The 56,589-nt window shown below is 56.5% G+C and carries 56 protein-coding genes, 1 tRNA gene and 1 riboswitch (2 of these 58 running past the window's edge); of the genes, 32 read left to right on the forward strand and 25 right to left on the reverse strand.

Annotated features, from left to right (window positions below):
- The 3 genes in view from cobN to cobU are tightly spaced (at most 34 nt apart) and all read right to left on the reverse strand, a layout consistent with a single transcriptional unit that may run on beyond the window.
- Positions 1–370, reverse strand: partial view of a cobaltochelatase subunit CobN gene (gene cobN, locus FIU93_RS21200; protein WP_152506673.1) — the beginning only. The gene continues 3,389 nt to the left of window position 1, outside the view; the window shows 370 of its 3,759 coding nt (coding positions 1–370); it begins with the start codon at positions 368–370; its stop codon lies off the left edge, out of view.
- A gap of 34 nt (positions 371–404) precedes the next feature.
- Positions 405–1,538, reverse strand: a complete 1,134-nt coding sequence (gene cobW / locus FIU93_RS21205; protein ID WP_152506674.1) for a cobalamin biosynthesis protein CobW — start codon at positions 1,536–1,538, stop codon at positions 405–407.
- Positions 1,535–2,086 carry a bifunctional adenosylcobinamide kinase/adenosylcobinamide-phosphate guanylyltransferase gene (gene cobU / locus FIU93_RS21210; protein WP_152506675.1) on the reverse strand — a complete coding sequence of 184 codons (552 nt, stop codon included), beginning with the start codon at positions 2,084–2,086 and terminating at the stop codon, positions 1,535–1,537. The genes cobW and cobU overlap by 4 nt, the downstream gene beginning before the upstream one ends.
- 32 nt (positions 2,087–2,118) lie before the next feature.
- Positions 2,119–2,337, reverse strand: a riboswitch (cobalamin riboswitch).
- Positions 2,338–2,671: 334 nt separating this feature from the next.
- On the opposite strand from cobU, the gene FIU93_RS21215 reads away from it, so the two are divergent.
- Both FIU93_RS21215 and FIU93_RS21220 read left to right on the forward strand, forming a co-directional pair.
- Positions 2,672–2,747: transfer RNA gene (locus FIU93_RS21215), tRNA-Asn, on the forward strand.
- A 365-nt stretch (positions 2,748–3,112) separates the two neighbouring features.
- Complete coding sequence (locus FIU93_RS21220; protein WP_075283013.1) at positions 3,113–4,021, forward strand: cupin-like domain-containing protein; 909 nt, start codon at positions 3,113–3,115, stop codon at positions 4,019–4,021.
- A 69-nt stretch (positions 4,022–4,090) separates the two neighbouring features.
- Here the strand turns inward: FIU93_RS21220 and nagA are convergent, their stop codons facing one another.
- Genes nagA through FIU93_RS21235 form a run of 3 tightly spaced genes read right to left on the reverse strand, consistent with a single transcriptional unit; the run spans position 4,091 to position 7,049 of the window.
- Positions 4,091–5,245, reverse strand: coding sequence for an N-acetylglucosamine-6-phosphate deacetylase (gene nagA / locus FIU93_RS21225; RefSeq protein WP_152506676.1), 1,155 nt, complete (start codon positions 5,243–5,245; stop codon positions 4,091–4,093).
- Positions 5,242–6,282 carry an SIS domain-containing protein gene (locus FIU93_RS21230; RefSeq protein ID WP_022998779.1) on the reverse strand — a complete coding sequence of 347 codons (1,041 nt, stop codon included), beginning with the start codon at positions 6,280–6,282 and terminating at the stop codon, positions 5,242–5,244. Before FIU93_RS21230 ends, nagA begins: the two co-directional genes overlap by 4 nt.
- A 5-nt stretch (positions 6,283–6,287) precedes the next feature.
- On the reverse strand, positions 6,288–7,049 hold the full coding sequence (locus FIU93_RS21235; RefSeq protein ID WP_022998780.1) for a GntR family transcriptional regulator: 762 nt from the start codon (positions 7,047–7,049) through the stop codon (positions 6,288–6,290).
- A 205-nt stretch (positions 7,050–7,254) separates the two neighbouring features.
- Between FIU93_RS21235 and FIU93_RS21240 the strand changes: the two genes are divergently transcribed.
- The 8 genes from FIU93_RS21240 (at position 7,255) to ugpC (ending at position 15,395) form a co-directional block, all read left to right on the forward strand.
- A complete protein-coding gene (locus tag FIU93_RS21240; protein WP_152506677.1) occupies positions 7,255–8,136 on the forward strand; it encodes an N-acetylmuramic acid 6-phosphate etherase in 882 nt (293 codons plus the stop codon).
- A gap of 254 nt (positions 8,137–8,390) precedes the next feature.
- On the forward strand, positions 8,391–9,302 hold the full coding sequence (locus FIU93_RS21245; RefSeq protein ID WP_152506678.1) for an ROK family protein: 912 nt from the start codon (positions 8,391–8,393) through the stop codon (positions 9,300–9,302).
- A complete protein-coding gene (locus FIU93_RS21250; RefSeq protein WP_152506679.1) occupies positions 9,299–10,045 on the forward strand; it encodes a copper homeostasis protein CutC in 747 nt (248 codons plus the stop codon). Before FIU93_RS21245 ends, FIU93_RS21250 begins: the two co-directional genes overlap by 4 nt.
- A complete protein-coding gene (locus FIU93_RS21255; RefSeq protein ID WP_152506680.1) occupies positions 10,042–11,211 on the forward strand; it encodes a Gfo/Idh/MocA family oxidoreductase in 1,170 nt (389 codons plus the stop codon). The genes FIU93_RS21250 and FIU93_RS21255 overlap by 4 nt, the downstream gene beginning before the upstream one ends.
- Positions 11,212–11,219: 8 nt before the next feature.
- Positions 11,220–12,116, forward strand: a complete 897-nt coding sequence (locus FIU93_RS21260; protein ID WP_022998785.1) for a sugar ABC transporter permease — start codon at positions 11,220–11,222, stop codon at positions 12,114–12,116.
- Complete coding sequence (locus tag FIU93_RS21265; protein WP_022998786.1) at positions 12,106–12,948, forward strand: carbohydrate ABC transporter permease; 843 nt, start codon at positions 12,106–12,108, stop codon at positions 12,946–12,948. Before FIU93_RS21260 ends, FIU93_RS21265 begins: the two co-directional genes overlap by 11 nt.
- 35 nt (positions 12,949–12,983) lie before the next feature.
- Positions 12,984–14,195 (forward strand): sugar ABC transporter substrate-binding protein, encoded by a 1,212-nt coding sequence (locus FIU93_RS21270; protein WP_152506681.1) that lies wholly within the window; start codon positions 12,984–12,986, stop codon positions 14,193–14,195.
- Positions 14,196–14,267: 72 nt separating this feature from the next.
- A complete protein-coding gene (gene ugpC / locus FIU93_RS21275; RefSeq protein ID WP_152506682.1) occupies positions 14,268–15,395 on the forward strand; it encodes a sn-glycerol-3-phosphate ABC transporter ATP-binding protein UgpC in 1,128 nt (375 codons plus the stop codon).
- 90 nt (positions 15,396–15,485) lie between these two features.
- Here ugpC and FIU93_RS21280 read toward each other — a convergent pair whose 3' ends face one another.
- Genes FIU93_RS21280 through FIU93_RS21290 form a run of 3 tightly spaced genes read right to left on the reverse strand, consistent with a single transcriptional unit; the run spans position 15,486 to position 18,580 of the window.
- Positions 15,486–16,553, reverse strand: coding sequence for a D-TA family PLP-dependent enzyme (locus tag FIU93_RS21280; RefSeq protein WP_152506683.1), 1,068 nt, complete (start codon positions 16,551–16,553; stop codon positions 15,486–15,488).
- Between the two features lie 3 nt (positions 16,554–16,556).
- Positions 16,557–18,074: a M81 family metallopeptidase gene (locus tag FIU93_RS21285; protein WP_152506684.1), complete on the reverse strand. Its 1,518-nt coding sequence runs from the start codon at positions 18,072–18,074 to the stop codon at positions 16,557–16,559.
- Between the two features lie 2 nt (positions 18,075–18,076).
- The gene (locus tag FIU93_RS21290; protein WP_286202372.1) at positions 18,077–18,580 is read right to left on the reverse strand and encodes a hypothetical protein; all 504 of its coding nucleotides are present in this window, start codon (positions 18,578–18,580) and stop codon (positions 18,077–18,079) included.
- A gap of 105 nt (positions 18,581–18,685) precedes the next feature.
- On the opposite strand from FIU93_RS21290, the gene FIU93_RS21295 reads away from it, so the two are divergent.
- The 9 genes from FIU93_RS21295 (at position 18,686) to FIU93_RS21335 (ending at position 29,307) form a co-directional block, all read left to right on the forward strand.
- Complete coding sequence (locus FIU93_RS21295) at positions 18,686–19,072, forward strand: RidA family protein (RefSeq protein WP_022998792.1); 387 nt, start codon at positions 18,686–18,688, stop codon at positions 19,070–19,072.
- A 4-nt stretch (positions 19,073–19,076) separates the two neighbouring features.
- Positions 19,077–19,943: a MurR/RpiR family transcriptional regulator gene (locus FIU93_RS21300; protein WP_055654096.1), complete on the forward strand. Its 867-nt coding sequence runs from the start codon at positions 19,077–19,079 to the stop codon at positions 19,941–19,943.
- Positions 19,944–19,995: 52 nt separating this feature from the next.
- Complete coding sequence (locus tag FIU93_RS21305) at positions 19,996–20,736, forward strand: SDR family oxidoreductase (RefSeq protein WP_286202447.1); 741 nt, start codon at positions 19,996–19,998, stop codon at positions 20,734–20,736.
- 3 nt (positions 20,737–20,739) lie between these two features.
- A complete protein-coding gene (locus tag FIU93_RS21310) occupies positions 20,740–22,650 on the forward strand; it encodes a family 20 glycosylhydrolase (protein ID WP_152506686.1) in 1,911 nt (636 codons plus the stop codon).
- Positions 22,651–22,670: 20 nt separating this feature from the next.
- Positions 22,671–24,107 (forward strand): M81 family metallopeptidase, encoded by a 1,437-nt coding sequence (locus FIU93_RS21315; protein WP_152506687.1) that lies wholly within the window; start codon positions 22,671–22,673, stop codon positions 24,105–24,107.
- A gap of 910 nt (positions 24,108–25,017) precedes the next feature.
- On the forward strand, positions 25,018–25,617 hold the full coding sequence (locus FIU93_RS21320; protein WP_022998797.1) for a hypothetical protein: 600 nt from the start codon (positions 25,018–25,020) through the stop codon (positions 25,615–25,617).
- A 294-nt stretch (positions 25,618–25,911) separates the two neighbouring features.
- Positions 25,912–27,210 carry an FAD-dependent oxidoreductase gene (locus FIU93_RS21325; RefSeq protein ID WP_075283021.1) on the forward strand — a complete coding sequence of 433 codons (1,299 nt, stop codon included), beginning with the start codon at positions 25,912–25,914 and terminating at the stop codon, positions 27,208–27,210.
- Between the two features lie 77 nt (positions 27,211–27,287).
- Complete coding sequence (locus FIU93_RS21330) at positions 27,288–28,058, forward strand: DUF1365 domain-containing protein (protein WP_286202448.1); 771 nt, start codon at positions 27,288–27,290, stop codon at positions 28,056–28,058.
- A gap of 19 nt (positions 28,059–28,077) precedes the next feature.
- Entirely contained in the window at positions 28,078–29,307 is a 1,230-nt protein-coding gene (locus tag FIU93_RS21335; protein ID WP_022998800.1) for a cyclopropane-fatty-acyl-phospholipid synthase family protein, read from the forward strand.
- Between the two features lie 38 nt (positions 29,308–29,345).
- Here FIU93_RS21335 and FIU93_RS21340 read toward each other — a convergent pair whose 3' ends face one another.
- Together FIU93_RS21340 and FIU93_RS21345 are read right to left on the reverse strand one after the other, a co-directional pair.
- Entirely contained in the window at positions 29,346–30,152 is an 807-nt protein-coding gene (locus FIU93_RS21340) for an SDR family NAD(P)-dependent oxidoreductase (protein ID WP_152506689.1), read from the reverse strand.
- 58 nt (positions 30,153–30,210) lie between these two features.
- Positions 30,211–30,867: a ChrR family anti-sigma-E factor gene (locus FIU93_RS21345; RefSeq protein WP_062488847.1), complete on the reverse strand. Its 657-nt coding sequence runs from the start codon at positions 30,865–30,867 to the stop codon at positions 30,211–30,213.
- Between the two features lie 314 nt (positions 30,868–31,181).
- On the opposite strand from FIU93_RS21345, the gene FIU93_RS21350 reads away from it, so the two are divergent.
- From FIU93_RS21350 to FIU93_RS21360, 3 genes are all read left to right on the forward strand, one after another.
- The gene (locus FIU93_RS21350) at positions 31,182–32,216 is read left to right on the forward strand and encodes a cysteine synthase A (RefSeq protein WP_152506690.1); all 1,035 of its coding nucleotides are present in this window, start codon (positions 31,182–31,184) and stop codon (positions 32,214–32,216) included.
- Between the two features lie 23 nt (positions 32,217–32,239).
- The gene (gene cls / locus FIU93_RS21355) at positions 32,240–33,754 is read left to right on the forward strand and encodes a cardiolipin synthase (protein ID WP_152506691.1); all 1,515 of its coding nucleotides are present in this window, start codon (positions 32,240–32,242) and stop codon (positions 33,752–33,754) included.
- Positions 33,755–33,938: 184 nt separating this feature from the next.
- A complete protein-coding gene (locus FIU93_RS21360) occupies positions 33,939–34,583 on the forward strand; it encodes a LysE family translocator (RefSeq protein WP_022998805.1) in 645 nt (214 codons plus the stop codon).
- Positions 34,584–34,636: 53 nt separating this feature from the next.
- Here the strand turns inward: FIU93_RS21360 and FIU93_RS21365 are convergent, their stop codons facing one another.
- On the reverse strand, positions 34,637–35,698 hold the full coding sequence (locus FIU93_RS21365) for an AraC family transcriptional regulator (RefSeq protein WP_152506692.1): 1,062 nt from the start codon (positions 35,696–35,698) through the stop codon (positions 34,637–34,639).
- Between the two features lie 92 nt (positions 35,699–35,790).
- Here FIU93_RS21365 and FIU93_RS21370 point away from each other — a divergent pair, with 92 nt between their 5' ends.
- The 4 genes from FIU93_RS21370 (at position 35,791) to sseA (ending at position 38,428) form a co-directional block, all read left to right on the forward strand.
- Entirely contained in the window at positions 35,791–36,216 is a 426-nt protein-coding gene (locus FIU93_RS21370) for a hypothetical protein (RefSeq protein WP_152506693.1), read from the forward strand.
- 145 nt (positions 36,217–36,361) lie between these two features.
- Complete coding sequence (locus tag FIU93_RS21375; protein WP_055656492.1) at positions 36,362–37,078, forward strand: alanyl-tRNA editing protein; 717 nt, start codon at positions 36,362–36,364, stop codon at positions 37,076–37,078.
- Positions 37,079–37,099: 21 nt separating this feature from the next.
- Positions 37,100–37,573: a GFA family protein gene (locus tag FIU93_RS21380; RefSeq protein ID WP_077292957.1), complete on the forward strand. Its 474-nt coding sequence runs from the start codon at positions 37,100–37,102 to the stop codon at positions 37,571–37,573.
- 9 nt (positions 37,574–37,582) lie between these two features.
- Positions 37,583–38,428 (forward strand): 3-mercaptopyruvate sulfurtransferase, encoded by an 846-nt coding sequence (sseA, locus tag FIU93_RS21385; protein ID WP_152506694.1) that lies wholly within the window; start codon positions 37,583–37,585, stop codon positions 38,426–38,428.
- A 20-nt stretch (positions 38,429–38,448) separates the two neighbouring features.
- Here the strand turns inward: sseA and FIU93_RS21390 are convergent, their stop codons facing one another.
- A complete protein-coding gene (locus tag FIU93_RS21390) occupies positions 38,449–39,789 on the reverse strand; it encodes a globin-coupled sensor protein (protein WP_152506695.1) in 1,341 nt (446 codons plus the stop codon).
- A gap of 267 nt (positions 39,790–40,056) precedes the next feature.
- Complete coding sequence (locus FIU93_RS21395; RefSeq protein WP_152506696.1) at positions 40,057–40,866, reverse strand: HD domain-containing protein; 810 nt, start codon at positions 40,864–40,866, stop codon at positions 40,057–40,059.
- 73 nt (positions 40,867–40,939) lie between these two features.
- Between FIU93_RS21395 and FIU93_RS21400 the strand changes: the two genes are divergently transcribed.
- On the forward strand, positions 40,940–41,572 hold the full coding sequence (locus FIU93_RS21400; RefSeq protein ID WP_152506697.1) for a TetR/AcrR family transcriptional regulator: 633 nt from the start codon (positions 40,940–40,942) through the stop codon (positions 41,570–41,572).
- On the opposite strand, the gene FIU93_RS21405 is transcribed toward FIU93_RS21400, so the two are convergent.
- The 5 genes from FIU93_RS21405 to FIU93_RS21425 all read right to left on the reverse strand — a co-directional run bounded on the left by FIU93_RS21405 (position 41,555) and on the right by FIU93_RS21425 (position 46,774).
- The gene (locus FIU93_RS21405; RefSeq protein ID WP_353621959.1) at positions 41,555–42,256 is read right to left on the reverse strand and encodes a TIGR02117 family protein; all 702 of its coding nucleotides are present in this window, start codon (positions 42,254–42,256) and stop codon (positions 41,555–41,557) included. The genes FIU93_RS21400 and FIU93_RS21405 overlap by 18 nt on opposite strands.
- A 20-nt stretch (positions 42,257–42,276) precedes the next feature.
- A complete protein-coding gene (locus FIU93_RS21410; protein ID WP_022998815.1) occupies positions 42,277–43,080 on the reverse strand; it encodes an amino acid ABC transporter ATP-binding protein in 804 nt (267 codons plus the stop codon).
- A gap of 69 nt (positions 43,081–43,149) precedes the next feature.
- Complete coding sequence (locus tag FIU93_RS21415) at positions 43,150–44,301, reverse strand: amino acid ABC transporter permease (protein WP_031268584.1); 1,152 nt, start codon at positions 44,299–44,301, stop codon at positions 43,150–43,152.
- 10 nt (positions 44,302–44,311) lie between these two features.
- Positions 44,312–45,526 carry an amino acid ABC transporter permease gene (locus tag FIU93_RS21420; RefSeq protein WP_081713351.1) on the reverse strand — a complete coding sequence of 405 codons (1,215 nt, stop codon included), beginning with the start codon at positions 45,524–45,526 and terminating at the stop codon, positions 44,312–44,314.
- Between the two features lie 228 nt (positions 45,527–45,754).
- Positions 45,755–46,774, reverse strand: coding sequence for an amino acid ABC transporter substrate-binding protein (locus tag FIU93_RS21425; RefSeq protein ID WP_031268586.1), 1,020 nt, complete (start codon positions 46,772–46,774; stop codon positions 45,755–45,757).
- Positions 46,775–47,243: 469 nt separating this feature from the next.
- Here FIU93_RS21425 and metC point away from each other — a divergent pair, with 469 nt between their 5' ends.
- Positions 47,244–48,422 carry a cystathionine beta-lyase gene (metC, locus tag FIU93_RS21430; protein WP_152506699.1) on the forward strand — a complete coding sequence of 393 codons (1,179 nt, stop codon included), beginning with the start codon at positions 47,244–47,246 and terminating at the stop codon, positions 48,420–48,422.
- 28 nt (positions 48,423–48,450) lie between these two features.
- On the opposite strand, the gene FIU93_RS21435 is transcribed toward metC, so the two are convergent.
- From FIU93_RS21435 to FIU93_RS21450, 4 genes are all read right to left on the reverse strand, one after another.
- Positions 48,451–48,765, reverse strand: a complete 315-nt coding sequence (locus FIU93_RS21435) for a lipid-A-disaccharide synthase N-terminal domain-containing protein (protein ID WP_022998819.1) — start codon at positions 48,763–48,765, stop codon at positions 48,451–48,453.
- 64 nt (positions 48,766–48,829) lie between these two features.
- A complete protein-coding gene (locus FIU93_RS21440) occupies positions 48,830–49,591 on the reverse strand; it encodes a glycosyltransferase family 2 protein (RefSeq protein ID WP_022998820.1) in 762 nt (253 codons plus the stop codon).
- Positions 49,588–50,499 (reverse strand): phosphatase PAP2 family protein, encoded by a 912-nt coding sequence (locus FIU93_RS21445; protein WP_022998821.1) that lies wholly within the window; start codon positions 50,497–50,499, stop codon positions 49,588–49,590. The genes FIU93_RS21440 and FIU93_RS21445 overlap by 4 nt, the downstream gene beginning before the upstream one ends.
- A complete protein-coding gene (locus FIU93_RS21450; RefSeq protein ID WP_152506700.1) occupies positions 50,483–52,300 on the reverse strand; it encodes a glycosyltransferase family 39 protein in 1,818 nt (605 codons plus the stop codon). Before FIU93_RS21450 ends, FIU93_RS21445 begins: the two co-directional genes overlap by 17 nt.
- Before the next feature lie 193 nt (positions 52,301–52,493).
- Here FIU93_RS21450 and FIU93_RS21455 point away from each other — a divergent pair, with 193 nt between their 5' ends.
- On the forward strand, positions 52,494–53,330 hold the full coding sequence (locus tag FIU93_RS21455) for a phosphodiesterase (protein ID WP_209010193.1): 837 nt from the start codon (positions 52,494–52,496) through the stop codon (positions 53,328–53,330).
- Entirely contained in the window at positions 53,330–53,878 is a 549-nt protein-coding gene (locus FIU93_RS21460) for a CAP domain-containing protein (protein WP_152506701.1), read from the forward strand. Before FIU93_RS21455 ends, FIU93_RS21460 begins: the two co-directional genes overlap by 1 nt.
- Positions 53,879–54,029: 151 nt before the next feature.
- On the opposite strand, the gene FIU93_RS21465 is transcribed toward FIU93_RS21460, so the two are convergent.
- Positions 54,030–55,403 carry a YcaO-like family protein gene (locus tag FIU93_RS21465; protein WP_152506702.1) on the reverse strand — a complete coding sequence of 458 codons (1,374 nt, stop codon included), beginning with the start codon at positions 55,401–55,403 and terminating at the stop codon, positions 54,030–54,032.
- Between the two features lie 284 nt (positions 55,404–55,687).
- On the opposite strand from FIU93_RS21465, the gene FIU93_RS21470 reads away from it, so the two are divergent.
- The gene (locus tag FIU93_RS21470) at positions 55,688–55,978 is read left to right on the forward strand and encodes a hypothetical protein (RefSeq protein WP_152506703.1); all 291 of its coding nucleotides are present in this window, start codon (positions 55,688–55,690) and stop codon (positions 55,976–55,978) included.
- Positions 55,979–56,058: 80 nt separating this feature from the next.
- Entirely contained in the window at positions 56,059–56,346 is a 288-nt protein-coding gene (locus FIU93_RS21475; RefSeq protein WP_055654042.1) for a hypothetical protein, read from the forward strand.
- On the opposite strand, the gene FIU93_RS21480 is transcribed toward FIU93_RS21475, so the two are convergent.
- Positions 56,338–56,589: the end of a BTAD domain-containing putative transcriptional regulator gene (locus FIU93_RS21480; RefSeq protein ID WP_152506704.1), read on the reverse strand. 1,743 nt of this gene lie beyond the right edge of the window; 252 of the gene's 1,995 nt are visible here — the last part of the coding sequence; its start codon lies beyond the right edge, outside the window — the gene reads right to left on this strand; it ends in the stop codon at positions 56,338–56,340. The genes FIU93_RS21475 and FIU93_RS21480 overlap by 9 nt on opposite strands.

The raw sequence follows: 56,589 nt of genomic DNA on the forward strand, positions 1-56,589 counted from the left end.
GTTCTTCGTCCCACTTGTCGTCGCCCGGAATGACAATCAGATCGATGCCATTCGCGCGGACTTCTTCTTCAAACCTTTCCAGGCCGTAGCGCCAGTACTCCACTCCACCCAGAATTCGCAGAACGATCAGCCGAGACCCACGGACGGTCTGTTCGGCATAAAGATCCACCGAATAGGGATGCGACAAGGCCATGAGATTGGCGAGCCGCAGGCCTGCCCGGCCTGTTCCAAGCCGTGATTGCGCAGCGGCAAAGCTTCCCAGTTCGGTGTCTGCAGCGGACAGGAACAGAATGTCGGCTGGAGACTGGCCGAGGTCGACCGCGTCCCCACCGTCATCGATCCGGCGCGTCTGGCTGGCGAGAATGTGCATGCTTGGTCTTTATTTCCAGCTTCTATCCAGCGTGTCAGGCAGCAGCCGTCAATTCACCCAGCAGGCCGCGAACCGCAGTCAGGTCGAGGCCCTTCAAACCGATCACGACCAGTCTGCCACTGCTCTCGGCGCCGGCGGCGAACCAGGTTTCGACACGCGGTCCGACAGCTTGAACCATTGCAGGTGCTGCCTTGCCCTCGATTTTTACGGCCCCCTTGATGCGCAGGACGCCTTTTTGCGCCATGGCTTCCAGAACCTTTGCCTCTGCATCTTTCAGGCTGGCGAAAGACGAGACTGCCAGCACGTGACTTTCAAAATCATCGTGATGGTGATGATCGTGATGATGGTCGTCATGGTGATGATCATGATCATCATCATCGTGGTCATGGTCATGGTCGTGGTCGTGGTCGTGGTCATCATGATGGTGATGATGCTCGTGCCGATCAGCCATATCGTCCTCGGCAGCAGAGCCTCTGCCGAGCAGAACTTCAATCGGAAGCGTGCCTTTTTCGGATGTCACCACGTGAACCGCCGGACGAACATCGGCGGCGATCTTCTCATGCACATGCTTCAAAGCGTCTTCGGAGACGAGATCAGCCTTGTTCAGAACGACGAGGTCTGCGCAACGCAATTGGTCGTGGAAGAGTTCTTCAACAGGACTGTCATGATCAAGCGCCTCGTCGGCGGCACGCTGCGCGGCAAGTGCATCTTCATCAAGTGCGATCCGGCCTTCGGCGAGTGCAGCAGCATCCAGCACCGTGACAACACCATCTACCGTTACCTTCGGCTTGACGCTCGGCCAGGAGAAGGCCCGAACGAGCGGCTGCGGCAAAGCCAGGCCAGAGGTTTCGATAACAATATGCTCCGGCGGATTGTCCCGCGCGAGCAGCATTTCCATGGTTGGCAGGAAATCGTCGGCAACGGTGCAACATATGCAGCCATTGGTAAGCTCAACCACCTCTTCCGCGGCGCAATCGGGATCAGCGCATCCATTCACCAGGGAACCGTCGAAGCCCATGTCCCCAAACTCATTGACAATAAGGGCAATGCGTTTGCCATTGGCGTTGGTAAGCAAATTGCGGATCAGCGTGGTCTTGCCTGCTCCGAGAAACCCAGTGACGATCGTTGCCGGAATTTTTGCGCCCGGCTGCAGGGATGAAGTGGTCATAATTTGATATCCGGTTGTGATGTGGGTTTCAAAAGTATCGGCAGGCCCGCAGCAACGAAGACGACCTGTTGGCACCTATGCGCCATATCCTGGTTCAGTCGTCCCTGCACATCGCGGAACGACCTCGACAGACGGTTCTCCGGCACGATCCCCATACCAACTTCGTTGGAAACGAAAACGCACGGCCCCTGAAGTTCCTTCAGAACCGCGCAAAGTCGTGCCGTTTCGGCGGGGATGTCCTTGTCTGCAAACAGCAGGTTCGACAGCCACAGGGTCAGGCAGTCAACAAGAACCACCCGGTCTTGCCTGCATTCGTTTTCAAGCACCGCTGCAAGTTCGAGCTGTTCTTCCACGGTGAGCCAGGACGGGCCGCGTTGATCTTTATGAGCGGCGATCCGGCTGGCCATTTCATCGTCGTGGGCAGCACCAGTCGCGATATAGATTTTTTGCAGACCGGTTTCATGGACAAGCTTTTCCGCGAACCGGCTTTTTCCGGAGCGGGCGCCGCCGAGGACCAGCGTCGTCCTCTCGCCGTTTGAATGCGTCATTCCTTCTCCCAGCCGTCCGCCCGACAGCGCCATAGGGTTGACAATGTGACGGCCGGTCTCCTGGCTTGCGGCTCAGCGCGGTCTGTACCCCTTCCCGGCCCCATCAGGACGCCAGTGGTTTTCGTACAGCCACTCACCGCTCACAGTTGCGGGGGCAGCTCCGGATCTGGACTTGAAAAAGACCGCACCGGATTCCCGTTTCATCCGGATCAGGCAAGGCCTTTTCCGGAACCGTCGGTTTCTTCCTAAACGTATCTTGAGGCCGACACAAGCAGCAGAAAGTCGCTGACGACTAACCTTGAAAATCGGCCAGGCAGTCAACAAGGACGCCTTCTTGCGACAAAGTCAGAAAAAGGCACAGCGGATTTAGCCTGCCCGGGGTGTTCCAATCGTCGCGAAACGTAGGGTTTTCCAAGCTCGACAGAACGCCTAGCCATCTGAAATATATCGAGTTTTCCACACCGAGATCAAAAAAATGACGGCTTGATGAAAAAAACGCCCTCGGGGGCTTGGCAAACGGATCAAGCCTTTGATATACGCATCTCCATCGACGGGGCGGCAACGCGCTGGCCCCGAGCGTGGTGATCCCCAGTAGCTCAGTTGGTAGAGCAAGCGACTGTTAATCGCTGGGTCGCTGGTTCGAGTCCGGCCTGGGGAGCCATCACCACCTCTTCCTAATCCTCCCGAATGCTGCGTTTCTGAAGACTGGAACACTGTTCAGTGTCCGGATTGATCTTATTCACGTTTGATCTTGCAACAATCTGCACCGCCTCAAAAATCGACAGCCATTTGATGCGAACGCGTCTTTCGCAGCAGTAACGTTCCGTATCATCTTCCTAAACAACATTTCCTGGCTACGTTTTTAACGAAGATCGCGCCTCCAGTGGCTCTGCGTCTTTGAATAGCGCTTCTTGATAAAGCTCCAGGTTGCTCCTATCGTGATTTCTCCAAAGGGAGCATCATGGAAAATCGCAGCTAAATCCAGCACCCCTGAACCCGCAAATCTTCAAATGCGTGGTACCTTTTATGAGCGGCGACAACACACACACCATTGCCACCGTAACCGCAGCACCAGGTTATGCCGAATTTCTTGAAGCCTACTGCGACAAGGAACAGCCCCTGCTGATAAAGGGACTAGCGAAAAACTGGCCCGCGCGGGAAAGGTGGCAATCCGGCCGATTACGAGCAGAACTCCATACACTGCCAAAGGTCCGCGACAGAGGTGTCTTTTTCGTCAGCCGCTCCCCCGTACTCGAACAAGATATCGAGATGCCGGATTTCCTGAAGGAGATCCTCGCGTCCGATCGGATAATGCAAGATTCCGTTGCCTGGAGGTTCTGGATCAACAGCAGGAACAACCGGACAGAGTTCCACTACGATACCAACGCCGAGAATGTCATCACAGTTCAGGTGAAGGGCCGTAAGGAATGGGTACTGGTTTCGCCCGAAACACCGCTACCGTGCTACCCGTTCACCAACTTCTCTCTACTGAAAGACGAAGAGCGATTGCTGAGGAACAAGCGGTTCTACAAATTCGATCTGGAGGAAGGCGATCTTCTCTATCTGCCGCCACATTGGTACCACCGGGTGGTTGCCAAGGAAGACGAGAACATCAACATCAATTGGACTTTCACGAAACGCGAAACTTCGGTCATCTCAAAGGAATTCAAGCGTGACATGGAGCGGTGCGGCCTGCTGCATTCATTCAAGAACAGTGATTCCGCGCTGGTTCGGCGCTGTTACGAAACCGCTATCCGCGCCCTTCCAAATGTTGGCGGTATTGGCTGGGGTCTGAAATCGTTCATTTCATCGCCCTATACGCCAAGCCGCGGAGCATTGGTCAGCCGCTTCTTCAAGGAATTGCTGCAAATACCGAATACGCTGCTGACACTTCCAAACGTTCGCTCAACGCTGAAAAAGGTCGACAAGACCTAACCGGCGAACGCGCAGCCACCAATCCCACAAGTTCGGCGCGGTATGTAGACTACCAGCGTATATGCCGGGCTACGTATTTGAGAATTGCTCTCCCGCAATCCATACGCCCTCGACCTCATAGGCATTGCCAAGCTGTACGAAGTCAGCCGGATAGCCTTCTTCGAAACGACCGAGCGGGCGCCCGAGAATGTCCGCAGGATCACTGGTCGCCATTGCAAGAGCAGCTTCAACCGGAAGCTCGAGTGTGCCGGTGAGAAACTTCAAGGACGCCGGCAAATCTATATCGGCGCCGGCAAGCGTGCCGTCTTCGAGGGTCAATGTGCCATCGCGGCGAAAGATTTCCCGACCTCCGAGAAAGAAGGACGTAACATGGGTGCCGGTCTGGGACATGGCGTCGGTAACGATAAAGATCCTGCCCGGGCCAGTCTTTGACTTGAGCGCAACCCGCATCGCGACCGGGTCGACATGGACACCATCAGCAATGATGCCCACGTTGAGCGCGCCCAGATCGAGCGCGGCGCCCACAAGGCCGGGCTCGCGGTGTTGCAACGGGCTCATGGCGTTAAAAAGATGGGTGACCATCGAAGCACCCGCTTCAGCCGCTGTCTTGCACTGCCGGTATGTTGCTCCGCTGTGGCCAAGACTGATGTGAATTCCCGCGTCAGCCAATTCCCGCATCTGTTCTGGCGGCACCGTTTCCGGTGCAACAGTCATGATGAGGCTTGGCAATTCCCGCGCCGCGCGCTGGTAAAGCGCCATATCTTCGCGGTTCAAAGGCCGGATCAGATTCGGGTCATGCGCCCCCTTGCGCCCCGCGAACAGATGCGGCCCTTCGAGATGCAGACCGTGAAACCCCTTCACACCCCGCGACCAGGCGGCAATTCCCAGATCAACGACTTTTCGCGTCACCTCGGGCGTGTCCGTGATCAAAGTCGGTGTCAGGGCTGTTGTACCGAGGCTGACATGGGCGGCGCAAATACGTTCGATATCGTCGACTGTTTCCGCATCCCCCAGCATCAAGCCGCCGCCGCCATTGACCTGCAGATCGATCAATCCCGGCGCGAGAATGCCGTCACCAAGATCGACAGTCTCTACGCCAACGGGCACCTGATCGGCCGAAAGAAGGCCAGCCACCTTGCCATCTTCGACAAGCAGGGCAGCATTCGCATGGATTTTCTCACCATCGAAAACCCGGCTGCAGAGATAGGCGGTTGTGGAGGTCATACGGTCTGGGTGACTTTCTTCAGGTGCTTGGGAACGTCCGGATTGAACCCGCGCTGCCGTGCAAACCATTCGATGAAGGCGTAGAAAGAAACAATCTGCACCAAGGCGTCGGTCAATGGATGCCCGGTTGCCTGGAACGCCAGCTTTTCTGCCCGCTCCACCTTGTCGGTCGTTGCAAAAACACTTCCACCCTGGTCCACCATGCGATCCGCAGCCTGGGCTAGCCCCTCTTCGGCTGCATCGCGCACGCCAAGTGCCAGGATCGGGTATCCGTTTTCGACGATCGAGACAGGACCGTGCATTACCTCGGCGGACGAATAAGCCTCCGCATGGATCTGGCAGGTTTCCTTGAATTTCAGCGCAGCTTCATTTGCGATTGCCAGACCAGGTCCGCGTCCAATGACATAAAGCGAACCCCGCTGCTCGATCGGCTTGGCAAGCGCGCGCCAGTCCTTGTCGATTGCTTTTTCAAAATGCTCCGGCAAGGCAGCCAACGCATCGAGCAGTTCCTTGTCAGCTCCGATTTCCGCCAAAAGCAGCAAGCCCGCCAAGACGGAATTGACGAAGGTCTTGGTCGCGGCGACGCTGCGCTCAGGACCTGCGCAAATATCGATCGCGGCGCTGGAAAGCTTTGCCAGTTCACTTCCCGACGTGTTGGTAAACCCTACCGTGAAAGCCCCCTGCTCGGTTGCACTTTCCACAACCGAGAGACTGTCCGGGCTGGCGCCGGACTGGGAAATTGCAATCACAAGAGCCTGACCCAGCTTGACCTTGCCACCGTAAACCGAGGAAACGGATGGGCCGAGAGAGGCCATGGCAAGACCAAGGTAGATCTCCGAGGCATATTTGAGAAACGTCGCAGCGTGGTCAGAAGAACCGCGAGCGACGCTTGCCAGGAACACCGGCGCGCCTGCCTTCTTTGCAATGTCGCGGATCAACGGGTGTCCATCGGCCAACAGACGGCGCGCAGCGTCCGGGATTTCTTCGATTTCCCGGCGCATGTGCGTCGGCGTGGCCATGGTACTTGCTTCAATCATCAGGATTAGTCTTCCGAAATCTGAAGTTCGGCGATGAAGTCATATGCATCGCCGCGGTAAACGGAACGGGTGAATTCGACGACATTTCCGGACGCAAGATAGGACACACGTTCTATTTTCAACCCGGCAGACCCGGCCGGCACACCCAGAATATCGGCATCGATAGGCTCAAGATTGCGGGCTGAAATGCGCTGGATAGCGCGAACAGGCTGCAAGCCGGCCGTGCGCAGGATGGCATAAAGAGACGTGGTGACCCGCTCCGGATGAGGCAGGACGCTCTCGGAAAGGGAGGCCCGCTCGATTGCCATCGGGGTGCCGTCTGCCTTGCGAAGCCTGTCGACGCGGGCAACGCGCTGTCCTGACGTGAGACCGAGCGTGAACATTTCTTCAGGCGAAGCTGGAAACAGTCCGCGGCGCAGCCACTCGCTGCTGGCGGAAAGACCACGGCGTGCCATATCCTCGGAAAAGGACGTCAGGCTGGAAAGGCGCTGTTCAACCTTGTGCACCTTGGGCGCAACGAAGGATCCGCTGCCGCGCTTCTGGACAACGACCTGATCCTCAACAAGCCCGGCAACTGCCTTGCGCACCGTCACACGGGACAGATCCGTAATGGAGGCAATCTCGCGTTCAGACGGAAGCGGCTCATTCTCCTTCAGCACGCCGTCGTCAATAGCCTGCTGAATGCGCCGCCGCAGCTGCAGGTATCGGGGACCGCTGGAATTCGCCAACCAGTCACCATTTTCCAGCAAGGAAATGAAGTCAGTCATGAAAAGGGGCGCCTTAGGAGATGAAAATAATACCTTTCAGATACCAATTTAAACTCTATCGAAACCGAAAATCAAGTGTTAAAACAATTTCCGAACCTGCATCACCACCGATGGAGCACCCAACGGAAACGTTCCCGAAGCGTGATTGCCTTGAGAGACTTAATTCCGCGATACGAAACTTGGTGTGCCTCCGAGTTCCTGAACCATGAATTTGCCGACGACCGAAGACCGCGATCCGATTTCCATTGGCCTGTCCAAAAAGTCTGATGAAGACGTCCTGTCGCTGCTGCTGCAACGGCAGAAAGATGCGCTGAATGCCACCGAAACGGCCATTCCGGAGATCGCAAAAGCCGCCGAAGCACTTCAGACAGTCACTGTTTCAGGCGGAAAAATCGGTTATGCCGGTGCCGGCAGTGCCGGACTGACAGCCCTGGCGGATTGCCTGGAATTGCCGGGAACGTTCGGCTTTCCCGTTGAGCGCATGCGCATGCTCTATGCCGGGGGGGCTGCAAACCTGCTTCACCTTGCCGGCACATATGAGGACGACGAGGAAGCCGGCTTCGCTGACTTTCAAAAATCAGGCCTTGGAGAAGGAGATATCCTGATTGCAGTTTCTGCAAGTGGATCAACTCCTTATACTCTTGGCACGTTCAGAGGTGCACAGTCGGCACGCACAAAAACCGTTGCATTGGCAAACAATCCAGACACTCCCCTCCTCCGTCAGGCAGATTTTCCGATCTTCCTGAAAACACCTCCTGAAATCATCGCAGGCTCTACACGTCTCGGGGCGGCAAGCGCCCAAAAAGCTGCACTCAACATGATCTCTACATTGGTGGCACTGAGGCTTGGACACGCAGTTCGTGGTCACATGGTCAATCTGGTTGCGGATAATGAAAAACTGCGCCAGCGCGCTTATCGCATCCTTCAGGATCTGACGGGCTGTACAGCAGAAACTGCAGCGGAAAAGCTCCAGCAGGCCCAAGGCAGAGTGAAGGTTGCGGTTCTCATGATTCGAGAAGGCCTCGACGCGGAAAGCGCCGAAATGTCGCTCAACGAACACAGCGGAAACTTGCGTCCTTTCCTTTGACACGTGCCCGCGCTTCCAACAGACACTGGGCACACTTTCGAACATAATCTCGCCCACAAACAGCAGGTTGAGCCTTCTCACGGCACTATTGAGCTTGCGCGATGTAGCCGTTGTTTTTGACAGGTGTCAGCCGCCCAATTCCTTTAAAAAATGATGCCAATTTCTTTTTTTGGTTTACTACCAATGCGATTGGTTGCATATTGGTATTATAACTGGACGTTAACAAATATAACCCAGAGGCGTTTGAACAGGCGATGACCACCTGTTTTGATATTGGCGGCTCCTTCATCCGACATGGAGAGCTCCAAGCGGATGGAACCGTTGCGGAAAAAGGCCGGGTAGCGACACCCGGATCTGACTGGCAGGCGTTTGTAGATGCGATTGCCGACTGCTCCGGGCCGGATGGATCTCCTATCTCGATTTCACTTGCAGGCGCCTTTGATACCCGCAGCGGCATCGCGGATGTGGCCAACATCCCCTGCCTGCATAAACGACCCGTGCAATCGGATCTGGAAACCGCCCTCAAACGTCCCGTCGCCATTACAAATGACGCCAATGCTTTTGCACTTGCCGAAGCCGTCGATGGCACCGGACGGGGTAAGCCGGTCGTTTTCGGTATTATTCTCGGGTCTGGTGTCGGTGGCGGGCTTGTCGTCAATGGCACGCTTGTTACCGGTTATGGCGGCATCGCGGGTGAATGGGGTCACGGCCCCATCATGGACCCGACAGCTGGCGGCCAGTTGAAAGGTATTGAGCACTATCCCTGCGGCTGCGGCCAGACAGGATGCATCGACGCGGTCTGCTCGGCCCGTGGCATGGAGAAGATCCACCGGTCACTGCATGGGCTGGATCTGGCAAGCAAGGATATTACTGCCGCCTGGCATGCCGGTGATGCAGCAGCCACACAAACGCTCGACGCCTTCACCACTCTGCTTTCGCGTGCGCTTTCCGCTTTCGTCAACACACTTGGTCCGGATGTCATACCGGTGAGTGGTGGCCTTTCGAACGATCTTGTTCTTCTCGACGTGATCGATCGAAAGACACGTGACCTTGTTCTTGCCGACTATCGCGAGCCACTCGTCATCAAGGGCGAATTTGCCGCCAATGGCGGCCTGCATGGTGCCGGCATCGTGGCCCGTACGCTCATCAAGGAGGCGGCCCGGTGACCAGGATCCCCCTCGAGGTATGTGTAGACACCCTCGAAGGCGCCTGGACGGCAGCCGAAAACGGCGCTGACCGAATTGAATTATGCGCAGCTCTGTCCGAAGGCGGCCTGACCCCTTCCCAGGGGTTCATGGTGGCCGCGGCCAGACTACCGGTTCCCGTCTACGCGATGATCCGCCCCCGATGCGGTAGTTTTGAGTACTCGGACCTGGAAAAGGCCTTGATGCTGCGCGACATCCACGCGGCTGAAAAAGCAGGTCTTGCGGGAATCGTGATCGGGGCAGTCGACAGCCAGCACAATCTCGATCGAGACTTTCTGGCCGCATCCATCAACGGCACCAGACTGCCGGCAACTTTGCACCGGGCCATCGACACCGCACGCGACTACGAAAAAGCGATTGAAGACGCGATCACGCTCGGTTTCGAACGCGTGCTGACCTCTGGACAGGCCAGCAAAGCAGAACACGGCCTTTCACTGCTTCAGCAGGCGGTCAATGTCGCTGCAGGGCGGATTTCCATTATGGCAGGATCAGGTGTCACCGCCGCCAATGCTTCCCAAATTCTCAAACGATCCGGCGTGCAGGAACTGCATGCGTCCTGTTCTTCCGTGAAGCCCTTGCCGGAGCCGCAGGACCTGGAAACGCGCCTCGGCTTCGTTTCCGAGGCAGGCATCAAGGACACCGATGGAAACGTCGTCCAGGCACTTCGCCGTGCCATGGACCAATTTACGGAGGCCGCAGCATGAAGACCGGCTATGTCGGACTGGGCGCGAGAATTGCCAATGTCAGCAACTGCCTGCAGGAGGTTTCAGGAGATCTTGATCCCTGCGCTTACGTCGACCCGACACCCGCCGGCCTCAAGCATGTCGAGGCCAAATGCGGCCACAGCCTGACCGCCTACACTGATCTCGACAGGATGATCCGAAAGGAAAAGCTAGACCTCCTGATGATCGGGTCCCCCAATTTCATGCACCTCGATCATCTGCGAACCGCGCTCAAATCCGATGTACGCTACATCTTCTGTGAAAAGCCGGTTGTCGTCAGCGAAGAGGAAACCTTCGAACTCCTGTCCCTGATGAAGGAACACGGTGGATCGAAACGTGTCCTTGTCGGACTGGTGCTGCGATATTCGCCGCTCTATACCGAACTTCAGAAAAGCCTCAAGTCCGGCCAGATCGGCAAAGTGGTCTCGATCGAGGCGTCCGAGCATATCGGCCCCTACCACGGGTCCTTCTTCATGCGCGACTGGCGCCGCTATGACCGGAATTCCGGCGGCTTCATGCTGGAGAAGTGCTGCCACGATCTGGATCTCTACCAAGGTGTGACAGGTTGTCGGCCGAGTTTCGTTTCCAGCTTCGGCGGACGCAAGAGTTTTGTTCCGGAGAACCGGCCGGATCAGGACCATACCTTTCCGACACCGAAAATCGAAGGCAGGGTCGATCCGTTCACACCACGCTGGGGTGGTGGCAACGCCGACTTCGACAGTGATGGCGACATCATCGACTACCAGACAGCGCTGATCGAATACGAGGACGGCGCGAACCTCTGCTTTCACACCAACATGTATGTACCGGACGAATTCCGGCGCTTTGCCGTCATGGGGACCAAGGGCATGGCGGAAGGAGACTTCATTCGGAATTACTACCGGGTGCATGACGCCCTGACATCCGCCTGCCTGATCGACAAGCCGCAGGTCGTCGATGCCAGCCGGCACGGCCACTATGGCGCCGATGAAGCCATGGCGCGTGACCTCGACCATTACTTCCGTAACGGCGGACATCTGCCGGTCAGTGTTCTGGATGCGCTTGAGGCCGGTCTGACGGCGATCAAGCTGGATGAAGCGCGCCGGACGCGCAGCGTCATCGACCTTGCCGAAACCTGGCAGCAATTCGACAGCTACGGCGTGGCATAGGGGGCACCATGGCGCACTCGCGAAAGAAGACCGACTATTTTCCTTATCTGCTTCTGGTGCCGGCGTCCCTCGTCATGCTGGCTATCGTCGCCTATCCGCTTTTTGAAACATTCCGGCTTTCCTTCACCAACACGAGCATGAGCCCGAACTACGAATACGTAGGGCTGGAAAACTACGAGAAGCTCATGTCGCGCCGCTTTCCGGAAGTGATTGCGCGGACCTTCTACTGGATGGCTCTCTCTGTAGCGCTGAAAATGCTGATCGGAACCCTGGGAGCCGTGCTTCTCAACGCGATGGTGCCGGGTCGCACCCTGTTTCGCGTGCTGGTCATGCCGCCGTGGGTGATCCCGATTGCCATTGGCGTCTTCATCTGGGGATGGATGTACAACGGTCAGTTCGGAATGATTTCCGGAATGGCCCAACGACTTGGCATTCTGAGCGGGCCGTTCGAATTCCTCGCCTACAAGAACTCCGCCTTCATGTCGACCATCGTGACGGACGTGTGGATCGGTGTTCCAATGGTGACGCTTTATCTGCTGGCCGCCATGCAGTCCATTTCGAAGGACCTTTATGAAGCGGCCTGGGTGGACGGGGCCTCTCGGCTCTACAGGTTCCGCCGCATTACCTTGCCACTGATCATTCCCTCGATCGCGACGATGGCGCTTCTGTCGGCCATCGCGACCTTCAACTCCTTCGACATCATCTGGATCCTGACCGAAGGCGGTCCGCGCGGCGCAACCACCACGATGATCATCGACACCTACAAGACCGCGATCAGCCGCTTCAAATACGGCGAAGGCGCCGCCAGAACGGTGATGATCGTGGTGTTCCTGGGCTCGTTCATGCTGGTCTATTTCATGCTGCTGTCGCGCCTTGCCAAAAGGAGCCCGCACAATGCTGCATAAGTATCGCTGGTACGAATATGTGCTGATCTATCTCGGTCTCGCGGTGTTCCTGACCTTCGTCCTGGCTCCCTTCGTCGAAGCCTTCGTGGTGTCGCTGAGGCCGCTTAGCAGCCTGTTCTCGATCCCCTACAAGTTCATCACCGACAAGATGAGCTTCGATGCCTACATCACCATGTGGCAGAACGTGCCGCTGTTGTGGGTCTACATGCTCAACTCGTTCTTCATCGCCACGGTGGTGACGGTCCTCGGCCTGTTCTGCATCATCCCGGCTGCCTATGCCTTCGCCCGGTTCGAGTTTCCAGCGCGAAACTCGCTGCTCGGCATCTTCATAGCGGTGAACATGTTCTCCGGTGCGGTGCTGATCATTCCGCTGTTCAAGCTGATGCAGCAATACGGGCTGCTGAACACCTATTTCGCGATGATCGCACCTGGAACGGCCTTCGTCATTCCGACCGGTATCTGGCTTCTACGCTCCTATCTGATCCGGATCCCCAAGGAGCTTGAGGAAGCAGCCTGGGTGGATGGCGCCGGCAAGATCTACACGCTCTGGCGCGTGATCATTCCCGTGGCGTTGCCGGGCATCGTGGTGGTCACGATCACCGCTTTCATCACCGCTTATGCGCAGCAATTCATCTATGCGCTGACCTTCAACTCCGTGAACGAACTGAACCCGCTTCCTGTGGGGCTGTTCCAGTTCTTCGGACGCCAGACCGTGGTCTGGAACGAACTCATGGCCGCCAGCCTTGTGGGCATCCTCCCTGTGCTGTTCGTCTATGTGTTCCTGCAACGTTTCATCGTCGCCGGTCTCACGGCAGGCGCTGTCAAAGAATAACAAAAAGAAGAAACCAACCAGAAAAGGGAAAACAGATGACACTTAAATCAGTGCTTTTGGGAGGGGTCTTCGCGCTCTCTCTCGTCGGAGCCTCCCAGGCAGAAGACAAGGTCATTCACATGATCAACTGCGGCGACAACACCGGCGCCGGAATTCCGCTGCAGGATGAGTTGATCAAGGGTTGGGAAGGCGAAAATCCCGGCTACAAGGTCCAGCTCGAGTTCGTTCCCTGGGGCCAGTGCCAGGAAAAATCCACGACGCTCGCGTCCGCCGGTAACCCGCCGGCCGTTGCCTACATGGGCTCGCGCACGCTGAAGCAGCTCGCAGCCAATGACCTGATCATTCCGGTCAACATGACAGAAGAAGAAAAGGCCACCTACGCGGCCCCGATCCTGGCAACGATCACTGCCAACGGTCAGCAGTGGGGCCTGCCGCGCGCCTTCTCCACCAAGGCACTCTACTGGAACAAGGATCTCTACGAGGCCGCAGGCCTGGACCCAGATACGCCGCCGAAGACCTGGGACGAAATGTACGATTTCGCCAAGGCTATCAAGGACAAGACCGACTCTGACGGTTTCGGTCTCGCGGCCGCATCCTTCGACAACACCATGCACCAGTTCATGAACTACGTTTATACGAACGGTGGTCAGGTCATCAACGAAGACGGCGAAATCGTCTTCAATTCCCCGAATAACGTTGAAGCCCTCGCCTTCTACGGCAAGATGGCCGAAGTCTCGCAGCCGGGCCCGATCGCATATGACCGCGCGAAGCTGCGTCCGCTGTTCTCCGAAGGCAAAATCGGCATGTTCATTTCCGGTCCCTGGGAGCGCACCCGCGTGACCGACGTGAACTGGGGCGTCGCACCGATCCCGGTCGGTCCGTCCGGCACTCCGGGCACTTTGCTGATCACCGACTCCCTGGCCGTTTTCAAGGGGTCCGGCGTTGAAGAACAGGCGCTTTCGCTCGCAAAGCTTCTGACCAACCCGGAAAACCAGATGGCCTTCGAATTGGCTGAAGGGTTCACGCCGCTGCGCGATCTGCCGGAAGTGAGTGCGCTGGTTGAGAAGGACCCGACCTGGTCTGCTTTCCTCGATGCGATCCCGACCGGTGGTCCGGAGCCGTTCGTCACCGATTACGTCGGCCTTCAGGATTCGATCAACGAAGCCGTTCAGGGTGTTGTCCTTGGTGAAGTCGATCCGGCTGAAGCCGTCGAAATCGCCGCGGAACAGCTTGAGGAATTCAAGTAACACCTTGAGCACTGTCCGGGCCCCCTCTCCCACTTTCGGGGGCCCGGTCACCTCTTCAAAAAAGGAATGACCATGGGCGAGTTGCAGCTGCGCGACGTACGCAAAAGCTATGGCCATATGGAAGTCATCAAGGGTGTCAATCTTGATGTGGACCATGGCGAATTCATTGTTTTTGTCGGTCCGTCCGGATGCGGAAAATCGACCTTGCTGCGCATGATTGCAGGGTTGGAGGAAATCACGGGCGGCGATATCACGATCGAGAACAAGGTCGTCAACGATCTGCCACCGGTCAAACGCGGCATCGCCATGGTATTTCAGTCGTATGCGCTCTATCCGCATATGTCTGTCTACGAGAACATCGCCTTCCCCTTGCGCGTCGAACGCCTTTCCAAGGACAAGGTGGAGGAGAAGGTTCAAGCCGCTGCCGGCATTCTTCAACTGAAGGAAAGACTGCAGCACAAACCGGGCGAGCTCTCCGGCGGGCAACGCCAGCGCGTCGCCATCGGCAGGGCCATCGTGCGCGAGCCTTCCGTTTTCCTGTTCGACGAACCCCTGTCCAATCTGGATGCGGCACTACGAGCGGAAATGCGTGTTGAACTTGCCAAGCTGCACACGGAACTTGACGCGACCATGATCTACGTCACCCACGACCAGGTTGAAGCCATGACCATGGCGGACCGGATCGTGGTGCTGGATCACGGTATAATCTCCCAGGTCGGTTCGCCGCTGGAGCTTTATCACAAACCGCAGAACACCTTCGTTGCCGGCTTTATCGGCAACCCCAAAATGAACTTCATCGAGGTGTCCGGAAAAAGTTCCGGTCCTGAAGGCGTTGTCGTCACCTTGCCATCAGGCAAGGATCTGACAGTCAAGGTAGATGCCGCGGAAGTAGTTGCAGGAAAGAGCCTTACCCTTGGCATTCGCCCGGAACATCTGACACTAGGCGCTGCCGATGCCTCCATAGAGATTGTTCCGACCGTCGTTGAACATCTCGGCATTCACACCGTCACCTACAGCACGGTTGCCGGTGCCAAGTCCACTTTTTGCAGCGTCTTGCCCGGATCCGCCCCGGCGAAGGTTGGTGTGCCTGTTTCCATGGGACTGAAGGGTGTGGATTGCCACCTGTTCGACTGTAACGGAAACGCTTTTGACCGCCAGCTTTCGCTTGAAGAACTGGATGCTGCGGACATGCATATCTGACACTTGGCATCAGATGCCCCAAATAAAAACGGCCGCCCGAAAGGCGGCCGTTTGAAATTTCGAGAAACGGCGGGCAAGCCGTCTGGAGGACTAGACGACTTGCCCACGGGCGGCGACCGTCTCGATGCGGGTCACCACGCCGTCTCTGTGAAACACCAGGCGGTCGAACAGGTTTGAAACGACGCACGTATGGTTGGGAATGATCCGGACCCGTTCGCCGATCTGCGGTTTTTTGCCGGACTTTGTCAGGTCGACAACGGCATGCTCCTCGCTGAGCGCGGCAATGGACGCCTCCGGATAATCGATCAACAGACCGTGGTCGGCAAAACCCAACAAATCGGACGTCAACGCTTTCGATCCCGCATCCAGAACCGCCCGGTTTTCGGTCGGCCGGGAGACGACTGTGGCCAGCACATGCATGGCGCAATCGTCAAAATCGCACATACCAGCACGCACCATCGAGCGGTCGTTGAAGATATAGGTTCCAGCCCGGTGCTCCGTCGCGCTAGGCACAAGATCACTGTCGAACAGGCTCGGTGAACCTCCATGCGAGACGACGGGGCACTCAAGACCTGCCTGTTTCAGAAGTGACAGTGTTTCAGAAAAAAAGGTTTCAACTGCCGTTTCGGACGATGCCTTCGGATAGGTCAGCAGACCATGGAATACCAGTCCGGGCGATGCATCGATGCGCTTGGCCAGCGCGACCGCAGCATCCGGATTTTGCACGCCGTTGCGTCCGGCCCCTGTATCGCATTCGACCAGAACCTTCAGCGGCTGATCCCCGGAAAACGCACTCGCCAGACCGTCGACGACAACTTCATTGTCGGCAACAACCTGCAGATCCACCTTGGTATTCAACAACTTCAACCTGTCGAGCCGTGATTTGCCGAGCATATTGAAGGTGATCAGGATATCGGTGAAGCCTGCGTCGGCGAACACTTCCGCTTCGCTTATTTTCTGGCAGTTGATACCGCGTGCGCCATAGGCCAGCTGCAATGCTGCCAGCGCCGGGATTTTGTGTGTCTTGATATGAGGCCGGAAGTTCCGGCCAATACGGTCGAAATACTCCTGTGCAACCTTGATGTTCGTCTCCATGACCGTTTCATCGATCACGGCGACAGGGGTCAGAAGATCCTGCACTGACAGCCCGACACTCATCGCTTAGCCTCCCTTGCTGCCGGCAGTGCCGGCACTGGTATCGGTTTCATGCCCGCACGCAGTAACTGCCTCGTTGATCGGCCAGATATCCCTCGGCGCTTTCTTATAGGGGGTTACCCTCGGGTCGTTGGGATAGGGACGTCCGGCGGCGCAATAGAGGATCAACGGACTGATGCGGGCAAACGATTGATGAAAATGGTTCGTCGACTTGACCACCAGGATCTTCCTTTTGGTCGGATCGATACCGAAGTTGGAAAACAGGCTCGTGTCGAAGCATTGGGCGCGGGTCGAATTCAGGATCACTTCGATCCCGCCAATCCGGATCAGACTCGCGTCACCGATGGGAACGATGCTCTGGCCAAAAAACTGCTCTGCATTCCGGATGTTGCGGAGAATCTCAACTTCGGCGTCGATCGGCTCACCGGTTTCCGGTGCTGATTTCGCTCCGAACCGCAGCATCATCCGAGCCCCCTCGCCCGCTGCGTGACAGAGCTGAACAGCTACCGGGTCCCAGATTGAGCCGAAGGCAATATTCTCGAGGTTACCGGCCATGGCTTCTGCCAGCAGGACGGTCGCATCCCCGGCCGTTCCCCCACCGGGATTGTCCCACATGTCCGCGATCGTGACCGGACCACGTTCACAGGACATTGCCTTGGCGTAGGCTTCGGCCGGAGTAAGTTCAGCACTTCGCACCTTGCCGCGCAGCTTGAACAGGGCCTCTCCAAGCTCACGGGCAACTTCGGACCCAAGCACCGGATCGTTGTTTGTCACTGCCAGCAACTTGGTCCCCATTTCGGGGACGTCGCCCGCCATGAAGCCATGGATAACAGAGAGAGACAAAAGGCCCGGCGTTTCCTGCTCCCGGCGGATCATGTCATCGACAAACCGGCGCATAGGCTCGGATGTTGTCGGGAAGACGTCAATCATCTTGGGATCGTAAACGCTCATTACAGGTTTGACTTCGCCTGCAACCGCTTGCCCGGCAATACGCCATGCATCCTCCGCCCGATCGACAAAATCGATGTGGGGAAATTCCTTGAAGGCGATGAGCGCATCAGCCGCGGCAACACGCTTTGCAGTCAGATGACTGTGCGGGTCGAACGTTGCAATAACAGGGACATCCGGGCCGACCACGGATCGAATTCGGCTCAGTAGATCCCCTTCCGGATCATCATACCCGTCAGCCACCATCGCACCGTGCAGGCCAATGACGACAACGTCGAAAGGTCCACCTGCCACGATCTGATCCAGGATTTCGTCACGCAAGCCCTCAAAGGTCTGCCGCGAAACCAGTCCGGCCGGATCTGCCCACGCCGCGGTACCTTCAACCAGTTCCCAGTCGTTTTCACAGGCAAACCGGCGCCCCACGGTGACGACGGCAGAACACAGGGTCGGAGTTTCCGGATGCTCCCCCGGCCTTGCCAGCAGCGACGCCCTGAATGCGTTGATATCAATCCGGATCGGTGAAAACGTGTTGGTTTCTGTTGCCAGAGCTGCCGTAAAAGCGCGGGGCTTCGTCATGATCAGGACGCGGCTCCGAGAGGATTGGGCAAATATCCGGCAAAGCCGCAGATCTTCCAGCGCCCCTCCCTTCGGACACAGAAATAGAGCGTCTGCCACAACAAGCGGTCCTCGCCACCATCTGCTTTCCGAATGCGGCCGTCGAATTTCTTGTGCGCGATCGCCCGGTTTCCGTTGATGTCGATCTCGCTCAGGCGGGTAGCGTCGAAAATGGCGGCACGCGCGTCTTCGGTAAATTCCGTTGCTCTGAAAATTTCCGCCTGGCTCAACCAGCGCTCCTTGTAGGAGCCGAGATCCGGAAACCCGAGTTTCCAGTCGTCGGGATTGGGTACCTTTCCGCCGTCTACGCCAAAAAAGGCTGGTTCGTCGAAATCATCGGCCACCTGCTCCCAGTCCGCTGCGACGAAGGCATTGATGTCCCGCATGACAAGCATGTCCCAGATCTCGGAGCGATCTTCGTCTTTTCCTTCAAATGGATTTGTCTGGCTGTCTGGAAGGGCCTGCATATCGGAAACCATTTTCATTTTGACGGTTGATTTTTGAAAAATATAAGGGTGAAATAAAACCAATGTCAAACCACTATGTAAATCATTTTCATTTTGGAGCCAAATATGTCTATCAAGCGCTATGGTGCTGAAAAATCAGGTGCCGGCGGCCAGAATCTGCCCTTCGCTCGAGCCGTTGAAGCTGACGGCTGGCTTTATGTCTCCGGCCAGGTTCCGATGAAGGATGGTGAGATTGTCGGCACGGGGATTGTCGAACAGACTCACCTGACCATCAAGAATGTTATCGCGATCCTGGAAGAGGCCGGGTACGGCCTTGAACATGTTGTCCGCGTCGGTGTCTGGCTCGATGATCCGCGCGATTTCTGGTCGTTTAACGGCGTCTATAAAAGCTATTTCGGTGAACACCCACCGGCACGCGCCTGTGTCCAGTCAACCATGATGGTGGACTGCAAGGTCGAGATTGATTGCGTCGCTTACAAGAAGCCGGCCTGACCCCATGCGGGATATCCTGTCCGTTCTGCAACAGATCGAGCCGGAGCTGTCCAAGTCGGAACGGATCCTGGCTGCATTGTTGCGCAACGATGCCGAGTTCATCGTCAATGCCGGCATTACGGATGTTGCCGAACGTGCAGGTGTTTCGCCGCCGACCGTTACCCGTTTTTGCCGTCGGCTTGGCTGCGAGAGTTACACCGCCTTCAAGGTGCAGGTTGCCCAGGTCACCTTCGCCGGAACCAGATATCTGACCGCTAATGCGGCTTCTGACGCGCCGCGCGATATTGCTGACAGTCTTCTGGCCCAGTTTCAGGATGCAGCGACCAGTACGCGCAAAGCGTTGGACATGGAGTCGGTGCTTGCAGCTGCAGATGCGATCTCGACCGCCAATCTGCTGGCAGCGTTCGGTGCGGGCGGGACCTCCTCGATGATTTCGGACGAAATGCAGAACCGGTTTTTCCGCCTGGGTCTGCGTACGGTGAGCGTGACGGATCATGCCATGCAGCTGATGCAGGCAGCCACCATGAGGACCGGAGATGTCATCATTGCGTCGTCTGTCTCTGGCCGGAACCTGCAGATGGCACGTGCGCTGGAGGCAGCGAAGACCTACGGGGCAATCGTAATCGCCCTCACCCGCCCGGGTCGGCCCGTCGCCGATCTGGCGGATATCACGATTGCGATCGACCTGCCCGAAGGTGACAACATCCTGCGGCCAAGTACCAGCCGCTACGCCTTTCTGTTTGTGACAGATCTCTTGGCAACGCTTGTCGCCATGCGGCGGGGCGACGAGGCTCGAGAAAACCTCAGACGCGTCAAATACCAGCTCAGCAACACGCGCGATCCGGACGACAAGGAAGCCCTCGGTGACTGATCAAACTCCGAAACCCGTTGCCGTGGTAACGGGCGCAGCTGGCGACATCGGCATGGCCATTGCTGCCCAGCTGTCAGCAACCCACATCATCGCCGCTGTCGACATCGACATGATTGCCCTCGAAGGCGCGGCGGAAAGTCTTGAAAACCACGGTGCCGATATTGCTGCGATCCAATGTGATCTGACCAAGGCTGACGACCTAGCCCGGCTTGCCAAGGAAGCTGCCAGACTGGGGCAGGTCAATACAATCATCAACAACGCGGGCGCCGCTGCGGCACTTACGTTGCATCAGATGACTGCCGAAACGCTGTCCAGGGATCTCGCCCTCAATCTGGAAGCCGCGCTCAACTGCTTCAAGGCCTTTGAACGGCCCTTGATTTCAAGCGGTGCCGGCAACGTGGTCAATATTGCCTCTGTCAACGGACTGTCTGTCTTCGGTCACCCAGCCTACAGCGCTGCAAAGGCCGGCCTGATCCATGCAACAAGGTCCATCGCAGTCGAATATGGGAAGTATGGCATTAGATCGAATGCCATCGCGCCTGGGACTGTTAAGACCCAGGCCTGGAAAATACGGCAGGCTGCCAATCCGGATGTCTTTGACGAGGCCTTGTCATGGTATCCGTTCAAATCTCTGCCTGAACCAAATGACATTGCCTCGGCCGTTTCATTCCTGATCAGTCCGGCGGCGCGTTGCATCACGGGTGTTTGCCTGCCTGTCGACAGTGGGCTCACTGCCGGGTCACCCGCCCTAGCCCGAACCTTCACTCAATCTCCCGATTTCGACGGATTTTAAGTCATGACCAAGTTTGTGCTCGACTGTTTCTACCGCCCTGCGGAGGATCTTGCTGCGTCTCGTCAGGAGTTTGCACTGACCAATACAAGCTCCAGGCCCCTGAAGGATTTCACGCTGGCCTACACGGCGGTCAACCGGGCCACGGCAAATGCCAAGCTTGAAAACGCAGCGAGTTTCAGCCGGATTGCGAATTTTCACGAAATCACGCCAAACACTGGCGAAACGATCGAACCAGGCGAAACCTGGACCTTTGCCATCACCGGCCTGGCGAACGTGGCAAGACACCGGCTTGATGGTCCTAAGTCCGCCTATGTCAGCACCGGTGGCAGCGTCATCGAGGTACTGTGCAATGATCTTGAAGCGCCGGAAGAGCTTGACAGCGGAGAACGCCGCAGCATACCGGCTGGACACCTTTCTGAACCGCTGCATATCGTTCCCTGGCCCCAGAAAGTGGAAGTAACGGCCTTTGCGGACGACAAGACAAGCTTCCTAGTTGCCCAGGGCTCTGCAGAGGAAAAGGCGGCGGCGGCCAAGATCAACGCGCTCGCAGCAAGGCTTTTTCCAGGAGCGCCACATCCTTTCCGGTTTACTCAATCGCATCATCAAATCGCGATTGAGTTCCGACAGGACGATAGCCTTGCAGCTGACGGTTACCGGCTCGAATTTGCCCAAGCGAAAGCAGCCTTGCGCTACAGCGGCCCCGTCGGCCGTGACTATGGCCTGACGGTACTCGCCCAGATGGCCTACGGCACCTATGAGGCACCTGGTACATTCAAGTATCCTGCACAGGGCGTGATTGAAGACGCCCCAAGGTTTTCCTGGCGTGGAACGCATCTGGATGTGTCACGACATTTCCGTGGCCCCAAAGACATCATGCGCCTGCTCGATATTCTCGCCTGGGGTCGGATGAACGTCTTCCAATGGCATCTGACAGACGATGAAGGCTGGCGACTTGAAATCAAGGCCTATCCCGAACTGACCGTGGGCGGTGCACGGCGTGGCCCTGGTTGCCAGCAGGTGCCCCAGCTCGGCTTTGCCGCTGAAGTCTACGAAGGGGCCTATTCGCAGGAAGAAGTTCGCGAGATTGTTGCTCATGCCACCAGCCTGAACATAGACATCCTGCCGGAAATCGATGTTCCGGGGCATTCAACTGCCGTTTTGAAAACCTACCCGCGCTTCGCCGATCAGGCGGAGACCCCGGAGAGCTATCATTCCATTCAGGGCTATCCGAACAACGCACTGAACCCGGCGATGGATGAAACCTTCGAGTTTCTGGAAAAGGTCTTTGCGGAAGTTGCCAGCCTGTTTCCGTTCGACTTCATCCACATCGGCGGCGACGAAGTCGACGTCAATTCATGGCTTGCCTCTCCGAAGACCCAACGCCTCATGGAGGAAAAGGGTCTTGCGGATACAATGGAAGTGCAAGCCTATTTCATGGGCCGCGTGCGTGACATCCTGAGAAAACTCAACCGGAAACTTGCCGGCTGGGACGAAGTCTCACACGGTGGTGGCATCGACCCGGATGGCGTGCTTCTGATGGCCTGGCAAAGACAGGAAGTCACCAAGGACCTGATCGATCAGGGCTACGACGTCATCTGCACACCGGGACAGCACTATTACATGGATATGGTCCAGGCGTCCGGTTGGCATGAGCCGGGTGCGGGTTGGGCCGGCGTTTCGACACCGGAAGACTGTTACGGCTATGAAGCAGCTGCCGGTCTCAGCACCGGCAGTGAAGAGCGCCTCAAGGGGGTGCAGGCCTGCATCTGGTGCGAGCACATGACCGACAACGCCATCTTCAATCATATGGTCTTTCCGCGGCTTTATGCAGTCGCTGAAGCCGGCTGGACCGATCCCGCCAGCAAGGCCTGGCTTCGATTTGCAGCACAGGCCCCCTTCTTCCCTCAGCTTTGAATGCGTGACGAGGCAGGAAGATGAAAATTGCAGTTGGCGGCATTCATACCGAATGCAGTACCTATTCACCGGTCCAGCAAACCGCATCAGACTTCACGGTCACCCGTGGCAAGGACTTGCTGGCACAGGCAGGCGTCGACGGCCGCAGATTTCCTGACGTCACCTTTTGTCCATTGTTTCACGCCAGATCCATTCCAGGCGGACCAGTGTCTGCGGATTGCTATGCGAGCTTCAAGTCTGCCTTTCTTGACGAACTCGAAGCCGAGAAGCCATGCGACGGTGTTCTCTTGATTATGCATGGCGCCATGCATGTGATCGGTCTGAGCGATGCGGAAGGAGACTGGATCTCTGCCGTTCGCCAACTTGTCGGGCCGCAAGTGCCAATCGCTGTCAGTTACGATCTGCACGGCAATGTCACGCAAACCATTGTCGATCAGATCGACATCTTCTGTGCTTATCGCACTGCCCCTCATATCGACGTGACCGATACCCACCGACGTGCCGCGGCAAATCTTGTCGACCAATTGGGTGGCGGTCCCAAGAGGTACGTGGCCTGGGCTCCCGTGCCGGTTCTCCTGCCCGGGGAACGAACCAGCACGGAAGATGAACCGGCAAAATCGCTTTATGCAACGTTGCCGGAGTTCGATCAGAGATCCGGGGTGACCGATGCCAATCTTATGGTGGGGTATGTCTGGGCTGATACGGCAAGAGCCACCGCGGCTGCCGTGGTGACGGGAACAGACCTGGATGCCATTCAACAGGCGGCTTCCGAAATTGCTGCGCAGTACTGGTCCGCAAGGCAAGACTTCGAGTTTGGTGTCCCCACGAAGCCGCTCGAACTGTGCCTGGGCGATGCAGCAACAGAAAGCTCGTCTCCCCTCATCCTTGCCGACAGTGGCGACAATCCGACAGGTGGTGGTGTTGGTGACAGATCCGATGTCCTGGCGGCCTGGTTGGAACGAGGCTTGACTGGAGGTGTATTTGCAGGGATCGCTGATCCGGTTTCGGTCGATAAACTCTGGCCATTGCCAGAGGGCTCTTCGTCCCGCCTCACAATTGGCGGTGCCCTGGGCAGCGATTGCAAGGTCGTTAGCACGGAAGCTGTCTTGCTGTCTAAACTAGGCAGAGAACAGGATCATAATCGGGAAGTGTTGACCAGAATCGCAGGTAATTTGGTGATCCTGACGGAACACAGACGCCCCTTCCATCAACTGGAGGATTTTCGGCGTTTTGCCATTGAACCATACACTGCAAGGTTCTTGATCGTGAAATCCGGATACCTGTCGCCAGAGTTGGCCCCAATCGCCAATCCCGCCCGTATGGCCCTCACAGATGGTGCGGTTAACCAGGACATTGAGGCGCTCACAAACCAACACCGCCCTGTGCCGAGCTACCCTTTTCAGCGGGTCTTCGATTGGAAACCGGTTACAAGTCTATCTCGCAGGGCGTCCTCTTGAGTATTGCGCGCTCTTTCGAGCGGCATGAGTAACTGACGAATCCAGCCGACTAAAAGGGGTGCATTGCTTACCAAGCGCGTCCTGAATGCACGGATAATTGGCATTTTGCTTGCAAATACAAGCACTCGCAAAGTTTTATTTCTATTATTTTCAGTACCGAATTTAAAATCGGTCATCCGCCTGCATTTACATTTCTCAAATCAATCATACTCTTACATGGGATCTTGAGCTCAGCAGCGCGCCCTCAAACACACTAATTGTAATTTTTACCAAGGTTGAATGTGAATGGTCGGTCAGTATCAATTTATGGGATGATCGAAACTCAGCCTTCAGGACCTGCCCCGATCTGCAGATCCAACGGCAAACTAAAACGGCCTGATTGCTGCAAGGATTTGATCTGTAGGGAGATTTGCACGTACCCCATCAACTGTGCCGATCCCATAAAGCTCCGCCGGACCTCTGCCGGTGGAGCTTTTTAATTTGAACTTCTGTCAGGTAGTTACTTCTAGCCGCATTGAGCAACCCGGCTTTCTGACCTCGAGTTCGAGCAAGTGCACAGGCGATAGCGGAAACCGATCAAAATCATCGAAAAACATCGACAAAATTACCACAGTCAACAAACTTACTCTACGTTCATTGTTAGTTATGACGATGGCTTTGCGTTCACGAACTGGTGATTGGCCTTGAACTTCGTAGTTCAACCCACATTTATTACCGAAATATAACTGAAAAAGCCCGGATTTGTGATCTTTGTTACACGCATTCGGGAGATTGTGGTGCGATAATGGCAAAATCGTGACCGCACGAACGGGGCGCAAAAGCGCGGAAGACCTGAAAAGTCCTACAATGGACCTCCGTTTACAGACCCCACGCGCGGTAAATTAAGTTGTATTAGCCTTGGGAGGCGTACATGCAACGGAATACCAGAGCAGGAACTCTTGCGCTTGGCCTCATCCTTGCCTTGGCGGGAAGCGCTGCTGCGGCCCCACTGCCTCAGGAAACGATAACGTTGCCTGAGGATCGTTTGGCGGTCACAGTCGCGTCAGCGTCACAGGATCAGGCCGATCCGCTGGAAAGTGAGCTCACGATATGGGTGGGCGAAATCGAGCTTGAAGGCCGGAAAACGATCTGGGTAGAACTGATCGATTCCTTCGGCGAAGTTATCTATGACAGTGAAGTGAACACCAACGAAACCCATCTGCTTCCAGATGGCCGGGCCGTTGTTGTTCGCGCCATGGATCAGGATACGGTTGTCGCCGGCAAGGATGAATCAAGACTGGTCAATGAAGGCACCCTTACGGTCACACGTCGTGTGGTCAACGAAGGTGTTGATGCGACCACAATTGAACTTATCGAAACCGGCCAGCAACCCTCGCAGAAACGCGGCACCATGCTGCAGGTCGCAGATTTTGGCGAATTGGTATGGCAGAAGGTCGTTGCCTTCTTCGATGCCGCACGCACGCGCGTCGAAATCGCATGGAACTGGATTGTCGACACGATCCAGGCCTGAGGCTTGTTTTGGCGCAATTGCCTTGCAGACTTGCGACACGCCATTCGCTTGCCCGGCCTTTTTGCCGGGCAGCGGCGATGCGCGTGTGAGCTTTTCCGCTCTTCCGAGGTCGCAAAACCTCGGATGACGCTGGCTGAAGTCGCGCCAATGGTTTTGCGTCAAAAATAATCCATAAAATTCATCGTCCTATGTGATCCGCCCTTCAAGGCGAGGCGTAACCGCTGCACATCAACTGGAAAACTTGGCTTCCAACCAGGTTTCCCGCGGTAACACCGACGCCCCGAAGGATATGATATGCGGATTGCCGTAATCGGCTCCGGAATTTCCGGAAACAGTGCAGCCTGGGCCCTTAATGATCTTCATGACGTTGTTCTCTACGAGCGGCGCGAACGGCCAGGTGGTCACAGCGCCACGGCGGATATCGACTATGATGGCGCCCGGATTTCGGTGGACACCGGTTTCATCGTCTACAACGAGCTCAACTACCCGAATTTTACTGCGCTGCTTGACCATCTGGGGGTCGCCAACGAGATAAGCGACATGAGTTTTGCCTTGTCGGCGGACAACGGCAAGCTTGAATGGTCAGGCCATTCTCTGAACGCGGTCTTCGCACAACGGCGTAATCTGGTCTCACCGCGGTTCCTGCGCATGTTGCGGGATATCTTCCGCTTCAATGGCAAAGCAGTTGAAGATCTGAAGGCCGGACGCCTCAGCGGGCAAACGCTCGGTGGCTACCTGGAGCGTGAACACTACTCTTCCGGTTTCATAAACGACTATCTGCTGGCGATGGGCGCTGCCATCTGGTCGACGCCGATCAACGAAATGCGGGACTATCCTGCGGAAAGCTTCGTGGCTTTCTTTGAAAATCATCGCCTGCTTTCATTCGATCGGCCGCTGTGGCGTACCATTTCCGGTGGCAGCCGCAACTACGTGGAAAAGCTGCTGGCGCCACTTCAGGGAAAGATCAGGCTTGGCAAGCCGGTCACAGAAGTTCTCCGGCAAAACGGTCAGGTCATCGTGCGCGACGCATCCGGCCACCAGGACGTCTTCGATCATGTGATCCTTGCCAGCCACACGGACCAGACCCTTGCCATGTTGGGTGATCCCTCACCACAGGAGCGCGATATTCTTGGATCCATCCGGTATCGTCCAAACGAGGTTTACCTTCACCGTGACGAGGCCCTGATGCCGAAACGTAAAAATGTCTGGGCTTCCTGGAATTACATGTCCGATCGCGAAGCCGGCGAAACACGGGACGTAACCGTCAGCTACTGGATGAACCGGTTGCAGAACTTCGATCACTCCAAACCTGTCTTCGTTACATTGAACCCCTATGCACCACCTCAGGAAGACAAGACCTTCGCGAAGTATGTTTATGATCATCCCCAGTTTGATGCCATGGCTCAGCAGGCAAAGAACCGGCTTGGGGAAATTCAAGGCGTCAACAACACTTGGTATTGTGGTGCCTGGCGCGGTCACGGCTTCCACGAAGATGGACTTTCGTCCGGACTTGATGTTGCCCGTTCGCTCGGTGCCCGGCTGCCATGGGAAAAAGACGTGGCTGGCGATACCTATCTGGAGGCTGCCGAATGAAGGCAAGGCCGAGCAATTGTATGCATGACAATGGACCGCCCCCTGATCTGGCGGCATCCCTGTTCATGGGCTCGGTCATGCATCACCGCATGAAACCCCGTGAGCACAGGTTTTCCTATAAGGTCTTTTCCGTGCTGCTCGATCTGGATCGGCTTGAAGAAGCTGCGCAGTCCAGCCTGTTCTTCTCCGTCAACCGGTTCAATTTGCTGTCGTTTCATCAGAAGGACCACGGCCCAAGGGACGGGTCTGACTTGCGGCTCCATGTCGACCGATTGCTCGCCAAGGAAGGACTAGAGGCACCTGCTCGGGTCCTGCTGCTCGCATATCCGCGGATGCTGGGGTACGGCTTCAACCCTCTCAGCGTTTATTATGCCTATGACCGGTCGAACCAACTGATTGCACTCGTTTACGAGGTACGCAACACGTTTGGCGGCATCCACACCTACGTAGCACCTGTCAAAGCCGGCCAGTGCAGTGATGCAGGCATACGTCAGGATCAGAAGAAGCTGTTCTACGTGTCGCCCTTCGTCAGCATGGAACAACACTATTACTTCCGCATGATGCCGCCGGGAAAAACCGTCCGCGTTCGCATTCTGGAAAAGGATTGCGAAGGCCCGCTTTTGTCGGCGACATTTTCCGGCACACAACACCCCCTGTCCAACGGCTCGATTCTGCAGGCCTGCCTTCAGGTGCCGCTGCTGACGTTCAAGGTCATCAGCGCCATCCATTGGGAAGCCTTTAAAATCTGGCGCAAGCGTGTACCATTTCACGCTCGACCCGCAGAAGATGCAGGGAATGACGGGTTGCCTGGGCAGACAGGTTCTGTCTTGCCAGTTTCAAACAACTGACGTTTCAAGAGGTTCTGCTATGAGTGAGCCGATTGTTCTGACCAAGGAAAACTTCCGCGCGGAGTTGAAGGGTACTCCACGCCTCGCCAAAATGGCGGCCGGCCTTGCCCTCAAAATCCGCTACGGGTCTCTTGAAGTTCAATTTCCAGACGGTCGAAGGTTCCATATCAAGGGGCAGGAAGATGGCCCACACGGTGTTCTAAAGATCCATAACTGGGCGTTTTTCCGGATGGTCGTCCAAGCAGGCGACGTTGGTGTCGGAGAAGCCTTCATGGCGGGCTACTGGTCGTCGCCCGACGTGACCACATTTCTGGAAGTCTTCTGCATAAACCAGGAATCGACGCTTGAAGCCCTCCAGGGGAAGCCGTTTACACGTTTTTTGATGTCGGTACGCCACTGGCTGAACTCCAACACCAAACGCGGGTCGAAACGCAACATCTCGGCGCACTATGATCTCGGAAATGCATTTTACCGGGAGTGGCTCGATCCTTCGATGACCTATTCCTCGGCGATCTACAGCAACGAAACCAACAATCTGGAGCAGGCGCAAACCGAGAAATACGCTTCTCTGGTCCGGCAGACGGGCATTACTCCCGATCACAAGGTTCTGGAAATCGGGTGTGGCTGGGGCGGTTTTGCCGAATATGTCGCAAAATCGGTTGGTGCCAACGTCCGAGCATTGACCATCTCGCAGGAGCAATTCGATTACGCGCGCGAGCGGATCTACAAGGCCGGCCTCAACGACAAGGTTGAAGTGGTCTTCCAGGACTATCGCGACGAAAATGGCGTGTTCGACAGGATTGCCTCCATCGAAATGTTCGAGGCCGTCGGTGAAAAATACTGGCCGACCTACTTCCGCCAATTGTCGAAGTGCCTGAAGCCGGGTGGCAAGGCGGGCCTGCAGATCATCACGATCCAGGACAAGATGTTCGAGGACTATCGCAGAGGCACAGACTTCATTCAGCGCTATATCTTTCCAGGTGGAATGCTGCCTCCGCCCGGTCGTCTGGCGGAAATCGGCAAGTCACTGGGCCTGGACCTTATGGATCAGAAGATCTTCGGCCAGGACTATGCGAGAACGCTTGCAGAATGGCGGCAGAGCTTCCGACAGGCCTGGCCAAGGATCAGTCCGCTGGGATTTGACGAGCGCTTCAAGCGCCTCTGGGAATTCTACCTGCATTATTGCGAGGCAGGCTTCCGGTCCGGCAATATCGATGTTCGCCAGATGGTCTACGTCAAATCTGCCTGACAAGGCACTGATCTTGAAGACACATTTCAAAGGCCGGGTCACCCGGCCTTTTTCTTGTTCCAACCCGTGGACCGGGCGACTAGCGCGAAGTAGGCACTGTACGGCAACCAGCGCAAGAGCTTCAGTTGCCGAACAAATTTACGCGGAAATGCAATCTCGAAACGGGCAGGATGGGACAGGCCTTTCCTGATTTCCTCAACAGCCCCTTCCGGAGACATCAGATAAGGCATCGGAAACGGATTGGACTTTGTTGCCGGCGTATCGACAAAACCAGGACTGATGATCTGAATTCGGATCCCTGCAAGGTCCAGATCGAATTTCAAGGATTCAACAAGGTTGATCAACCCCGCCTTGGTGGCACCGTATGCAGCTGACGTCGGCAAACCGCCATAACCTGCCACAGACGACACCACTGCGATCTGCCCCCTGCCCGCCGCCTTCATGGCTGTGATTGCCGGCAGAAGCACATTGACCGTCCCCATGAGGTTCACATCAAAGCTTTTGCGAAAGGCGTCTGCTTCGGCATCGAGGCCATCCTGCGGCAGATAAATGCCCGCATTAGCCACAAGCAGGCTCAAACCGCCGAAGTCCTGCTGAATTTTTTTCACGTGTTCGGCCATGAGGTCCGTCTTCGTGACATCCCCAGGAAGCGCATGAATTGAACCGGCAAGCGTCTTTGACTGCTTCTCCAGCTCTGCCAGATCCTGTTCCGAGCGGGCAGTTACAATGACCTTCCAGCCCGAACGGGCGAGGTCAAGTGCAAGCTCCCGGCCGATACCGGAACTTGCTCCCGTGATCCAGGCGCAACCGTGATCAGCTTGGGCAACATAATTCGTCTTGGGCAATTCATTCTCCCGGTTCGTTTGCCTCTTTACGCAAACAGACCGGGTGTCGGATTGAATTTTAGCGGATAAAGGGTGCGAACCAGCGGCCAACAGGGCCGGTCAACTGCAGGCGTCCCGCCGTCACCGCGAAGCAAATGCAGTCTTCACCTTCGTCAGCTATAGGTTTGTGGTCCACATCGCCATCGGCAAAGGCAACGTCACCAGCCACATAGTGGCCGTCTTCGTCCTTGAACCCGCCCGTCAATACCAGCGTAAGCTCAGTGCCGTGGTGCGTATGGGACGGCATTGCTCGACCTGCCCGCACCCAAAGGAGACTGCTTGCGCAGCCGTCAATTTCACCGAACTTGCATTCCTTGACGCCAGGAAGGAGCGTTTTCCAGGGTAGCTGATCCATCGAGGAACCGATAATCGACTGCAGCGATTCGGGAACGGCCGGTCCGCCTTTCTCAGACAGTTCGGCGGCAGGCGCGTTATCGTTCAGGTCATCAACTGCGCCACTGAATATCGATCCGAGGAATTCGTCCCGATTGGAAATGGAGACCGGTTCGGCGTCTTCCAGCTCAAAGCCGGCAAGAGTTTCAAGTGAGCTTACATATGACCTGTTGCAGTCGCTCATTTCGAGATGAGCACCGACCAACGCCTGCGCCGGATAGGTCAAGGTCCCGGCCGCATATCCGGCCAGTAACTCGTCCATTCCGGTCACGTTTTTTTCCATTACCGCTCTCATTTGGCTTTAGAATCCCAAGTTGCCTTACCGGCGATACGACAGGCAACAAAAATCGGATCAACAATTACACCAGAATTGTTGGAAATAGAATTTCAGTGAGCTGATTTCACGGAACAACTGATGGCGTGTTTTTGACACCAGAGGGAAAAAGGAACCTGATTGGCCTCAGGTGCTGGCATTCCCCATTTGAAGCCTTACATTGCGACCTTGATCAAGGCCCTTCAGACCTTTAGCGTCCGGGGCTTATCAGATTTCATCTGGCCGGTCAGCGCCACCGAACCAGATCAGCCGGGAAAGAATAAATGTCTGTGTCCGCTTCTGTTGTCGATGCGATCGGTAACACGCCCCTCATCCGTCTGAAAGCTCTGTCCGAGGAAACGGGTTGCGAAATTCTCGGCAAGGCCGAGTTCATGAACCCCGGTCAATCGGTCAAGGACCGCCCTGCCCGGCAGATGATTCTTGAAGCCGAAGCCCGCGGTGATCTCAAGCCCGGTGGTGTGATTGTCGAGGGCACAGCCGGAAACACCGGTATCGGACTGGCGCTGGTAGCCAGTGCGCGCGGTTACCGGACCGTGATCGTTATCCCGGAAACGCAAAGCCAGGAAAAGAAGGACATGTTGCGCCTGTGTGGTGCTGAACTTGTCGAAGTTCCGGCCAAGCCTTTTTCCGACCCCAACAATTACCAGCACGTCGCCCGCCGTCTTGCAGAAGAGATGGCACAGACTGAACCTAATGGCGTTATCTTTGCCGATCAGTGGAACAACCTCGACAACCGCAAGGCTCATTTCGTAACCACAGGTCCTGAAATCATGGCCCAAACGGGTGGCCGTGTTGACGGTTTCATCTGTGCGGTTGGTTCCGGCGGCACGCTGGCTGGCGTTTCAACCTATCTTCAGGAAAACAAGCCGGGTGTCATCATCGGCTGCGCCGACCCGCGTGGCGCTGCGATGCAATCGCTGTTCACCACCGGCAAGGCTGTCGCCTCCGAAGGTGGATCGGTTTCCGAAGGCATCGGCCTTGGCCGCAGTACCGCGATTGTCGGCGATCTTAAAATCGATCACGCCTACACAATTCCGGACGAAGAAGCCTTGCCGCTGGTGTTCGATCTCGCGGAAAAGGAAGGGCTACTGCTGGGTGGCTCGACCGCTATCAACCTGGCCGGCGCCCGGCGCCTCGCACGCGAGCTTGGACCAGGCAAGACGATCGTCACGATTCTGTGCGACCACGGCACCCGCTACCAGTCCAAACTCTACAATCCGGACTTCCTCAGATCAAAGAATTTGCCGGTTCCGGAGTGGCTGGAGCGAAAAGTCACGATCCAGCCACCCTTCGCCTGATCGATTGACACCGGGGGCATTACATGAGTTCAGCGGATCAAGCATTGGCGCAAGGCGGTGACGCGGCCGAAGCGGTGATCCGCGATGCCGTCACAGATGCCAGCGTTCTGGATGTCATGGCAAACAATCTCGGACTGGTCGCGGCATTTGTCGCGATCATGTACGTCACGGCGGGTATCTGCGCCGTTCGCGAAGTAATGAATTCAAGGACTTCCCAGGGATCCGTCGCATGGCTGCTGTCCCTGTTTTTTCTGCCTTATCTCACAGTGCCGCTCTATTTCGTGTTCGGCTGGCGATCCTTTTCCGACTACGAGAAGATTCAAGCGACCCTTGGTCGGGCAGAACGGGCAAGGCGTGCAGACGAACTTGGCCTGACCGATCACGAGGAAACCAGAGACTGGCCTGTTCTTTCCCGCGTTGCCGGGGTTCCCTTCATGGCCGGCAACAAGGCAGACCTTCTCATCGATGGTGATGCGACGTTCACAGCCATCAAGAATGAAATTGCAAAGGCCAGAAACGTCATATTCTTCCAGTTCTTCGCCATCCATGACGACGAACTGGGACGTGACATGGCCGACGCCCTGATCGCCCGTGCCAAGGATGGCATAACGGTCTATTTCCTCTACGACGATGTCGGCAGCCATTCTCTGTCAAAAGACTATCTGAACCGCTTGAAGAGCGCCGGCGTCAAGGTTTGCGGTTTCAACGAAAACCACAAGTTCCTGCGACTGCTTGGACCGATGCGTCTCAACTATCGCAATCATCGCAAACTGGTCGTGATCGACTACCGCGTCACATTTGTCGGCGGCCACAATGTTGCGGACCAGTATGTCGGCCGGGACAACTGGTTTGGCCACTGGCGCGACACCCATGTCCGTGTCGAAGGGCCCGCTGCCGTTGCTTGTGCACTCTCCTTTGTCGAAGACTGGCTCTGGGCGAGCGGCGAGCGCATCGAACTGCCTCAGGTTGGCGAAATTCCGATGCCAGGTGACGAAGCCGTTCTGGTGATGCCGACAGGGCCTGCAGACAAGCTGGAAGAATGCGCACTGGCTTTTGTCGAAACGGCAGCCCGGGCACGAAAGAGGCTATGGATCACCACACCGTATCTGGTGCCGTCTCTCGACATCCAGACAGCGCTTTGCTCAGCAGCAATGCGCGGTGTGGACGTACGCGTTCTGATGCCGGAAAAACGTGATCACTGGACTGTATGGCTCGCAAGCCACGCCTACGAGGACACCCTGGTGCAGCGCGGGGTGAAGGTTTACCGCTATATCGACGGTTTTCTGCACCAGAAGGTTACGCTGATGGACGACGAACTCGTTTCCATCGGCACGGTCAACTTCGACAACAGATCATTCCAGATCAATTTTGAACTGACCCTCTGGTTCACCCATCCGCGCATGATCGACAATGTCGAAACCATGCTGGAAACCGATTTCCAGAACTCCCGCCTGACCTGGCCGGACGCGTTCCAGTCCCGCAGTTATGTTTTTCGTGTCCTGGCTCAAGGCGCCCGGTTGCTGTCTCCTATTCTTTGATCAGTGTTCGGGACATATACAGTCCCTGACTGCGCGGCCATGCAGAGCGCCTCGTGCAGCTTGAAGGCAAAATCCAGCATCTGTTTTCTGAAACCGATGGAAGAGTGCCCCCCTTCCGGACTGGTGCCGTCGAGGCGAATGATCTAAACCTCTATCAGACCAACTTGTCCGGCATCTGCAAACCATGGCTTACATACCCGACTACGCGACCCTGCTTGCCTTTACGGCCGCAGCACTGGTGTTGACCGTTACGCCAGGACCCGACATGACGCTGTTCATGAGCAAGACGCTGACACAAGGCCGACGAGCCGGGCTTGCTGCTGTGTTTGGGGCAACCTGTGGTCTGATCCTGCACACCGTGCTTGCCGCGATCGGTGTTTCCGCCCTGCTTTCAGCATCGGCACTTGCATTTACAGTGCTGAAGATCGTCGGCGCCGCTTATCTGATTTATCTCGCAGTTCAAGCCGTCAGGAACGGGTCCAGCCTTGCGCTGGAAGCAGCCTCCGTGAAGAAGCAACCTATTCACCGGGTCTGGCTACAGGCACTCGGGATCAACATCCTCAATCCCAAGATCGTCTTGTTCTTCGTGACCTTCCTGCCTCAGTTTGTCAGCGCGGCGGATCCGAACGCGACAGGAAAACTGATGTTCCTCGGGTTTTACTTCGTCGTTCTGGGAATGCCCATCTGCGCTGCGATGGTTCTGGGAGCCAGTGCATTTGCCCGTTTCCTGAAGTCCTCGCCGAAGTTCATGCGAGCCTTCGACTGGGCTTTTGCGGGCATCATGGGCACCTTCGCCCTGAAGCTTCTGGTCGCCAAGGCAAACAGCTGAACCGGTTCCTTTGGCTGCCGGTGACCCGTGGTGACTGAGCGTCCAAAACCAGTCTAGCGTGCCAGCAGCTCTCGCAGGCCGGCGGGGGTAACTTGGGCCATCTTGCGAAAGTCCCGGCTCATATGGTGGCGGTCCGAATAGGACGCCTGGTAGGCAATCTCATCGAGACAGCAGTCGCCCGACGCCATCATACGCGTCGCCTTTCGCAGACGGACGAAACGAGCGAGCCTGGCGTAGCCCAACCCCGCCTCCGATAGCCGCCGGGACAGACTTCTCGGCGATAAACCAAGTCCCGACGCTGTTGACGACAAGCCAGGATGCTCCCCCACTGAAAGTTCGAGAACGCCGACGACCCGCGCAAGAAGTCGGTTCGTACCCGGCCCCTGCGGCCTATTCAGCAGGTGGCGAAAAGACAGGCTTGAAGCAGAAGACATCATTCCGATTTCGGATTTGAACCCGGAAGTTTCTTCTGCAGGAATAATCAGGATATCGCTGTCGAAGTCCAAGTTGCCGTCGACGAAATTGCCAAACCGATAAATCGGCCGGGAAGCACTGCCGCGGCTAACCGCCCAGATGTCCTGAATATGTATCCCTGCGCTTTCAAGCGTTCCGGTCACGACACCGGCCAGCATTGCCGGTCCGAATGGTTTCTGGTTCGCGGGACGTACCTTGTAGGGTGACAAGACCAGTGAATTGCGCTGGACGGAAGAAATAAAATCCTTTCCTTGACCGCTCTCGTGAAACCGAAAGGACGCCTGCAGTGCCAGGACACCCGACCATCTGTTCACCAGGTCAGGCATGCTCTGCGCACTCGTCAGGAGATGACTGATCACATCGAAACCGGCAGGGCGACCTAGAGCACGCGCCAGATTGAAAACCGCTCCGCATCCTCGTGAAGCGTAGAGCATTCCGATACGGGACAGCGGATCCTTCGCCTCAGTGCCCTGCAAAACGGAATTCCCATAAATTGCGGGAAACCGTGCCTCAGCCTGCTTTGCAAAATGCCTCAACCACCAGTTCCAATACGCCGAATAGGCTTCTCCGAGCGGCTCGTTGACACGCACGTTCTCCGCACCTTGTTGCGGCTCAATGGAAATTTTGGCGTCGATATTCACAGGTCTTCTTTCGACCGTGCTGCAGGATGAAGTGTGACCTGGAACGAAACCAAGGGTTTAGCGCAAATGCAAGCATCGAAATCGAGGGGAACATGCGCAACTTGAAATCTCAGCTACGACTTCTTGCACTGACGTCGCTGGCAACACTGACGGGCAGCTTTTACGCACTGGCTGATCCGGCCAACCTGACGGCAGACGAGATCAACGACATGATGTCGGGAAACTCCATCCATGGTTTCTTTCCCGACGGCGTGACGGAGTACAAGCAGAACAACCACGCCGACGGCTTCGCCGTTGTCGTGGTCAAGGGCGACAAGATCCGGAACATTCCGTGGGAAGCCGTCGAAATTAACGGGACTGGTCAATATTGCGAAGACTGGAGCGGCGATGGCTGGAGCAAACTCTGTTTCACGGTGACGCGCGAAAACCCGGCCAAGCCGATCTTCACAAATGCAAAAGGCAAGGCAAATGCACAGAACTGGTCAGAAGGTTTTGTCGATCTGAATTTCGCCGACTGAACTTGGTCCACATCATTGTTATCGCCCGCGGTCCGGCCGGATTGCGGGCGTTTGTTTTTCATGACCCCGGTTTCCTGCAAATAGGGCCTTGCACCGCATGCTGTTCGTTGGTCAATTCGACGCTATTCGTTTCAGGGAGTTCCGGATGACCACGCCTTTGTTTCGCGACGATGCCTACCTCAGAACATGTGAAGCCGAAGTGACCGACATCAACGAGCGTGGCGGCATCGTGCTTGATAGATCGGTTTTTTACGCGACCGGTGGCGGTCAACCGGGCGACAGCGGCACATTGGAGCTGGAAGACGGCACGAAGATCGACATTGCCACCACGGTCTATGATGACGACAAGAAAACCATCGTCCATGTCCCTTCAGAAGGACAAAACCTGCCTGCTGCCGGCGCAAAAGTGACCGCCCATCTGGACTGGGCAAGACGGTACCGGTTGATGCGCATGCATACTGCCTTGCATCTATTGTCCGTGGCCCTGCCCTTTCCCGTTACAGGTGGTCAAATCGGGGATCCCGAAGGACGGCTTGATTTCGATATGGGTGAAGACACAATCGACCGGGAAGCGCTTCTGGAGAAGCTCAATGCGCTGGCTTCTGGTGATCACGAAGTAACCACCCAATGGATCACAGACGAAGAACTCGATGCCAACCCGGGTCTGGTCAAGACCATGTCAGTCAAGCCGCCCCGCGGGTCTGGCAGGGTAAGACTGGTCAGGATCGGCGACGATGTGGACTTGCAGCCTTGCGGTGGTACCCATGTAACGAGAACCTCTGAAATCGGCCTGCTTGAACTCGGCAAGATCGAAAAGAAGGGCAAGCAGAACAGGCGCGTCCGGATCCGCCTGACCGACTGACAAGCAAACGGGGAAGTTGAAATGAAACTGTCAGGTGGCTGCCGGTGTGGAGCTGTTTCCTTCGAAGTGGAAAGCAGAACCCCATACCCCTACATGCGCTGTTACTGTTCCATCTGCCGCAAGACAGGTGGCAGCGGCGGTTATGCAGTCAATCTGATGGGAGACGCCGGCAGCCTTGAGGTATCGGGTGCGGAGACGAAGTCGGTCTACAACGCTGTCATCGATGGAAAGACCAGTCCTGCGGAACGTCATTTCTGCAAGGCTTGCGGATCTCACCTGTGGCTATGGGATCCGCGTTGGCCTGAACTGGTGCATCCACATGCAGGAGCGGTCGATAGCCCCTTGCCAACACCGCCAGAGATTGTCCATATCATGCTGGCGTTCAAGCCTGACTGGATAGAGGTGCCGAGCGGTCCCGGACACGTTCACTTCCAGAACTATCCGGACCTCTCAATCGAGGACTGGCACAAGTCCAAAGGCTTGCTGGAGACCTAAGGAGCCGTAATGACCGACCATCCCCTCGTATCGACTCAATGGCTGGACGATCATCTCTCCTCGCCTGATCTGATTGTCATCAATGCCTGGATGCCGCCGGTCACGCATCCAGATGCTCCGCCTGTCTATCCGAACGCCCACATTCCAGGCGCCGTCTTCTTCGACGTCAACGAGGTCTGTGACAAGACCAGCGATCTGCCTCACATGCTGCCAGCTCCGCATGTGTTTTCGTCAACCATGCGGAAGATGGGGATAGGCGACGGTCAGACACTGGTGGTCTACGATGATTTCGGTTTCTATTCCGCGCCACGCGTCTGGTGGACGCTGCACAGCATGGGCGCGGAACGAGTTTATGTTCTGGATGGTGGTTTTCCGAAGTGGCGGGCAGAAGGCCGTGCCTTTGACGACGATACGCCCCGCAGAGTTCAAAGCCACTTCTCGTCCCGTTTGAACCATGGTGCCGTTGCCGACCTCGACCAGATCCGCTCCACCATCGCAAATGGTTCACGGCAAATACTGGATGCAAGGTCTGCCGAACGATTTGCCGGAGAAGCGCCAGAGCCGCGTGCCGGACTGAAGTCGGGTCACATGCCGACCGCGCTCAACCTACCCTTCACCCAACTCATCGCGGAAGACGGCACATTCTTGCAGAAGGAAGACCTGGCAAAGGCTTTTCAGGATGCTGGAGTGGATCTCGACAAACCCGTCACGACCTCTTGCGGCTCCGGTGTCACAGCGGCGATCCTGACGCTTGGCCTTACCGTGCTCGGTGCTCGGGATCTTGCGCTTTACGACGGGTCCTGGGCGGAATGGGGAAGCCGGGACGACACGGACGTCGTCACCGGCCCAGCTTGAGAGATCAAATAGCGCCTTGATCAGGTGCCTGTCTTCAAGGTTTCAAAGAAATCCCGGATCTCATCCGAGATCGAACTGGTGCTTGAAGACATTCTGCTGGATGCAGCCAACAGACTGTCGGCCGCCTGATCGGTTGCGGTGATTGCCTTTTCGACACCGCCAATGTTCTCATCGAGGGTCTGCGTTCCCGAAGCGACCGTCTGGATACTGTGGGAAATTTCCTGCGTTGCAGCACCCTGCTCTTCAATCGCCGCTGCAATCGACGACGTCATTTCGTCTAGTTGCTTGACCACTTCGGAAATCGACTGGATGGAGGCAACGGCATTGTCCGTCGAACTCTGGATTTCGGTGACTTGCTGGCTGATTTCCTCGGTGGCCTTCGCAGTCTGTTCTGCGAGGGTTTTCACTTCGCTTGCGACCACCGCAAAGCCTTTGCCGGCATCGCCGGCACGGGCAGCCTCGATCGTTGCGTTCAGAGCCAGCAAATTGGTTTGTTCGGCAATCGCCTGAATGAGACCGATCACATCCCCAATTTTCTGGGCTGCACCTGCCAGGCTGGCCACCTGAAGGCTCGATTGTTCTGTGCCGCCTGCCGCCTGGCTGGCAATACGGGATGCACCGGAGATCTGCTTCGAAATTTCCTGGATGGAACTGGAGAGCTCTTCCGTTGCAGAGGCTACGGTCTGGACGCTGACACTGGAATCTTTTGAGACATGACCGGCGTTCTCGACCTGGCTTCTCGCGGTCTGCGATACGCTCGTCAAATGCTCGGCTTCACCCGCAACGCTGCGAGCACCGGCCTCAACGTCGGCCAGCGGTTGCTTGACGCTGCTCTGGAACTTTTCGATAGCCTTGTTCAACCGTTCCGTCTGCGCTGCGCGCTCCAGAAGAAGTTCTTCTTCGTAGGTTGATATGGCAAGGTCCATGTCAAGAAAGACGGCCGCCGTGACATCGTTCAACAAGACGGCAAGGTTTTGAAAAGACCGTCTGTATTTACGGGTCAGATGGGCATGCAGATGGCGCAGGACATAAAGATACCCGGCAATGTACCAACGCGGTTCCAGCCCGATGCGGCAATGCACATGACCGATCTGGTTGATGCTCTGCTGGTAGCTCTGGTCGAAGCCCGACGTGAACAGCTTCTTCCAATGGCCCTTTTGAGCTGAAACAAGTCGGGGTTGATGCGAGCCGACGAGTGCAGCCAGATTTGGCTGGGTGTTGATGTGAACGTAAAAACCCGCCAGCACATCGTCCAACACGGGCTCGATTACCGGCCAGAGTTTTCTGAGATTTTCGATTGTGGAATGATCAATTTGGGCGAATTTCAAACGGGATTGGAAGTCGTATTCCTGATCGCTCATGGCAGGTCACCTTGATAAAAACTGACCCTACGTGACCCGACAATTCTAAATAAACCATAAATTGTATTTTTACGTACGACATAGTGACAATGGCGCGTTGAGCCACAACGAAAACGAAATAGGAATAATTACCAACCCCCCCGGTTTTTGGCCGTTTTTTAGGCAATAAAAACGCGATACCCGATTCTTTCCGATGGGAGTGGCGAACACAACCTGAAAACGAAGGTAGCGATACTTTGGTCGTATTCCGGTTGTCCAAAACAAGGCTCACTCTCCCGGCTGGGGTCTTGCCTTCAACCCATCCGGTTTCTTGCGTGAAGGCTCCAGACTGATCAGAAAGTCGGCACGTGTGTCGGCAAGATGATGGCCTGGCCAGATCTCCAGAGCATCGTTCAGTTTCCCTTTCGGGTATCGAGCGAAGATGTCCTTGCGAACGTTCTGCGCGATCCTGCGCTGCCCCATTCCGAACACGTCACACATTGCTCCACGCGAAATAAGATGTGCTTCTGCACCATATCTTCTGGCAGACACATACCCGTTAAGGTGCAGTCCGATGGCATCGGCAATCCGATGTACCTTTGCCCGGTCATGTCCCTGGCCGACAAGGTGGTGCTGGCAGCGTTCCGCACCATGGACCACGAAACAGCAATCCCGCGGCTCACTGGCCCGGCCTGACGCGAGGCCTACGTCATGCAATATGGCTGCACAGAAGAGGATTTCCTTGTCTACAGTGAGCTTACGATAGCCACCTAACAACAGGCCAAAGTAATAGGTGCGCCAACTGTGCCGCATCAGGTCCAAATTCTGGACTTCGTCGGCAAAGTCCAACGCATCCCGGACCAATGCGGTCTCCGGTGGCTGCAGTCCTTCAAGGTCTGCACCGAAGGTGTTGATCAGGCCCAGTTTTCCTCTGAAAGCATCCAGCGCTTCCAGCATCCCCATACGGCCAAGATTTGTAAGCACCTTCAGCTTTTCAGTTCTTGTCAGTCGCCCATTGCTGAAATGACCAGACCTTCGTCCCCAAGCCACCGTCCCCATGTCTGCAGTGTTTTCCGGCATCTCCCAAAACGTCTCCATTGATTGCTCCATTTTTATGTACCGTATCGCATAAAAATAGACATGTCGATATTTATGTGCGAATTGGTAAAAAATGAAAGCCGAAAGCAAACGCGGCCGTCCGCGCAAATTCGATGAAGACATCACGCTCGACCGCATCATGCTGGTGTTCTGGCAGCATGGCTATGCCGCTACCAGTCTCGACCAGATAGCAGAAGCAACCGGCCTGAACAGACCCAGCCTCTACGCCGCATTCGGCAGTAAGAAAGACATGTATCTGAAGGTGATTTCACGGTTCGCGGACCAGATGCAGGCCCACCTGAAGGCGGCAGGACAGACAGAAACAGGGCTGAAACCCAGGCTCAAGGCCATCTTGACCGCTGCTATCGATCTTTATTGCGGCAGGTCGACATTTGGTGATGCGGCCTATGGTTGCCTGGCCATCTCCACACTGACGACTGAAGCTGCTGACGATCCTGACTTCAGATCAATGCTGGCGCATGTCGTTGAGCGAATGGATCGAGGGTTCGCCGGTCTGATTTACGCGGAGATGAAAGACTCGGTTCCGGAAGCAAGCGTCCAGTTCGCCGCCCAGCATTTGTCTTTGATGCTGCACGGTCTTTCGGTTCGCGCCCGCGCTGGGGAATCTCGCGATATCCTGGTGGAACTGGCAGAGGCTGCTGTTGACCGGCTTGTACCGGACCCTGCTTCAGCGCCCGTTATGTAGATCCAGCGACCAGTCAAGCGTCAGGGGCAGCGGCGTCCACATGCCGGTCTTCACCCCTGCCCGCCTCAACATGTCGGCCGTCCAGGTGTTGCAGCCCATCATCGCGTTGAAGCCGCCAACTGCCGGAAAGAAAATGTCGTGTGCGTCGTACGCCACGCCGGGAATTGCCGTCGGAGGCGTTGTGCCATCTGACAGGAAGCTGGTCCTGATATCATTGACCAGCTCATCAAATTCCAGCTGGCTCAGTTCAATTACGCGGACACTATCCTGCTCAAGCGGAATATCGCCGGTGCGACGGACATGCATGACCGAGGCATCCCAGGTCAACGCGTCTATTACCGGACCCGGTTTCAAATCGCCCCACGTTGGCGTTTCGATATAGAAGGACCGCCCACCCCAGCCGAAAGCAATCCAGAAAACACCCGGATAATCCAGCTCCAGCCCGCCATCCGATACGAATCCGAACGCCTCCAGCACGTCCGGATCGGCCGGGAGGGCGATATCAGTATGGATGGGATTGTTGAGTATCAGAATACGCCGTTTATCTGCTGAACTTTGCGCAGCTTCCATAACCGGCCTGGAATCGAACAAAGGCCTCGGAACGAGTGCTCCGAGGCCCAGTGCTACAACAGCAGTGAAGACAACAAGGCAAATTCCAATCAGGAACCTGCGCAGCAGTTTCATCATCCGCAGTCTTTAGCCGATCAGTGGTGCAGGATCTGGCTCAAGAAAAGCTTGGTACGTTCATGCTGCGGATTGGTGAAGAACTCTTCCGGCTCGTTCTGCTCCACGATCTGCCCCGCATCCATGAAGATAACGCGGTTTGCAACCTTGCGGGCAAAGCCCATTTCGTGAGTGACGCACAGCATGGTCATGCCTTCTTCGGCAAGTCCGACCATCACATCCAGAACTTCCTTGATCATTTCCGGATCGAGCGCCGAGGTCGGCTCATCGAACAGCATGATTTTCGGGTTCATGCACAAAGACCGTGCAATAGCAACGCGCTGCTGCTGACCACCGGACAGCTGCCCCGGATATTTGTTGGCCTGCTCCGGGATCTTGACGCGCTCGAGATAGTGCATCGCGATGTCTTCGGCTTCCTTCTTGGGCATCTTGCGAACCCAGATCGGAGCCAGAGTGCAGTTTTCCAGGATCGTCAGATGCGGGAACAGGTTGAAGTGCTGGAAGCACATGCCGACTTCGCGGCGGATTTCGTCGATCTTTTTCAGATCGTCCGTCAACTCGATGCCATCAACAAGGATCTGTCCCGCCTGATGTTCTTCCAGACGGTTGATACAACGGATCATCGTGGATTTGCCGGAACCTGACGGTCCGCAGATAACGATACGTTCGCCGCGCATGACCTTCAGGTTGATGTCGCGCAGAACGTGGAAATCCCCGTACCACTTGTTCATGTTCTTGATTTCAATAGCCACGTCCGTATCGGAGATGGTCATTCTGGAACGATCGGCTGCGAGTTCCTCGTCGCGTACAGCGTTTTCAGACATAGTTTTTAACTCCAAGAGTGTCCTGTGGCCGGGGCGCCGCGGTTCATCGCGCGCCCCGGAAGCGGTTTGCTAGCGTTTGTGTCCTGTATGAAGCTTCTTCTCCATGAAGATGGAGTAGCGCGACATGCCGAAGCAGAAGGTCCAGAACACCACTGCAGCGAACAGGTAACCCGTGTGACCGGTGCTGGGCGTCGACCATGTCGGATCCGTGAAGGACGACTGGATCTGGCCGAGAAGGTCGAACATGCCGACGATCAGAACCAGAGTCGTATCCTTGAACAATCCGATGAAGGTGTTGACGATCCCGGGGATCACGAGCTTCAGAGCCTGCGGCAAAATGATGAGATACATCATCGGCCAGAACCGGAGCCCGAGCGCCATGGCACCTTCATATTGTCCCTTCGGAATGGCCTGCAGGCCACCACGGACCACTTCTGCCATATAGGCGGCAGAGAACAGGGTCACGCCGATCAGAACGCGCAGCAGCTTGTCGAAGGTCACGCCTTCCGGCAGGAACAACGGCAGCATCACCGACGACATGAACAGAACTGTGATCAGCGGAACACCGCGCCAGAACTCGATGAAGATAACCGAGACAAGCTTGATGATCGGCATTCTTGATCGACGTCCAAGCGCCAGCGCGATACCTAGCGGTAGCGAGGCCACAATACCCGTGACCGCGATGACAAGCGTGACAAGCAAACCGCCCCAAACCGCTGTTTCAACGATCGGCAGGATTACCGCATCTCCGATGACCAGGCCGGTCAGCAGGAAGTATGCGATGATCGGGAAGACGACCAGAAACAGGATTGCGTTGATTTTCTTGAACGGTGCGCTGGGGATTGCAAGCGGTACAAGCAACACCGCGAACAGGAAATAGACGATGTTCACCCGCCAGATTTCCTCGGTCGGATACCGGCCATAGATGAACTGCGGGAAGTATGCTTCCACGTAAGCCCAGCAGGCACCGCTATGGCCGCCGTCCTGCGGCAGACATGCTTCGCGATTGTCGCCACTCCAGACAGCATCGATAAATGCGAACTGGATCAAAGGCGCGATAAGTGAGTAGGCGATCAGAATGCCGATTACAGTCAGAACGGTGTTGCCGATGGACGAAAACAGGTTCTGACGCATCCAGCCGATGACGCCGGTGGTCGAGATCGGCGCCGGCAGTCGCGGCGCCTCCTCGGTTCTGATTTGGAACATATCAGTGTTAGCCATTTTGCGCTCCTTACCGTTCCACGAGCGCCATGCGCTGGTTGTACCAGTTCATGAAGGCCGATGTGATGAGGCTGAGCGACAGATAGACAACCATCCAGATACCGATGATTTCAATCGCCTGGCCGGTCTGGTTGAGCACCGTTCCACCCATCGAGACGAGGTCCGGATAGGCAATGGCAACTGCCAGTGAAGAATTCTTGGTAAGGTTCAGGTACTGACTCGTCAGCGGCGGAATGATCACGCGCATCGCCTGGGGAATGACCACCAGTCTCAACGTCGGTCCGTTCCTCAAACCTAGTGCATGCGCTGCTTCGGTCTGACCATGGCTCACCGCCTGAATACCGGCACGTACGATCTCTGCGATGAACGATGCGGTATAGATTGCCAGGGCTGCGGTAAGAGCCAGGAACTCAGGAATAATATTGAGCCCGACATTGAGCTCGAACCCCTGACGCAGGATTGGCCCGGTTTCGACGAAGTTCGGATGTTCAAGAGTGATCGGCATGCCGGTTGCAAAGTACGTCAGCAAAGGCAGCCCAATAATAAATCCGACCCCCGTCAGGAATGACGGGAACGGTTGCCCTGTGGCCTCCTGACGCTTGCGCGCCCAACGTGCCACGAGGAACGCTGCTGCTATCCCGATCAGGAACGCATAGCCGATCCATTCCGATCCGGTCCCCATGATGGGTTTGGGAAGCCGAAGACCGCCAATATTCAGGTGGAATGTGTCGAACAACGACCATTTTTCACGCTTGCCGGGGATCGATCGCAGCACCGCGAAGTACCAGAAAAAGATCTGCAGCAGCAGCGGGATATTACGGACCAGCTCGACGTAGCAATACGCCAGACGGCTGATGACCCAGTTGTTCGACAAGCGGGCGATACCGATGATGAACCCAAAGATCGTGGCGAAGAAGATACCTACGCCCGCCACAAGCAGAGTGTTCAGGAAGCCGACATAGATCGCTCTTCCGTAACTTGATGTCTCAGAGTAGGAAACCAGTGACTGGTTGGTTCCAAACCCGGCTGTATTTTCTAGAAAGCTCCAACCGGAGGCGATGTTCTGCCTCTCCAAGTTGGCTATCGTGTTCGAAACGATGACATATCCCAAAGTCACCAGCGCGACGACCAGCAGCAGCTGGTAAAAGATGCCGCGCGCTTTGGGATCGTTCAACAGCGAAGCACGCGCCGGCGCCCCCGCCGAGTCCTGCTCCATTACTGACATAGAACCTCGCCCAAGTTTTCACGAAAGAGCCCGGCACGCAGCCTCTCCTCAATCGTGTCTGACCTGCTTCCCTGGCCGAACTTCGTCGGCACTCCCCTATCGACGGAAGCAGTCTGTTCCCCCACGCGGTTGCCGGGTATGTTGTCCGGTTTTTATTGCGTGGAATTTATTGAGGGTTCCGGCAGAACAACCGCCGGAACCCCTTCAATCCTCAATCAAAGAAGAGGATTAGCGGACCGGCGGTGCGTACATGAAGCCGCCGTCGTTCCACAGAGCGTTTACGCCACGGGAGATGCCGAGCGGAGTGTCCGGACCAACGTTGGCGTTGAAGGACTCTTCGTAGTTACCGACGTTTTTGATGATCGCATAAGCCCAGTCGTTCGGCAGGCCGATAGCTTCACCAAATGCGCCCTCAACGCCCAGAAGACGCTTGATGGACGGGTTGTCGGAAGACTTCATCTCGTCAACGTTTTCAGAGGTCACGCCGAGCTCTTCTGCGTTGAGCATCGCGTTCAGCGTCCACTTTGCAATGTTGAACCACTCATCGTCGCCCTGACGGACAACCGGACCCAGAGGCTCCTTGGAGATGATTTCCGGCAGGACCATGTGGTCGCCCGGGTTGGTCAGCTTCAGGCGCTGTGCGTACAGGCCGGATGCGTCAGTGGTGTAAACGTCGCAACGGCCGGCGTCGTATGCAGCCACAACTTCGTCGGCCTTTTCGAAGGCGACGATTTCGTACGGCATGTTGTTGGCGCGGAAGTAGTCGGCAACGTTAAGCTCAGTGGTCGTACCGGTGTTGGTGCAGACCGAAGCGCCGGACAGTTCCAGTGCGGAAGTCACGCCCAGGTCCTTGCGAACCATGAAGCCCTGACCGTCATAGTAGTTCACACCAGCAAAGTTCAGACCCAGCTGGGTGTCGCGGGACATGGTCCAGGTGGTGTTACGGGACAGAACATCAACTTCGCCGGACTGAAGCGCGGTGAAACGCTCTTTTGCGGACAGCGGAGTGTATTTCACAGCGGACGCATCGCCGAACACTGCTGCAGCCATAGCGCGGCAGTAGTCAACGTCGATACCGGTCCAGTTCCCCTGAGCATCCGGGTTCGAGAAACCCGGCAGACCCTGGCTCACGCCACACTGAATGAAGCCCTTTGCCTTGACGTCTTCCAGCGTCGTTGCACCAGCAGCCGTCGTCGCGGCGACTCCCATAGCAGCGCCGATTACGAGCGGAAGGAATTTATTGGACATGGATATGCAGCCTTTATTTGTTACCCATACTTTTATTATGCCGGGTTTGTTCGAAAGACATCTTCTCCGTCTCTTGTAACCGGACGGATGCCAGCCTTGACGGCTGCTTCCTCCAGATATCTTTCGTCCCACCCAACGGTTCCATACGATGGCATTTAGCTGTTCGGGTCAAGTACTTGCTGCAGATATCTCGTCAAATTTCTCGAGCTATCCGCCATTTGCCATCAGGTTGGATGCACAAACAGCGAACATGTCTAAATCGAATTCATTCAATGCCTAAAAAGGGTTCAATGCATTTAGCGGAGACCTTGCGAAGGTTAACGCTAATCGAAAAATTCTCCACACAAAGACCCGCGCACAACACGTGAAATGGCGGTTGCGACCATGACGCGAATGACTAAAGTGAGCGCTCGGCGCACGGCAGCTCATGTCGCGCCGCCTCTCGCAAAACACACACCCAAGAGCCTTCATGTCTTCCACCAATTCCAAGCCGCCGTTGAGGCAGGATACCAAACTGGCGCATGCAGGGCGCGACCCGCTTGCATTTCACGGTTTCGTCAATCCGCCTGTCGTGCATGCTTCGACTGTTCTCTACCCCGACACCAAAACCATGGTGACGGGTGCCCAGACCTATTCCTACGCCCGCAGGGGCAACCCGACCACGGACTCCCTTGAAGGGGCCATGAAGGAGATCGAAGGGGCAGCCGGGGTCAAGATCGCGAATTCGGGTTTGAATGCCATTGCATTGGCCATCCTGTCCTGCGTGAAATCCGGTGACCACATCCTGATTGTCGATACGGCTTACGGACCGACCCGCCATTTCGCCGACACTGTTCTGCCAGGCATCGGGGTTTCCGTGACCTTCTACGATCCGAAGATCGGCGCCGATATCAAGTCACTGTTCCAGGAAAACACGACAGCCGTGTTCACCGAAGCACCCGGCTCCCTCACCTTCGAGATGCAGGATGTTCCGGCGATTGCCGCCGAGGCCCGTGCCATCGGCGCGACCGTTCTGATGGACAATACCTGGGCGAGCCCGATTTACTGCCAGCCACTGTCCATGGGGGTCGATCTGTCGATCCAGGCGGGCACCAAATATCTTGTCGGACACTCCGACGCTATGCTCGGTACGGTCGCTGCCAGCGAACGCGCCTGGGAAAAACTGGATGCGTTCTGCGGTGCCATGGGGTGCCACGTCGCGCCGGATGACATCTACCTCGGCCTGCGAGGCCTCAGAACTCTGTCCGTGCGCCTTGAACGGCACCAGCGCAACACACTAGCCGTTCTTGGCTGGCTGAAGGACCAGCCCAACATCGATCGCATCCGCTATCCAGGCCTTGAATCGGATCCTGGTCATGCTCTCTGGAAACGAGATTTTTCGGGAGCCTCGGGCCTGTGCGCCTTTGACTTCAGTGAAAGCACGACACAGGAACAGGCCTACGCCTTCCTGGATGCGCTCACGCTTTATGGTCTCGGCTATTCGTGGGGTGGTTTTGAAAGCCTTGCCATTCCGGTTCGCCTCAAGGGCGGCCGCACGGCAACCCCGGTAAACCTGGATCGCCAGTCGGTTCGCCTCCACATCGGCCTGGAAGACCCGGAAGATCTGATTGCCGATCTGGATCAGGCACTGGCGAAGGCATTCGGCTGACAGACTGTCGAGCGAACGGCGGAACGGCTCAAATCGTAGGGTCGTTCCGCTTTTCCTTGAAGATCAGCCACAGGTTCCGGAAATAGATTAGCAGACCCAGTCCCTGACCGGCGATGAAGACCGGATCCTGTCGTTGAATGGCGTAGATCAGCAGCAGCGACCCACCTGCAACGGAAAAGAACCAGAAAGCGACCGGCACGATTGAGCGGCCGACGCGCTCGGATGCGATCCATTGGATGACGAAGCGCATCATGAACATGGCCTGGGCGAAGAAACCCAGAATGATCCAGAAGTCCAATTGCGCGATGAAAACCGCATGGATCCATTCGTATAGAGCGCTCATGTCTCAGGTCCAGTCAGTGTTTTTGAAAGGTCGGCGGGCTTCTCCACCCGGATTGGGGCATTAATCAGGTCAGCGGCCGGACATCCGGAATTTTTTTGCGGCGGCGGCGTAGCCACCACACTCCGAACAGATCCAGCACACCGACCAGCGCCCTGTCAAAGATCCCGTATTTAGACGTTCCATGGCGCCGCTGCCGGTCCTGAACGTCGATATGGGTGACACCGTAACCCTCGCGGATAACGAGTGCGGGCAAGAACCGGTGCCAACTGTCGAAGTACGGCAGTTGCAGGAACACTTCCCGGCGCAGGGCCTTCAGGCCGCAACCGCTGTCGCGAGTGTTATCCCGCAAGATCGCGCCGCGCAGCTTGTTGGCAAACTTCGACGCATAGCGCTTGGCCAGGCTGGCCTTGCGGCCAAGCCTTTGCCCGGCGGCAAGAGCAACTGCCGGGCCGGCAGCGTCGAGAGCGTCCAAAAGCGCTGGAATATAGGCGGGGTTGTTTTCGCCATCGCCGTCTATGGTCGCGACGACGTCGCCCCTCGCATTCAAAAGACCGGTACGCACCGCGCAGCTCTGGCCACAAGACTTCTCGTGCCTGACCGGCCGCAGCCAGTCATGGGTTGCCGCGTAATCCTGCAACACGATATCCGTGCCGTCGGACGAGCCGTCGTCGATAACGATGACCTCGAAACGCCTGCCCTGCAATGCAGCTTCGATTTCATCCAGCAGGATGGGCAGGTTTTCCGCTTCGTCCTTCGCGGGAACCACGACCGTGACGGCGAGCGCGCCCTTGCTGGCCGCAACAGCTTCCAGATAGCTTTGTGTCATGCGCTTGTCCGTTCTGTCGTGTCTGCCGCAGGGACCTCGGCTTCCACACGGTCAGCGCCTCGCTGGCCGCGCAGAACCTGCCAGACAGCCCTCACACAGGCCTTGGCAGACAGGACATTCATGTTGGGTACAATCTTTCCGGAGGAAGACAGGTGAAAGCCGATCCGCCGCCGGGCCATGGCACGAACCGTGAAAAAGGTGAACGTCATCCCCAATAGCGTGCCTGCGATGACGTCGCTGGGGTAATGCGCCCCAACCATGACGCGGCTGAACGCAAGCCAGAAGCCCGCAACAATGATCAGCCACCGGTAGGCCGGGAAAATAAAGGCCAGCGCAGTTGCAAGTGCAGCGACAGTGGTCGAGTGACCAGAGGGGAAACTGGTGAAGGTGCCGTCGAAGGCCAAAAAGTCGAAGCGGACCGGACCAACTTCCTCATAAAGCTTGGGACGCGCCCGGCCGAGCGACCACTTGAATGCAATGGCCAGAAGCCCCGTCGCGGCGACTGAATAAAAGATGAAGGCCGCATAAGTGAACACTGCGCCGATTGCCATGCGCAGGCGGAATGCGTAGCGCCCGGCATCCAGCGCCAGCAGAAACAAGCAGCATAGACCGGTAGAAACGAGGATCCAGTCGGCCTTGCCGATATCGGTGAAGGTTCGGAAGGCGGCCCGGTATTCGCCCGGGAGGGAGCGCAGCCACGGATAGGTCGGAACATCGAACGCAACGACTGCAATGCCAACCGTCAACAAGAGGACTGCGAGGATATCCTGCGGCCGCTGCCCGGGAGGAAGCGGATCCCTGTTGTGGCGCGCACGTTCCCTGCGACCGGAAAACAGTATTGCAGCCCGCCGAGAATTCCCGCGCATGCGCGCCAGAACATGCCAGACAAATTTACTGCTGTTGCTCATTGCCGTCTTCTGAAACCGTCGTCGGCACGGACTTCTCATAAAGCCCGATATCGACATCGTCCCCGCCGTTGATATTGAGGCCGTCTACCCTTTTTACAGCCTCCGGCACAAGACCAATCTCCTTTGCGGCGGCCAAAAACGCGGCTTCTTCCCGGCTTTCTATTGCCGCTATGCGGCAGCTAGCTGGATTCGCGGCTTCATCGGCAGCAAGAAAGGCGGCGGCATCCTGCGCCGAAACGATCTTTGTCGTCGTGCCTTCCAGGAATATGAAACTGGGTTCGTGAAAACCGGTAGTCACGACCAGACGGTTCGACTTGTCTGCGCAACCGGGGATTTCGTCCATGGCCGCAACAAGGCGCGGACTGACCCAGATCGGCGTAAGAGCTGGGCCGACAAAGCCCCAAAACCCGATGCTGACGCAGATCGCTGTCAGACAGATGGCGGGGAAAGCATAGAGTGCCGGTCCTCGCAGAACCCGGGATGCTGCTGCAATCGCAAAAACAGCTCCCACTGCAAGCAGAACGGCTCCGGGAGGTGACGGCCAGACACCCAGGGCAAAAGGACCGGCAAACGCGGCGACGGCCAACCCCAACGCAGGCACCGCCAGCAACACTGCCGCTACCCAACGCAGCCACGTTCTCGTCGTGGCGCCAGCCCCCTCCATCAGCGCAGCAGCAACAGGTAGCGCGAGCGCAGGCAGCAGCGGCATCGTGTAATGCGGAAGCTTCGTTGCAACCAGCTCGAACACGATCCAGCTTGGGACGAACCAGGCAACGGCAAACGTCACCAGCGGACTTTTTCGTTCATGCCAGATGAGCGGCAAGGCAATCACGAAGAATGCAGGCAAAGGCCAGAATATGCCGAACATCGCCCCGAGATGGGTAAGCGGGGGTGCACCATGACCTTCCTGCCCCTGCCCGACCTTGCCAAGGAGGTCCTTGCCGATGGCTTCAGTGAAGAACGTTCCGTCCGTCGCGATCCAGATTGCCACGAACCAGGGTGAGACGAGCAGCACGAACCACAGCAGACCCGCGATTGGCGCCGTTCCCTTGAACCATGCAGCTTTCCGTTTCATGGCCATGAGGCCAACAACCGTAAGGCCAATCACCATGGGTCCAACCGGCCCCTTGATGAGCACACTGCCCGCAAGTGCAGTCCAGAACAGGAACCCAAGACCCCATAGCCGCTTATCCGGATCCTTCAACCAGACCCGCGCCAAGGCACCTTGCGCTATTATGATCATTGCAAACAGCGCGGCATCAGTTTTTGCCAGTCGCGCCTCGACGCCGACAATGATCGCCAGCGCCACGAAACCTGCCGCCAACAGCGCACCGGCAGGCCCCATGAATGCCCGTGCAAGCCAGAAGGTTGCCAGAACGCTGATTATCGAGGCTATGACGGAAGGCAGTCGATAAGCCCAAAGCGGCGCGTCCGCCCCCTGCCCTGTCAGCTTTACGGCAGCTGCCTGAAGCCAATAAATCCCGACCGGTTTTTTGTGTCGTGCCTGATCCTGAAAACGAATGTCGATGTAATCGTTCGTTTCCAGCATCTGCTTGGTTGCCTGGGTAAAACGCGGTTCGTCCCTGTCCAGCGGAGGTACCGTCCATTGACCTGGTACGAACAAGGCAAGCGACAGGAGCAACAGGAGGAACGGGGCAGTGATGTCGTGGCCGAAGATATGCAACCAGACCGGTTTTCGAACCGGGGCAGCCGACGGGCTGTCCACGTTGTCCTTGCGTTCGGAATTCCCGGCTGCCTTGCCTGCCGCCTCGGGCTTCTGATCGTCGCGCGTGTCCGACATCAACTTTCTGTCCAGTTCCTGCGTCCGGTGTCCTGCGCCCGGTATCCTGCGTCTGGGCGGTCGCCCCTGCCCGCCCGTTTCTGAACGCTTCTCCTACATGAGCTTTTCAAAAAGGGAAACTAGTGCTTGCCCTCTTCGAACGCACGGTTATCGTCCGGGCAGATGATCCACCTGACGAGTCACAAGGTTTTCCATGACATTGATTGCTCATATGACGGACCTGCATTTGCGTCCGCGAGGTTTGCCCTGCTATCGCGTTTCGGACACCAATATGCTTGCCGAGCGCGCGATCAAGTCGCTGCAGAGTCTCACCCCGAAACCTGATGCTCTCGTTATAACCGGCGATATAACCGACAGAAACGATCCAAGGGAATACGCACTCGCCCGCTCCATCCTCTCGCGCGTCGACATGCCTGTCTATCTTGTGCCCGGGAACCACGACGGCACAGAAGTCATGCGCCGCGAGCTCGGCAGCTTTCCAGGTCTTTCAGGCAGCCTTGAAGACAAGATCTGCTATACGGCAGACATCGGCGATATCCGCCTGATTGCGCTGGACACCCATATTCCGGGTGATCCGCGTGGTCGGCTCGGTCAGGCACAGCTTGACTGGCTCGACAGCCGGCTGCGCGAAAGCAACAAGACAACGCTGATCGCCCTCCACCACCCGCCTGCACTTTCCGGGATCCGACACATGGACGACATCGGACTTGTGGATGCCGATGCGCTTGCAGAAGTTGTTTCGCCACACCGGCATGTTGCGCGCTTCCTGTGTGGTCATCTTCACCGTCCGATCATCGCGAGCTTTGCCGGAAAGGTGATGACGCTTGCTCCCAGTACCGGACACCAGGTCGTCCTCGACCTGACGGAAGACGGCCCCGCCATGTTCAACTTCGAACCCGCAGCCTATTTTCTCCACTATCATTCGCCGAAAACCGGAGTGGTGTCACATATGGCCTACGTGGAAGCGTATCCTGGCCCGTACCATTTCTTCGCCGATGAAGGCGTCGTCTGGCCGGGAGATGAAACCTGATGTCCTTAATCGCCCTGCCCAAACGCTTCTTGGCGCTGTTGCTGCTTGGCCTTTTCGCGGCCTCACTCGGCGCCTGCGGCGCCTTGCCGGGAAAAAGCGACCTTGAAGACAAGACAGTGCTGACGGACCAGCCGGTCGACAAGGCGCAGATGCTGTCGATGATAAACGCCTACCGGCAGCAAAAAGGCCTGCCCGCTTTGCGCCACGACCCGGAACTGGATGTCGTTTCCCAAAAGATGGCACGCCATATCGCCGAGCGCGACAGTATGGACACCTGGGCTCACAGTGCCTTCGGTCTGTCACAACGGCTCGACAAGGCAGGATACGCAAATTACGCAGGCGCGGAAAACCTGGGGGCGGGATACGCTGATCTGGCAGCAGCCTTCCGTGGCTGGCAAGGCTCAGAAGGCCACAACAAGAACCTTCTCAACCCCTACGTGACACGGGTAGGTATTGCCAGAACAAACCGCAACAATGGCAAATGGCGCAATTTCTGGGTGATGACACTGTCCCGCCCTTATGCGGACGGCCGACCGACCGTCCGATAACAAGGCACCTGGAAAAAGGGCGGAGCCAAGCTCCGCCAAAAGGCTTCTTCCAGAGATCGAATGACCCAGTTGTCATCCGGACGCCTCGCAAACAAAACATGAATGCAAAGCTCATATTTTATTAAGGCCGGCGCATCAGCCTGTCAATCGTTCAAAAGGGAAATGGTCGGGCGGCAAATTCGGCTTCGGACGCAGGTATGTCTCGCAAACCACGCTCTACAACCCCGTCGAACAACCTTTTTTTGCCGAACCTTGGCTCCCAACTGCAAAGCTCGGGGGACAACAGCTTGATGCAGGGAATTGCAAGGTCTTGGCGGGTCGCATCAAACTCCCAAAGGCTGATCTCGCGGTCGAAACAGCCCTGAAGCAGGCTTTCAAAAGTTGAGGTCTTCTCCAGAACCTCAGGACGCGTGGCAACCGCACCCTGCAACGGCAGATCTTCGAAAATCACGCGCTCTCTGGCATACGCCAGCTGCCTGGGTAGAGACCTCAGCGCTTCTTTTGTGCCGTGACTGGCGGGATAGGATTTGTCCATCAGAGAGAGCGCGTTTTCCGATTGCAACATTTCCTGAATTGCACTGGTGCAGGCCTGTGCGGTGTCCCAACCGGCGGATGATCCAAACGCACACCCCCGGCCGTAAACGTCATGAGAGACACAAATCACCACCTGGACCGGCAGGTCCGTGTCGACGTGCAAGAGCTCCCATTCCCGCGGCTGGTCATCGAGATATTGGACCAGATCAGGAGGGAGCATTTCCCTCACATAGCCTTCAGGTAGAGAAGTTATCCCCAGGCGGTTGTACCAGGCCTGCGCAACTGCATCACGCTCTACAAGCTCAAGAAGCGCGCGCGCGCGCGCTCCCTCGAGGTCATGCCAGACAGCGCATCCTACGCTCGAAGCAAAGGGCAAACGTAAGCCCGTAACCTCATCGGCTTCGTTAAACAAAATTCCCAAACTAAGGCACTGCGCCTCTTCATCAGTCTGCAGATTCCGCAACCGGACACGCCTGTCTGAAAGAGATGACCAGTCTGAAGAGTTGACGCGTGAAAGATCCCACCCGAGACGGAGCCTGCCGAGAGCGACACTTGCCTGGGCTTCACTCAATCCAAGCAATCGACCGAAATCTACCTGAGGTTGTTTTTTGTCGTAATTGAAAATCCTATTGTCACTAATCCCGATACTACAAAGGGTTAGCCTTTCGGAAAGCTCTCCAATACAACTAATGGCTGCAACTGATGCGACATCCCCCTGTCCACCGGCAGGAATTGGTGCCCCTGCAGCAGTTACTTCTTTTGCATCAGTTTCAGATGACTTGAGCAACCCCGTGCAAAAATGCACCGGGCATCCGGGGCGTGTCATCGGGACCAGTCTTGGGGAGAATGACGAAAGCAGCTTCAGGAAAAGACGAAGGTCCGGCTCCAGCAAGCGCACACGATCTCCCTCAACGCCCGGCTCCACAGATATCAGGCCCAAACGCGACAGGTCCGCAAGTACGTCGTCCGCAAATCCACTTTCAACGATCATAGAAGAGACACCGCCGCCAACAGTGAGGATGCGGGACGGCTGCTTATGTTTTGATATGGCAATTTACTTCGCCTCACCCTGCAATTGCACACAACGTAGATTAACAAAACTGCCATTGAGCGAGTTCATTCCCTCGTTCTACATTCTATTCGAAAGCAGTCGATCAGTAGTAAACAGTCTCAATACATAACTATTTACTAAAGTTTGACCGAATTTCAAAAAGCCAGGTGACCATCCCACCACCAGGCAGGACACATTGCAACTCAACCTATCGGAGGCTCATAATGCACGCTGACACAACTTCCCGGACTGAACTGGAAATTGGCGCGAAACTTGGCGCGATCATTCAGAACGCCACAGCACGTGAGCGGCTGGTTGCCAACCCGGCTGAAGTCCTGGCTGAAGTTGGCATCAACTCCGATGCCGCAATCTTCGCCGACACTGCTGACCTCGTCCACCTCATCATCCCGGCAGAAATCGATGCAGCGCGCGTTGCTGCTGGCGATGAGAGATATTTCGAAGAACTCGGTAAAGCAGCTCTCGGCAATTGCTTTTACGAAGACGTCCCGGAGTAAGCCGGTAAGGTCGTCACGATACGTCTCCGGCCTTCTTGCTTCGCGCAGGAAGGCCGTCGTTTTTTCCGATTGGGGTAACGATGGCCAGATTTCCTTACTACCAGAGCAACGTCAAAGACCTTGGCAAACTTATCGCCAGGGCAGCGATCGACGAAAACTTCCGACGCGAGCTCGAGCGAGACCCGTTAGCCGCAATTTCCAATATTGGCCTGCCGAAAGAGACGGTGGCGCTCATGCGGTTCAAGATCGTCGATCAGAAAAACAATCCGAACGCCGTAGCTCTTCCTTTTCGTCTGAACGAAGAAAAGCTGAACAGCGCCAACGAGGAGTATCTGAAAGCTCTGTCTTCGACGTTCGCGCTAAATTGAACCGGAACCGTCGAACAGGAACCGCTGCACCAAGGCTGCGCCCTTATCGAAATCGTTTCGCACTTTCTCGTTCTGGAAGAAATTGATCTTCTTTCTCCAGCTCTTGGGGTCCTGCGCAAGCTCGGGAGAGTTTTTCAGCAAGGCAGCACGGTTTTCACCAAAGCGTTCAAGCGTTTGCATGGCTTCTTCTTCTCGCCCGGCACAGACCAAAGCGGCCACACGAGTGGTCAAGCCACTGATACC

The organism is Labrenzia sp. THAF35 (assembly GCF_009363595.1).
Lineage (GTDB): Bacteria > Pseudomonadota > Alphaproteobacteria > Rhizobiales > Stappiaceae > Roseibium > Roseibium algicola.

Bases quoted from the DNA above. Each gene is read 5' to 3' on its own strand.
- FIU93_RS21335 (WP_022998800.1), top strand. From the start codon at position 28,078: ATGAGTGAGCCGATTGTTCTGACCAAGGAAAACTTCCGCGCGGAGTTG.
- FIU93_RS21375 (WP_055656492.1), top strand. From the start codon at position 36,362: ATGACCACGCCTTTGTTTCGCGACGATGCCTACCTCAGAACATGTGAA.
- FIU93_RS21470 (WP_152506703.1), top strand. From the start codon at position 55,688: ATGCACGCTGACACAACTTCCCGGACTGAACTGGAAATTGGCGCGAAA.
- FIU93_RS21460 (WP_152506701.1), top strand. From the start codon at position 53,330: ATGTCCTTAATCGCCCTGCCCAAACGCTTCTTGGCGCTGTTGCTGCTT.
- FIU93_RS21255 (WP_152506680.1), top strand. From the start codon at position 10,042: ATGAAGACCGGCTATGTCGGACTGGGCGCGAGAATTGCCAATGTCAGC.
- ugpC (WP_152506682.1), top strand. From the start codon at position 14,268: ATGGGCGAGTTGCAGCTGCGCGACGTACGCAAAAGCTATGGCCATATG.
- FIU93_RS21265 (WP_022998786.1), top strand. From the start codon at position 12,106: ATGCTGCATAAGTATCGCTGGTACGAATATGTGCTGATCTATCTCGGT.
- FIU93_RS21300 (WP_055654096.1), top strand. From the start codon at position 19,077: ATGCGGGATATCCTGTCCGTTCTGCAACAGATCGAGCCGGAGCTGTCC.
- FIU93_RS21420 (WP_081713351.1), bottom strand. From the start codon at position 45,526: ATGTCAGTAATGGAGCAGGACTCGGCGGGGGCGCCGGCGCGTGCTTCG.
- FIU93_RS21290 (WP_286202372.1), bottom strand. From the start codon at position 18,580: ATGCAGGCCCTTCCAGACAGCCAGACAAATCCATTTGAAGGAAAAGAC.
- FIU93_RS21435 (WP_022998819.1), bottom strand. From the start codon at position 48,765: ATGAGCGCTCTATACGAATGGATCCATGCGGTTTTCATCGCGCAATTG.
- sseA (WP_152506694.1), top strand. From the start codon at position 37,583: ATGACCGACCATCCCCTCGTATCGACTCAATGGCTGGACGATCATCTC.
- FIU93_RS21235 (WP_022998780.1), bottom strand. From the start codon at position 7,049: ATGACTGACTTCATTTCCTTGCTGGAAAATGGTGACTGGTTGGCGAAT.
- FIU93_RS21475 (WP_055654042.1), top strand. From the start codon at position 56,059: ATGGCCAGATTTCCTTACTACCAGAGCAACGTCAAAGACCTTGGCAAA.
- FIU93_RS21465 (WP_152506702.1), bottom strand. From the start codon at position 55,403: ATGATCGTTGAAAGTGGATTTGCGGACGACGTACTTGCGGACCTGTCG.
- FIU93_RS21220 (WP_075283013.1), top strand. From the start codon at position 3,113: ATGAGCGGCGACAACACACACACCATTGCCACCGTAACCGCAGCACCA.
- FIU93_RS21360 (WP_022998805.1), top strand. From the start codon at position 33,939: ATGGCTTACATACCCGACTACGCGACCCTGCTTGCCTTTACGGCCGCA.
- FIU93_RS21415 (WP_031268584.1), bottom strand. From the start codon at position 44,301: ATGGCTAACACTGATATGTTCCAAATCAGAACCGAGGAGGCGCCGCGA.
- FIU93_RS21370 (WP_152506693.1), top strand. From the start codon at position 35,791: ATGCGCAACTTGAAATCTCAGCTACGACTTCTTGCACTGACGTCGCTG.
- FIU93_RS21260 (WP_022998785.1), top strand. From the start codon at position 11,220: ATGGCGCACTCGCGAAAGAAGACCGACTATTTTCCTTATCTGCTTCTG.
- FIU93_RS21295 (WP_022998792.1), top strand. From the start codon at position 18,686: ATGTCTATCAAGCGCTATGGTGCTGAAAAATCAGGTGCCGGCGGCCAG.
- FIU93_RS21280 (WP_152506683.1), bottom strand. From the start codon at position 16,553: ATGAGTGTCGGGCTGTCAGTGCAGGATCTTCTGACCCCTGTCGCCGTG.
- FIU93_RS21380 (WP_077292957.1), top strand. From the start codon at position 37,100: ATGAAACTGTCAGGTGGCTGCCGGTGTGGAGCTGTTTCCTTCGAAGTG.
- metC (WP_152506699.1), top strand. From the start codon at position 47,244: ATGTCTTCCACCAATTCCAAGCCGCCGTTGAGGCAGGATACCAAACTG.
- FIU93_RS21445 (WP_022998821.1), bottom strand. From the start codon at position 50,499: ATGAGCAACAGCAGTAAATTTGTCTGGCATGTTCTGGCGCGCATGCGC.
- FIU93_RS21270 (WP_152506681.1), top strand. From the start codon at position 12,984: ATGACACTTAAATCAGTGCTTTTGGGAGGGGTCTTCGCGCTCTCTCTC.
- FIU93_RS21410 (WP_022998815.1), bottom strand. From the start codon at position 43,080: ATGTCTGAAAACGCTGTACGCGACGAGGAACTCGCAGCCGATCGTTCC.
- FIU93_RS21395 (WP_152506696.1), bottom strand. From the start codon at position 40,866: ATGGAGACGTTTTGGGAGATGCCGGAAAACACTGCAGACATGGGGACG.
- FIU93_RS21245 (WP_152506678.1), top strand. From the start codon at position 8,391: ATGACCACCTGTTTTGATATTGGCGGCTCCTTCATCCGACATGGAGAG.
- FIU93_RS21350 (WP_152506690.1), top strand. From the start codon at position 31,182: ATGTCTGTGTCCGCTTCTGTTGTCGATGCGATCGGTAACACGCCCCTC.
- cobW (WP_152506674.1), bottom strand. From the start codon at position 1,538: ATGACCACTTCATCCCTGCAGCCGGGCGCAAAAATTCCGGCAACGATC.
- cls (WP_152506691.1), top strand. From the start codon at position 32,240: ATGAGTTCAGCGGATCAAGCATTGGCGCAAGGCGGTGACGCGGCCGAA.
- FIU93_RS21455 (WP_209010193.1), top strand. From the start codon at position 52,494: ATGACATTGATTGCTCATATGACGGACCTGCATTTGCGTCCGCGAGGT.
- FIU93_RS21330 (WP_286202448.1), top strand. From the start codon at position 27,288: ATGCATCACCGCATGAAACCCCGTGAGCACAGGTTTTCCTATAAGGTC.
- FIU93_RS21315 (WP_152506687.1), top strand. From the start codon at position 22,671: ATGAAAATTGCAGTTGGCGGCATTCATACCGAATGCAGTACCTATTCA.
- FIU93_RS21285 (WP_152506684.1), bottom strand. From the start codon at position 18,074: ATGACGAAGCCCCGCGCTTTTACGGCAGCTCTGGCAACAGAAACCAAC.
- FIU93_RS21345 (WP_062488847.1), bottom strand. From the start codon at position 30,867: ATGGAAAAAAACGTGACCGGAATGGACGAGTTACTGGCCGGATATGCG.
- FIU93_RS21305 (WP_286202447.1), top strand. From the start codon at position 19,996: ATGGCCATTGCTGCCCAGCTGTCAGCAACCCACATCATCGCCGCTGTC.
- FIU93_RS21230 (WP_022998779.1), bottom strand. From the start codon at position 6,282: ATGATTGAAGCAAGTACCATGGCCACGCCGACGCACATGCGCCGGGAA.
- FIU93_RS21400 (WP_152506697.1), top strand. From the start codon at position 40,940: ATGAAAGCCGAAAGCAAACGCGGCCGTCCGCGCAAATTCGATGAAGAC.
- FIU93_RS21450 (WP_152506700.1), bottom strand. From the start codon at position 52,300: ATGTCGGACACGCGCGACGATCAGAAGCCCGAGGCGGCAGGCAAGGCA.
- FIU93_RS21390 (WP_152506695.1), bottom strand. From the start codon at position 39,789: ATGAGCGATCAGGAATACGACTTCCAATCCCGTTTGAAATTCGCCCAA.
- FIU93_RS21310 (WP_152506686.1), top strand. From the start codon at position 20,740: ATGACCAAGTTTGTGCTCGACTGTTTCTACCGCCCTGCGGAGGATCTT.
- FIU93_RS21405 (WP_353621959.1), bottom strand. From the start codon at position 42,256: ATGAAACTGCTGCGCAGGTTCCTGATTGGAATTTGCCTTGTTGTCTTC.
- FIU93_RS21325 (WP_075283021.1), top strand. From the start codon at position 25,912: ATGCGGATTGCCGTAATCGGCTCCGGAATTTCCGGAAACAGTGCAGCC.
- FIU93_RS21320 (WP_022998797.1), top strand. From the start codon at position 25,018: ATGCAACGGAATACCAGAGCAGGAACTCTTGCGCTTGGCCTCATCCTT.
- FIU93_RS21240 (WP_152506677.1), top strand. From the start codon at position 7,255: ATGAATTTGCCGACGACCGAAGACCGCGATCCGATTTCCATTGGCCTG.
- FIU93_RS21440 (WP_022998820.1), bottom strand. From the start codon at position 49,591: ATGACACAAAGCTATCTGGAAGCTGTTGCGGCCAGCAAGGGCGCGCTC.
- FIU93_RS21425 (WP_031268586.1), bottom strand. From the start codon at position 46,774: ATGTCCAATAAATTCCTTCCGCTCGTAATCGGCGCTGCTATGGGAGTC.
- cobU (WP_152506675.1), bottom strand. From the start codon at position 2,086: ATGACGCATTCAAACGGCGAGAGGACGACGCTGGTCCTCGGCGGCGCC.
- nagA (WP_152506676.1), bottom strand. From the start codon at position 5,245: ATGACCTCCACAACCGCCTATCTCTGCAGCCGGGTTTTCGATGGTGAG.